Below are 53,733 nucleotides of genomic sequence, written 5' to 3'. Positions count from 1 at the left end.
CGTGCCCCGCCCCGACCGGGGGCGGGGCACGACCGCACGCGAGGGGCTCAGCGCACGCCGACGAGGTCGACGACGAAGACGAGCGTCGCGCCCGGCTTGATGACGCCGCCGGCGCCGCGGTCGCCGTAGGCCTTGTGCGGGGGGATGGTCAGCCGGCGGCGGCCGCCGACGCGCATGCCCTGGATGCCCTCGTCCCAGCCCTGGATGACCATGCCGACGCCGAGGCGGAACTCGAGCGGGTCGCCCCGGTCCCAGGAGGCGTCGAACTGCTCGCCGCCGTCGTGGGTGACGCCGACGTAGTGGGCGCTGACCAGGTCGCCGGCCGTGGCCTCGGGGCCGTCGCCGACGACGAGGTCCTCGATCACCAGGTCGTCGGGCGCGGGCCCGGTGGGCGGCTCGACGTCGGGTCGGCTCAGGGGCTCGGCCATCGGTCCTCCTCGGATCAGGGGTGCCGGGGGGGTCCCCGACGGGTCCCGGCCATCCAATCAGCGCGCTTCCCGGGCCGCGCGGGTGCGGACCGGGGCCAGGGGTGCTGGGCTGGTCGGGTGACCCCCGCTGACGCGCCGTGGTGGACCCGTGCCGTCGTCTACCAGGTCTACCCGCGCTCGTTCCAGGACTCCGACGGCGACGGGATCGGCGACCTCGGCGGGGTCCTGCAGCGGCTGGACCACCTGGCCGACCTCGGCGTCGACGTCGTCTGGCTCTCGCCGGTCTACCCCTCGCCGCAGGCCGACAACGGCTACGACATCAGCGACTACCAGGACGTCGACCCGCTGTTCGGCACGCTGGAGCAGCTCGACGAGCTGGTCGCCGGGCTGCACGCCCGCGGGATGAAGCTGGTGATGGACCTGGTGGTCAACCACACCAGCGACGAGCACCCGTGGTTCGTGGAGAGCCGGTCGTCGCCGGACTCGCCGAAGCGGGACTGGTACTGGTGGCGCCCGCCGCGGGCGGGCCTGGCGCCCGGCGACCCCGGCGCCGAGCCGACCAACTGGCACGGCTTCTTCTCCGGCTCCACCTGGGAGCTCGACGAGGCCAGCGGCGAGTACTACCTGCACCTGTTCGACCGCAAGCAGCCCGACCTGAACTGGGAGAACCCCGAGGTCCGGCAGGCGGTCTACGCGATGATGCGGTGGTGGCTCGACCGCGGGGTCGACGGGTTCCGCATGGACGTCATCAACCTGATCAGCAAGGACGTCGGCCCGGACGGCGAGCTGCACGACGGCCCGCCGCTGCCCGGCCTGCCCTACGGGGACGCGACCGCGTCGGTGGTGTGCGGCCCCCGCATCCACGAGTTCCTGCAGGAGATGCACCGCGAGGTCTTCACCGGCCGGCGCGAGCAGCTGCTGCTGGTGGGGGAGACGCCCGGCGCGACGGTGGAGGACGCGCTGCTGTTCACCGACCCGGCGCGCGCGGAGGTGGACATGGTCTTCCAGTTCGAGCACGTGGGCCTGGACTTCGAGGGCTCGAAGTTCTCCCCGCGGCCGCTGCGGATGCGCGATCTCAAGGCCTCCTTCGGCCGCTGGCAGACGGGCCTGGCCGACGTCGGCTGGAACTCCCTCTACTGGGACAACCACGACCAGCCGCGGGCGGTGTCCCGCTTCGGCGACGACTCGCCCCGGTACCGCCGGGACTCCGCGACCTGCCTGGCCACGCTGCTGCACCTGCACCGCGGGACGCCCTACGTCTACCAGGGCGAGGAGATCGGGATGGCGAACTTCCCGTTCAGCGACCTGGCGCAGTTCCGCGACGTCGAGTCGCTGAACCACCACGTGCAGGCCGTGGCGCACGGCGCCGACCCCGACGAGGTGTTCGCGGCACTGCGCCGGATGAGCCGGGACAACGCCCGCACGCCCGTGCAGTGGGACGCCTCGCCGAGCGCCGGGTTCACCACCGGGACGCCGTGGCTGGCGGTCAACCCCGACCACGTCGAGTGGAACGCCGCCGCCCAGCGCGACGACCCGGCCTCGGTCTTCGCCCACCACCGGCGGCTGATCGCGCTGCGGCACGAGGACCCGGTGGTGGCGCTGGGGCACTTCACGATGCTGCTGCCCGACCACGACGAGGTGTACGCGTTCACCCGCAGCCTCGACGGCGACACGCTGCTCGTCGTCTGCAACCTGGGTGGCAAGGAGCAGGACCTCGCCGGCCTGCTCCCCGAGACGGTCGGCGCGGAGGTCGTCCTCGGGAACCTGCCCGAGGACGACCCCGCCCTGCTCAGGCCCTGGGAGGCCCGAGTCCTGCGCCTGCCGTAGGCAGTCCGTCTCGCTCCCCGGCCCCGTCCAGGGCCCCGCCCCGAGCCTGCGAGGGGTGAGGAGGACGGGGTCCTCCGTGTGCGCCCTCCGGCTCGCTGACCGACTCGAGCTCCACCGGCTCCTCGGGCTCCGCCGGCTCCCCGGCGGGGACGTCGAGCGGGTGGGCGATCTCGTCGGCCGGCAGCCGCCAGTACAGGATCGCCGCGACCGCCAGCAGCGGCGGCACCAGCCCGGTGAGCAGGAACGTGCCGGTGAGCCCGACGACCTCGCTGACCGGCCCGGCCAGCGCCATCGACAGCGGCATGAACGCCAGCGAGACGAAGAAGTCGAGGCTGGACACCCGGCCGAGCAGCGCCGGCGGCACCCGCCGCTGCAGCAGCGTCCCCCAGATGACCGTGCTCGACTCGAACGCCGCGCCCAGCACCCCGGCCGCGGCGATCATCAGCCACAGCGACGACGTCCAGCCGAAGACGACCATCGGCACGCAGCCGAAGCCCCACAGCAGGTTCATGACCGTGAGGTAGCGACGCGGCAGCCGCAGCGAGGCGACGACCGCCGACCCCAGCGCGCCGCCGATGCCGAACGCGGCCAGCACCCAGGCGTGCTCGGTCGGCCCGCCGCCGGTCTGGTCGCGGATCGCGAAGGGGACCAGCACCTCGAACGGGCCCATGAACACCAGCACCATGAGCGAGGCGAACAGCAGCGTCGCCAGCAGCCACGGCGTGCGGACCATGTAGGCGACGCCCTCGCGGACGTCGGCGAACAGGCCCGAGCCGACCTCGTCGCGGCGCACCGGCAGCGTCGGCAGCGCCGCCACGCACGCGGCCGAGAGCGCCGAGGTCAGCGCCGTCGCGAGCAGCGCCGCGCCGGGTGAGAACGCGCCGACCAGCACGCCGCCGGCGGCGGGCCCGATCGCCATCGCCAGCGCCGGGCGGACGACGCCCTCGAGGCCGTTGGCGGCGAGCAGGTCGCCGGCCGGGACCACGCTGGGGACCAGCGCCGAGTAGGCCGGGTAGTACAGCCCCATCGCGACGCCCTGGGCCAGCGCGGCCGCGGCCAGCGGCCCGAGTGCCAGCGCCCCGGCCAGCGACAGGACGGCGACCAGCCCGACCGCCGCCGTCTGCAGCAGCGCGACACCGAGCAGGATCTGCCGCTGCGGCACGCGGTCGGCCAGGGCGCCGCCGAGCAGCGTGCTGGCCAGCATGCCGCCGGCGGACAGGGCGGTGGCGGAGGAGAGCGCGGCGGGCCCGCCGCCGAGGTCGACCACCTGCCAGACCAGCGCGACCGTCCACAGCCCCTGGGCGAGCAGCGAGAGCCCCATCGAGGCGGCCAGCAGGCGGTAGTCGCGGTGCCGCAGGGGCGCGAGCGCGCGCGGCAGGCCGGCCATCTCGGGTCCTCCTCGGGGGTCGGCGCCCCGTCGGCGCCGTCGGCCCCATGCTCGCCGACGGGGCCGACAGCAGTCAGCCGGATTACCGGGAGAGCGCAGGAACGGTCGGCGCTACAGTCCCGTCCCCGTGGGCCGGGTGGTCGAGGCGGTGCTGCCCGCCCGGATGGGGACGTCGTTCCGCTGGCTGGTGGCGTCGTCGTGGGTGAGCAACCTGGGCGACGGCGTGGCGCTGGCGGCCGGGCCGCTGCTGGTGGCCGCCCGCACCCAGGACCCGCTGCTGGTCGCGCTCGGCGCCCTGCTGCAGCAGCTGCCGTGGCTGCTGTTCGGCCTGCACGCCGGCGTCCTGGCCGACCGGGTGGACCGGCGGCTGCTCGTCGCCGCCGTCGACCTGGCCCGCGCCGGGGTGCTCGCCGTGCTGGCCGCCGCCCTGTTCACCGGCGACGTCGGGCTGGTGCCCGTGCTGGCCGCGCTGTTCGTGCTGGGCACCGCCGAGGTCTTCGCCGACACCGCCGCCGGCACCCTGCTGCCGATGGTCGTCGACCGGGCCGACCTGGGCATCGGCAACGCGCGCCTGACCGCGGGCACGCTGACGATGAACCAGCTCGCCGGGCCGGCCGTCGGGGGTCTGCTGTTCGTGGCCGGCGCCGCGTGGCCGTTCCTCGCCCAGGCGGTGCTCGTGGCGCTGGGAGCGGTGCTCGTCGCGCGGATGCGGGTCCCGCCGCCGGAGCGGCCGGCGCGGCGGGGGCGGATCGGCCGGGACGTCGCCGAGGGGCTGCGCTGGACCTGGGGTCACCCCGCGGTGCGGACGCTGACCGTCACGATCGTCCTGTTCAACGTCACCTACGGCGCCGCCTGGTCGGTGCTCGTCCTCTACGCCGACCAGCGGCTGGGCCTGGGCGCGGCCGGCTACGGCCTGCTCACCACGGTCGGCGCGCTGGGCGGCCTGGTCGGGACGGCGTCCTACGACTGGCTGGAGCGGCGCGTCGGCATCGCCACGCTCATGCGGGTGGGGCTGCTCCTCGAGACGCTCACCCACCTGGTCCTGGCGCTGGCCACCACGCCGTGGGTCGCCGCCCCGGTGCTGTTCGTCTTCGGCGCGCACGCGTTCATCTGGGGGACGACGTCGCGCACGGTCCGGATGCGTGCGGTGCCGGCCGGGCTGCAGGGCCGGGTCGGGAGCCTCTACGCGATGGGCGTCTTCGGCGGCATCCTGGCCGGCCAGGCCGTCGGCGGGGTCGTCGCCCGGGCCTGGGGCGTGACCGGCCCGTTCTGGTTCGCGTTCGCCGGGTCGGCGGTGCTGCTGGCGCTGATCTGGCGCGAGCTGGCCCACGTCGCGCACGCCGACGCCGCGGTTCCCGCGGCCGGGTGACGCTCGTGCTCTGCACACACCGGTGTGCAGAGCACGAGCGTCGTGGCATCAGGCCCCGGGCGCGAAGACGATCCGGAAGCCGCCGTCGACCGGCTCCACCTGCCAGAAGACGTCCCCGGAGGTACCCGCCACCGCGGGCTCGCCCAGGCCGGTCTCCGTCGGCTCCGCGGCGGGGGCGGCCGACGCGTAGTGCGCCAGGACGTCCTCGGCGGCGAGGTCGGAGGCGTAGTTCGCGTACTCCTGGCTGCCGTCGGCCGTGCCGCCGGTCTCGCACAGGGTCGACCCCTCCGGCGGCTCCGGGAAGCCGGCCGGGACGGACTCGACGTCGGCGATGTCCGCCCCGCCGGCGACGGCCAGCGGGAACGCCGCCAGGCACTCCTCCGGCACGTCGGGCGCGGCGCCGGCGTCCCCGGCCGTACCGGCGTCCTCGGCCGCGGCGGCGAGGTCGTCGAGCTCCCCGCCGCCGCAGGCGGACAGCAGCAGGGCGGAGCCGAGCAGCGCCCCGGCGAGGGCACGGCGGGCGGTCGGACGGGTGCGGGACACGGTTCTCCTCGGGCGTCGTCGGGCCCCGGGCGGACGACCGGGACCGGCCCGCGGGCGCCGCCCGGCGGGCGGTCCGGCTGCGGGCCGCGCGGGACCGTAGAGGAGGGACGCCGTCCCGTCAGCCCCTCCTCGCGCGGGACCTCCGGCCCCCTCGCAGGGGCCCGCCGCGAGCGTGCGAGCGGCGGGGGGCGAGGGGGTCCTTCGTCACGTGAGCGGTGAGCGGGGCAGCAGGCGGTCGCTGATGATCCGCTTCTGGATCTCGCTGGTGCCCTCGAAGATCGTGGTCAGCCGGGCGTCGCGCCAGTGCCGCTCGACCTGGCGCTCGGTGGTGTAGCCGTTGCCGCCGTGCAGCTGCATGGCCTGGTTGGTCACCCGCACCGCCATCTCGGTGGCCTCAAGCTTGACCATCGAGGCCTCCTTCTCGCAGCGCACGCCGAGGTCGATGAGGTGGGCGACCTGCCGGTAGAAGGCGCGCGCCTGCTCGATCTGCGCGGCCATCTCCGCGACGGCGAAGCGCAGCGCCTGGAAGTCGCCGATCGGGTGGCCGAACTGCTCGCGCTCCTGCAGGTAGACGATCGAGTCCTCGAGCGCGGCCCGGGCGAGGCCCACGGCGCGGGCGGCGGTGTGCACCCGCGCGGTGTTGAGGAACTTCTGCGCCTCGGCGAAGCCGGCCCGCCGGGCGGCCTCGCCCTGCTCGTCGCTGGCCGCCGCCTGGTCGACGACGTTCTCCCGCGGGATGCGCACGCCGTCGAAGACCAGGTCCCAGGTGAGGAAGCCGTGGTAGCCGATCTTGTCGATCGGGGTGCCGGTGAGCCCGGGCGGGAACGCGCCGCGCTCCTTCTCCAGCAGCAGGTTGACCAGCCCGGCGGAACGGGACTCCCCCGGCTCGGGGTCGCGTTCGCGGACGAGGACCTGGATGAAGTCCGCGGCCTCGGCGTTGCCGCACCAGCGCTTGTGCCCGGTGACCACCCACTCGTCGCCGTCGAGGACCGCCCGGGTGGAGACGCCGGCGAGGTCGGAGCCGGCGTCGGGCTCGGACAGCGCGATGGCGCCGATCCACTCGCCCTTCGCGCTGCGGCGCAGCAGCTCCCCGCGCCGCGCGGGGTCGGCCACCGCCGTCCCGAGGCCCTGGGAGCGGGCGAGGATGCTCGCGCTGCTCATCCAGGCGCGGGCCAGCTCCTCGGAGACCGTGCAGTACTCGAAGACGCCGAGGCCCAGGCCGCCGTGCTCGGCCGGCACCGTGATGCCGAACCAGCCGAGCTCGGCCATCCGGGCCAGCAGCGCCTCCGGGAGCAGCCCCTTCTGCGGGTCGAGCTCGTCGGCGACCGGCAGCACCTCGTCGTAGGCGAACCGGCGGGCCTGCTCCTGCAGCGCCTCGCGCTCGGGGGTGTGCCACGGCGGCAGCAGCGCGGGCGGCTGCGGCTCGAGCAGGTCGGCGGGGCGCTCCTGGGTCGACGTCATCGTCGTGGGCCTCTCTCCGTCGCGGTCGGGGGTCCTCGCTCACCATGCGCGCCGGACTCCTGACCTGCACGGCGCGCCCGCGGGAGCGTGACCGAGCACACGCCCGCCCCCCGGATCGCACAAACACTTCACAGACCTCACAGGTTGCTGGTAAGACTGCCGCCGTGTCCCTCCCCGACCGACTCGACGTGACGCTGCGGCTGGTGCGCAACGCCGGCCGGGCCTCGCTCGCCGACCTCGCCGCCCGCCTGGGCGTCTCCGAGATGACCGTGCGGCGCGACCTCGACGCGCTGCAGGCCCGCGGGCTGGTCGAGCGGGTCCGGGGCGGCGCGGTCGCCGTTGCCGGGCCGGAGAGCTCCGCGGGCTTCGCCGCGCGGGCCGGCTGGCAGGCCGGCCTCAAGGACCGGATCGGCCGCCGGGCCGCCGCCCTCGTCCAGCCGGGCGCGACCGTGCTGCTCGACGCCGGGACGACGACGGTGCACGTGGCCCGCGCGCTGGCCGACCGGGCGGCCGCGGGCGAGGGCCCGTTCACGGCCGCCGTCGTGAGCCTGCCGGTGGCCGACGCGCTGGCCGACCGGCCGGGGATCCGCCTGCTCGTCGTCGGCGGCGAGTCGCGGCCGGGCGAGCGGAGCCTGGCCGGCCCGCTGACCGCCGCGGTGCTGCGGCAGCTCACCTTCGACCTGTTCGTCATGTCGATCGGGGCGGTGAGCGCGGCGGCCGGCTGGTCGGAGTTCACGCTCGAGGACGCCGCGGTCAAGCAGGTCGGGCTGCAGCAGGCCCGCGACACCCTCGTCGTCGCCGACGCCTCGAAACTCGGCGTCCGCGCCTTCGCCTCGGTGGCCCCGCTGGACGCAGTCGGCCGCCTGGTCACGGACGCCAGCGCCCGCGACCCCCAGCTCACCCCCGCGGCGCAGGACACCCTCGCCGCGCTCGACGACGCCGGCGTGGAGGTCGACCTCGCATGACACAGCCCCTGTTCATCCTGGTCGCCGGCCCCTACCGCGGGGGCACCGGCGACGACCCGGAGAGGATCGCGGCCAACCACCGGGCGATCCAGCGGGCCTGCCTGGAGCTGTTCCGCGCCGGTCACCTCGCCGTCAACGGGGAGGACCTGGCCCTGCCGCTGGCCGGGCTCGCCGGGTCGACGCGGGTCGGCGACGCCGCCTTCGACGAGGTGTTCCACCCGATGGGCCGCCGGCTGGTCGCCCGCGTCGACGCCGTGCTGCGGCTGCCCGGCGCCTCGGCCGGGTCCGACGAGATGGTGGCGCTGGCCCGTGCCCGCGGCGCGGCGGTCTACACCAGCGTCGACGAGGTGCCGGCGGTGGCCCGGTGACCGGCGTGCTCGGCGTCCCCGGCGTCGACGTGCCCGACGCGCGCGGCCGGACCGGGCTGGACCGGGTGGGCCGCGACCTCACCGGCAACCCCGACGTCGTCGTCCGGGACGTCGAGGTGCTCTCCAGCGCCTGGTACGTCAACCGGCGGACGACCTTCGCCCGCCGCGGCCGCGACGGCGCCTGGCGCACCGAGCAGCGGGAGACCCACGACCGCGGCAACGGCGCCACCGTGCTGCTGTACGACGCCGGCCGGCGCACCGTGCTGCTCACCCGGCAGTTCCGCTTCCCCGCCTACGTCAACGGCTCGCCGGACGGGATGCTCGTCGAGGCCGCCGCCGGGCTGCTCGACGAGCAGGACGCCGAGGCCGCGGTCCGGCGCGAGGCCGAGGAGGAGCTCGGCGTCGCCGTCGGGGCGCTCACCCGGCTGCCCGACCTGTTCACGAGCCCGGGCTCGGTGACCGAGCGGCTGGCCTTCTTCGCCGGGCCCTACACCCCGGCCGACCGGGTGTCGGCCGGGGGCGGGCTCGCCGAGGAGGGCGAGGACATCGAGGTGCTCGAGCTGCCCTTCGACGACGCGCTGGACATGGCCGGCGACGGCCGGATCGCCGACGCGAAGACCGTCCTGCTGCTGCAGTGGGCGGCGCTGCGCGGGCCGTTCTCAGCGGGCGCCGCGCTCCCGGGCGAGGGCGACGTAGTGCTCGACCAGTGACGCGTCGTCCACGGCCCCGGTGTTGACCGCCTTCTCCGGCGGCACGCCCTGGAACAGCCGCTTGAGCGGCACCTCCAGCCGCTTGCCGGTCCGGGTGTGCGGCACGCCGGGGACGACGAGGATCTCGTCGGGCACGTGCCGGGGGCTGGCCGAGCTGCGGATGGCGGCCCGGAGGCGGCCGGCGAGCTCGTCGGTGAGCTCGGCGCCGGGCGCCATCTGCACGAACAGCGGCATCCAGTAGCCGCCGTCGCGCTGCTCGACGCCGAGGACGACGCAGTCGGCGACCTCCGGGAAGCTCTCGACGGCGGCGTAGATGTCGGCGGTGCCCATGCGCACGCCGCCGCGGTTGAGGGTGGAGTCCGAGCGGCCGGTGATGAGGCAGGTGCCGCGCTCGGTGACCTCCATCCAGTCGCCGTGCCGCCACACGCCCGGCCACGGCTCGAAGTAGGACTCGCGGTAGCGGGTGCCGTCCGGGTCGTTCCAGAAGTACAGCGGCATCGAGGGCATCGGCTCGGTGATGACCAGCTCCCCGAGCTCCCCGGTGACCGGCTCGCCGTCCTCGCCCCACGCCGCCGCGGCGACGCCGAGCATCGGCCGCTGCAGCTCGCCGGCGGTCACCGGGAGCAGCAGCGTGCTGCCGATGAAGCCGGTGGCGACGTCGGTACCGCCGGAGACCGAGGCGAGGAAGACGTCGCGGCCGACCGCGGCGTAGACCCACTCGAACGCCGAGGCCGGCAGCGGCGAGCCGGTGGAGCCGATCGTCCGCAGCGCCGACAGGTCGTGGGTCTCCCCCGGCCGGATCCCGGCCTTCTCGCAGGCGACGAGGTAGCCGGCGCTGGTGCCCAGGTAGGTGAGGCGGGTCCGGGCGGCGAGGGCGAACTGCGCGTCGACCGAGGGGTACGCCGGGGCGCCGTCGTGGACGACCACGGTGGCGCCGCGCAGCAGCGCCGAGGTGGCGATGTTCCACATGATCCAGGCGGTGGAGGCGTACCAGTAGAAGCGGTCGCCGGGGCCGACGTCGCCGTGCAGGCCCAGCTGCTTGTGCTCCTCGAGGACGACGCCGCCGTGCCCGTGCACGATCCCCTTGGGCAGCCCGGTGGTGCCCGACGAGTAGACGATCCACAGCGGGTGGTCGAACGGCAGCGCCTCGAACTCGGGCTCCTGCCGGCCGGCGACGGCGTCGGCCCAGCCCAGCGCGCCGTCGGGCAGCTCGCCGGGGAACAGCCGGGGGACGGCGATCGTCGTCGTCACGGTCGGCAGGGCGGCCCGGAGCTCGGCGACGACGCCGCGCCGGTCGTAGGGCTTCCCGTTGAAGCGGTACCCGTCGACGGCGACGAGCACGGTCGGCTCGATCTGGGCGAACCGGTCGAGCACGGCGCGGGTGCCGAAGTCCGGCGCGCAGGAGGACCACACCGCCCCGATCGACGCCGCCCCGAGGAACGCGACGACCGCCTCGGGGACGTTGGGCAGGTACCCGGCGACCCGGTCGCCGCGGCGCACGCCCAGCCGGCGCAGGGTCGCGGCGAACGCGCCCACCTGCGCGCGCAGGTCGGCCCAGGAGACCTCGACCGGCTCGGCGTCCTCCGCCACGGCGATCAGGGCGGGGTGCTCCTCGGTGGCGTGCCGCAGCGCCTGCTCGGCGTAGTTGACCGTGGCGTCCGGGAACCACTCGGCGCCGGGCATCTCCCGACGGGTGAGCACCCGGTCGTCGGGGACGCCGGGCAGGACGCCGGACCAGGCGGCCACGTCGGCCCAGAACTGGTCGAGGTGCTCGACCGACCAGCGCCAGATCGCGTCGTAGTCGGTGGGGTCCAGGTCCAGCCCGCGACGGGCGGCCACCTCGCGCGCGAAGGCCGCCAGCCGCGTCGCCTCCCGGACCTCCCGGGTGGGCTGCCAGAGCACCGGTGCGGGAGAGGTGTCAGCGGTCACAGCGGCACCCTGCCACTCCCCCCGCGTCCCCGGCACGGGTGGGTCGACCTCACTGGACGTGACCGTTCCGTCTCGTTTTCACCCCATCAGGGGACGGTCCTCGCGTGGCGACTCCTGTGACGGACCGGTTCCAATGAGTGAGCACTGTGTCGGACGACACCGGGGGGAGGTGCGATGGACGAGCGTTCCCTGCTGCCGTGCCGTCGCACCCGCCTGCGCCGGTGGGGCGGCCGCCTGGCGGTCCTCGCCGGGACCGCCGCCGGGATCTGGCTGGCCGGCGCGTCCGGCGCCTCGGCCGAGGAGTCGCCGCCCGCCGGCCTGCTGGGCGCGGTGACCGCGCCGGTGGGCCAGGTGGTCGAGTCCGTCGCCCAGCCCGTCGTCGCGCCGGTCACGGACGCGGTCACGCCCGTCCTGACGCCGGTCGCCGAGGCGGTCGCCCCGGTCCCCGCGCCGCTGCGGGACGTCGTCGCGCCCGTCGGCCGGGCCCTCGAGCCGGTGACCGACGTCGTCGCGCCGGTGACGCAGGCGCTGTCCCCGGTCACCGGGGCGCTGCGGCCGGTCCTGGCGCCGGTCACCGAGGCGCTGTCCCCGGCGACCGAGGCCCTCGCGCCGGTGACCGGTGCGCTCCCGCCGACCGGCGTGCCCGCCCTCGTGGACGTCCCCGCACCCCCTGCCGCCGACGTGACCGGCACCCCGGCCGGCGCTCCCGGGGCCGTCGCGGGTGCGCCGTTCGTGGCCGCCCCTGCCGCGGGGCCCGGTGCGGACGTCGCGGACCCGCGGGTCCCCGACGCGGCCGAGCGGTCCGCGGACGTCACCGGTCCCGCGCCCGCCGCGGCGCCGACCGCCGTCCCGTCGCCGGACGTGCCGGTCCCGCCGCGCGCGCCCGCCGTCCCCGTCGCGCCGGCCGTGCCGGCGTCCGCGGGCACCGCCTCCGGCGCCGCCGGTGCGGACCAGCCCACCTCCGACCTCGGCGCGACCGTCCCGGTCGCGCCGCGGGCGGCCGCCGTGGCCGCCGCCGCCGAGGCCCGGGACGCCGCCGCCGGCGACCCGGTCGACCCCGCCACCTCCCCCGACTGAGGACGCGCCTCCCGGCCCTGGAGCCGGTCGAGCGCAGTCCCCGCCGTCCCGTCCGGGACGCGGTCCCGTCCTCAGTCAGGAGTCCTCCATGCACCCCTGGGCCACCCGCGCCCTGCGCGTGGCACTGATGACCGGCGGCCTGCTGGCCACCGGCACCGGTGTCGCCGCCGCGTCCGACGACCTCGACGTGACGGTGCCGGTCACCGTCACCGACAACGCGCTCGGTGTCCTCGACACCGGCACCCCGATCGGCGGGCTCGAGCTGCCCGCCGTCTCGCAGGACCTCTCCCTCGACCTGGGCCCGGTCGACGTCTCGGTGCCCGTGACGATCGGCGGCAACGACGCCTCGGTCGCCGGGGGCACCGCCACCCAGGAGCCCGCCGCACCGGCCCCGGGCAGCACCGCCCCGGCCGACGTCGTCGTGCCGGTGACCGTCGTCGGCAACGGGATCGGCGTGCTCGGCGACGCCGCGGCCGGCGGCACCGCCCCGGCCACCCCCGAGGGCGCGGTGACGGTGCCCGTCACCGTCTGCGGCAACGGCGTCGGCCTGCTGGGCGACGCGCTCGGTGGCTGCACCGCCGCCCCGGAGACGGCCCCCGCCCCCGCCGACGGCGGCCCGCTCGGCGACCTGCTCGACGTCGACGTCCCGGTCACCGCGTGCGGCAACGGCGTCGGCGTGCTCGGCGACGCCGCCGGGGACTGCACCCCGGCGATGCCGACCGGGGAGGCCGGCGCCGGGTCCGACGGTTCCCCGCTCGACGTCGACCTGCCGGTCACCGTCTGCGGCAACGGCCTGGGCGCTCTCGGCGACGCCGCCGGCGAGTGCACGCCGGCCGCCTCCGGGGACGGCTCCGGCGACGCCGACGGCGACCTGCTGGACGTCGACCTGCCGGTGACCGTCTGTGGCAACGGCCTCGGGCTGCTGGGCGACTCGGCCGGCGGCTGCTCGTCGGCGACCCTCGGCGACGGCTCGGGTGACGACTCGGGCGACGGCTCGGGCGACGGCTCCGGGACCGGCGACGGCGTCGACGTCGACGTGCCGGTGACCGTCTGCGGCCTGGGCCTCGGCCTGCTCGGTGACGCCCTCGGCGACTGCACGCCGCCGACCGACCCGACGAACCCCACGGACCCGACGAACCCGACCGGCCCCACGGACCCGACCGACCCGACCGACCCGCAGCACCCGGGTACGCCCGAGGACTGCCCGGGCCACGGCTCGGGTCACCACTCCGGTCACGACCGCGGTCACGGCTCGGCGACCGGCTGGACCCCCGGGACCACCCGCCCGGCGTCGGCGGCCGGCTCCTGGGCGGGGGGCTCCTGGTCGACCGGTTCCTGGACGGCGTCCGGCCGCTCCGCGGACACCGGGGAGCTGGCCTACACCGGCACCGAGACGGCGACCGCCCTCGGCGCGGCCCTGCTGGCCCTCGCGCTGGGGACCGGCCTGACCCTCGCCGGCCGGCGCCGTCGCGAGGACGCCGTCTGACCGGCACCGCCTGACCGCTCTCCGCGGGCCCGGCCGGCAGCGTCGCCGGCCGGGTCCGCGGACGGGCGCGTCCGGGAGCACCTCTGCCACGATCCCGTCGTGACCGAGCCGGAGCCGGGGACCGAACGCAACGTGCTGGGCGGTCCCCTGGAGCCCTGCGGCACCGAGCCGGTCACCGGCTTCTACCGCGACGGGGCGTGCCGCACCGGCCCGGACGACCTGGGCAGCCACACGGTGTGCGCCGTCGTCTCCCGCGAGTTCCTCGCCCTGCAGCGCGAGCTCGGCAACGACCTCACGACCCCGCGGCCGGAGTTCGGGTTCCCCGGGCTGCGGCCCGGCGACCGCTGGTGCGTCGTCGCCGCCCGCTGGCTGCAGGCCTACCGCGCCGGCGCCGCGGCCGGGGTGGTCCTCGCGGCCACGAACGCGCGGTCGCTGGAGGTCGTGCCGATGGCCGCGCTGCGGCAGCACGCCGTCGACGTCCCCGACGACATCAGCGACCTGGAATGAGCCCGGCGTCCCGCGCGCTGGTGCCGTCGACCCGTCCGGCCCGCGAGGAGCTCCCGTGACCGACCTGCTCGACCTGCCCGTCTCGACCCTCCAGGGCGAGGACACCACGCTCGGCGCGCTCACCGGCCGCCGTCCGGCCCTCGTGGTCAACGTGGCCAGCCGCTGCGGCCTGACCCCGCAGTACAGCGAGCTCGAGGAGCTGCAGCGGGAGTACGGCCCGCGCGGGTTCACCGTCGTCGGCGTGCCGTGCAACCAGTTCGCCGGGCAGGAGCCCGGCACCGCCGAGGAGATCGGGTCCTTCTGCTCGGCCACCTACGGCGTCACCTTCCCGATGACGGGGAAGGTCGACGTCAACGGCGAGGGCGCGCACCCGGTCTACCAGCGGCTCACCGAGGCCCCCGACGCCGCCGGCGAGGCCGGTCCGGTCCAGTGGAACTTCGAGAAGTTCCTGGTCGACGGCGACGGCGCGGTCGTCGCGCGGTTCCGCCCGATGACCGAGCCGGGCGCGCCGGAGGTCCGGACGGCGATCGAGGCGCTGCTCGCCGGCTGACCCGCGCTCCCTCCTGGGGTGTTCCTCGTCCGCCCGGGGTGCTGCAGGACCCCGGGAGCACGAACAGCCCCCCAGGAGCGGCTCCCGCGCGGGCGGGGCAGCATCGGGCCATGGCCGACCTGCACTTCTACTTCGACCCGGTGTGCCCGTTCGCCTGGCTGACCAGCCGGTGGGTGCGCACCGTCGCGGCCCGGCGGGAGTACGACGTCGACTGGCGGTTCATCTCGCTGCGCCTGCTCAACGCGCACGTCGACTACGACGCCCACTTCCCGCCCGAGTACGAGGCCGGCCACACCGCGGGGCTGCGGCTGCTGCGCGTGGCCGCCCGCACCCGCGAGGAGCACGGCCGGGCGGCGGTGGGCACGCTCTACGAGACCCTCGGCCGGCGGGTCTTCGAGACCGAGCCCGACCGGCCCGGCACCGCCGGCGAGCGCGGCACGCGGGCCTACCTCGAGCCGGTGCTGGAGCGCGCCGGGCTGCCGGCGGGCCTCGCCGACGCCCTGGACGACGACGGCTGGGACACCACGATCCGGGCCGAGACCGACGAGGCGCTGGCGCTCACCGGCAAGGACGTCGGGACGCCGATCCTGCACTTCGAGCCGCCCGAGGGCGTCGCCTTCTTCGGCCCGGTCATCAGCCGGCTGCCCACCGACGACGACGCGGTCGAGCTGTGGGACGCCGTCGTCCGGCTGGCCCGCTTCCCCGGGTTCGCGGAGCTCAAGCGCAGCCTGCGCGAGCGGCCTCAGCTGGCGTCGTTCGGCGTTGCGCCCGGCGAGACCGGGGTACAGGAGGACTGGCACGGCGGGAGCCGCCGCCCGAAGCGGTGAGCGTGACCTGCACCGGAGCGGGTACTAAGGTGAGCCTTGCCTGATCTCGACCCGTCCGGAGCTGCCCGGTGTCCGTCCCCAGTGTCACCCGCGCTCCCGCGGCGACCCGGGCGACCCTGCCGCGCCCGGCGGGGACCGCCCGGACGCGGCACCGCGTGCTCGGCCTGGCCGGGCTCCTCGTCCTCGTGGTCGCCGCCTGCGCGGCCAGCATCGCGATCGGCACCCGCCCGCTCGGGCTGGGCACCGTGTGGGAGGCCCTCACCGACCGCTCGCTGCGGACCGAGGAGGCGGTCATCGTCTGGGACCTGCGGGTCCCGCGCACGGCGCTCGGCCTGATGGTCGGGGCGTCGCTCGGTGTCGCCGGCGCCCTGATGCAGGGGCACACCCGCAACCCGCTCGGCGACCCCGGCCTGCTCGGCGTCACCGCCGGCGCCTCCTTCGCCGTGGTCCTGGCCATCGCGCTGCTGGGGGTCAGCACGCCGTCGGGGTACGTGTGGTTCGCCTTCGCGGGGGCGCTGGCGGGGACGGTCGCCGTCTACGTCCTGGGGGCGGCCGGCCGCGGCGGGGCCACCCCGGTCACCCTCGCCCTGGCCGGCTCCACGCTGTCCGCGCTGCTCTACGCCCTGGTGCGCGCCGTGCTGGTGAGCGACTCCGACTCGCTGGACGCCTTCCGCTTCTGGGTGGTCGGCGCGCTGGCCGGCCGCGGCGCCGACATCGCCTGGCAGGTGCTGCCGTTCATCGTCGCCGGCCTGGTGCTCGCCCTGCTCAACGCGCCCGCCCTGGATCTGCTCGGCATGGGCGAGGACGTGGCTCGCGGCCTCGGCCAGCGGGTGTGGCCGGCCCGCGCCGTCGGCCTGGTGGCCATCACGCTGCTCGCTGGCGCCGCGACGGCGGCCTGCGGGCCGATCGCGTTCGTCGGGCTGGTGGTCCCGCACGCCGTCCGGGTGTTCACCGGGCCGGCGCACCGGTGGCTGGTCCCCTGCTCGGCGCTGGCCGGGGCGTTCCTGCTGCTGACCGCCGACGTCGTCGGGCGGGTGATCGCGCGGCCCGGCGAGGTGCAGGTCGGCATCGTGCTCGCCCTGCTGGGCGGGCCGTTCTTCATCGCGCTGGTGCGCCGGCGCCGGGGCGCGACGCTGTGAGGGCCGCCGCGTGACCGCCACCGTCGACACCATCCGCGAGACGACCCCGCCCGACCCGGGCGGGCGCGCGGGCGGCCGCGCGGTCGTCCTGCGGTACGGGCCGGTGTCGGTGCGGTTCCGCTGGCGGTCGGTCGTCGTGCCGCTGGTGGCGCTGGCCGTCGTCGTGCTGCTCGGGGCGGTCGCGCTGGGCCGGGGTGACTACCCGATCGCGGTCACCGACGTGCTGCGCACGCTGGTCGGGGCGGGCGAGCAGGGCCAGCGGTTCGTCGTGCTGGAGCTGCGCGCGCCGCGGGTCGCCGTCGGCGCGCTGGTCGGGCTGGCCCTGGGCGTGGCCGGCGCCCTGTTCCAGACCTTCGCGCGCAACCCGCTGGCCTCCCCGGACATCCTCGGGATCACCTCGGGCGCCTCGGTGGGCGCCGTCGTCGCGATCGTCGCCACCGGCACCTCGTCGGTCGGCGCGGTCCTCGGCGGCGTCGGCGTCCCGCTCGCGGCCCTCGCCGGGGCGCTGGGAGCCGGGCTGCTGCTGTTCCTGCTGGCGTACCGGTCCGGCGTCGACGGCTACCGGCTGGTCCTCGTCGGCGTCGCGGTGTCCTCGATCTCGCTGGCGGTGGTCGACTGGCTGCTCACCCGGGCGGCCATCTACGACGCCGCGGCCGCCTACGTGTGGATCGTCGGCTCGCTCAACGCCCGCACCTGGGACCAGGCCGTGCCGCTGGCCCTCGCCCTCGCGGTCCTGCTGCCGCCGGCCCTCGCGGCGGGGCGGGTGCTCGGCGTGCTGCAGTTCGGCGACGACACCGCGCGCGGGCTGGGCGTGCGGCTGCCCGCGGCGCAGGCAGCCGTCGTGCTCATCGCCGTCGTGCTGGTCGCCGCGTCGGTCTCGGCCGCCGGGCCGATCACGTTCGTCGCGCTGGTCGTCCCGCAGATCGCCGTGCGGCTGACCGGCGGCTCGCGCCCGCCGGTGCTGGCGTCGGGCCTGCTCGGCGCGGCGCTGGTGGTGCTGGCCGACCTGCTCACGCGCACCGTCCTGCCCGAGGCCCTGCCGGTGGGCATCCTCACCGCCGTCGTCGGCGCCCCGTACCTGCTCTGGCTGCTCGTCCGCGGGAGGCGGACCACCGCATGACGACTCCCACCACCGACGCGCCCCCGCTGTCCGTGCCCGCGGGCGAGGGGCGGGTGCGCCTGGCGGCCGAGGGGCTGCGCCTGGCCTACGACGACCGCGTCGTCGTCGACGGGCTGGACCTCACGCTCACCGACGGCTCGTTCACCGCGATCGTCGGCCCCAACGGCTGCGGCAAGTCCACCCTGCTGCGGGCGCTGGGCCGGCTGCTGCGCCCGGCGGCGGGGCAGGTGCTGCTCGACGGGCGGGCGATCGCGAAGACGCCGACCCGCGAGGTCGCGCGGGTGCTCGGGCTGCTGCCGCAGACGCCGGTCGCGCCGTCCGGGCTCACCGTCGCCGACCTCGTGGCCCGCGGCCGCCACCCGCACCAGAGCTGGCTGCGGCAGTGGTCGACGGCGGACGAGGCGGTCGTCGCCGAGGCGCTCACCTGGACCGACATGAGCGACCTCGCCGACCGCCCGGTGGACGAGCTCTCCGGCGGCCAGCGGCAGCGGGCGTGGATCTCCATGGCGCTGGCGCAGGGCACCGACCTGATCCTGCTCGACGAGCCGACGACGTACCTGGACCTGTCGCACCAGATCGACGTCCTGGAGCTCGTGTCGCGGCTGCACGCCGAGCGGGGGCGCACGGTCGTCGTCGTGCTGCACGACCTCAACCTCGCCGCCCGCTACGCGCAGCGGCTCGTGGCCATGCGCGACGGCGTCCTGGTCGCCTCCGGCACGCCGCACGAGGTGCTCACCGAGCAGCTGCTCGCCGACGTCTTCGACCTCGAGGCCCGCGTGGTGCCCGACCCGGTGGCCGGCACCCCGATGGTCGTCCCGGTCCGCCGACTCCCCAGGTGAGGTGAGCGGGGTCCTTCCTCAGTTCTCGGCGCGGCCCTCGCGCCAGTAGCCCATGAAGGCGACCGAGCGCCGGTCGACGCCGAGGTCGCCGACCAGGCGGCGGCGCAGCTGCTTGACCATCCCGGCCTCGCCGGCCAGCCAGGCGTAGCAGCCGGTCCCGGCCGACGGGTCCTCGGGGACCTCCCACAGCAGGCCGGTGTCGAGGTCGACGTCCTCGGGGGCGGGCGCCGGCGCGGCGCAGACGCCGAGGTCGACCAGCGCGGCGTGCACCGCGGGCACCAGCAGCTCGCCGCGGGGACGGTCGGCGCGGGCCAGCCAGCGCACCTGCACGCCCTCGGGCAGCCGCAGGTCCTGCAGGTCCCCGGCCCCGGGCACCTCGAGGACGGCGACGGCGCGCCGGCCGGGCGGCAGCGCCTCGAGGATCGCGCTGACGGCGGGCACCGCGGTCTCGTCGCCGGCGAGCAGCAGGCAGGAGGCCGTGGCGGGCGGCGCCCACTCGACGCCCCAGGCGCGGCCGCGGCCGGGCCGGTCGGGGCCCATGAGCACCATCGGGTCGCCCGGGCGGGCCTGCGCGGCCCAGGTGGCGGCCGGGCCCGCGTGCCCGTCGGCGACGCCGTGCAGGACGACGTCGAGGTCGACCTCGGCCCGCTCGGGACGGGCCGCGCGCACGGTGTACGTGCGCAGGACCGGGCGCCGCTCCTCGGCGAGCGCGCAGTAGGCGGGGTACCACTCGGCGCCGGCGGCCTGCAGCTCGGCCAGCGCTGTCGGGTCGGGGGCGAGGACGAGCTTGACCCGCTGGTCGTCCCCGGCGACGCCGAAGTCCTCGAGCTGCGGGCCGGTGAGCGTGATCCGCACCGTCGACGGGCCGAGCGGGCGCACACGGGCGACGACGGTCTCGAAGAACAGCCATCGCGGCAGCTCGGCCACCGCCGCTGCCGGGGCCTCGATCGTCGTCGTCACGCGGGTCTCCGCTCCGCTCGGGGACGGCCCTGGCGGACCGGAACTGAGGCAAGGCTAACCTCCCTTCGCCCGCAGGGGGAAGCCCCTGCTCGAACCGGAGGAGGACCCCGGTGTCCCGACCCCCGCGCCTGCTCGGCGCCTCCCTCGCGCTGGCGGCCCTGCTCGCCGCGAGCGCCTGCGCCGGACCCGGCACCGACGATGGAGCGGAGGCCGCGGCCGTGGGCTGGTCGTTCACCGACGACGTGGGCACCACCGTGGAGCTCGACGCCGCGCCGGAGCGGGTGGCCGGCCTCAACGACGTCGCGTCGTCGCTGTGGAACCACGGCATCGAGCCGGTGGCGACCTTCGGCCAGACCTCGGCCGCCGACGACGTGCAGTTCGAGGGCCGCGACCTCTCCGGCGTCGAGATCGTGGGCGAGAGCTACGGGCAGATCGACCTCGAGGCGCTGGCCGCCGCCGACCCCGACCTGATCGTCACCACCGTCTACCCGGTGGACTCGGAGGGGACGCTGGACGACACCCAACCCCTCTACGGCTTCGAGTCGCTGGAGCAGCAGGAGCAGGTCGCGCGGATCGCGCCGATCGTGGCGATCGCCTGGCGCGGCTCAGCCGCCGAGGTCATCGAGCGCACCGCCGAGCTCGCGGAGGCCCTCGGCGCGGACATGGACGGCGCGGAGGTCAGCGCAGCCCGGCAGGACTACGAGGAGGCCTCCGCGGCGCTGACCGAGGCCGCCTCCTCCGGGGTCACCGTGCTGCCGGTGGCCGCCTACCCGGACGAGGGGTTCTACATGGCCAAGGCCCCCGACGACCCGTCGCTGCGCCTCTACTCCGACCTCGGCGTGCAGTTCGTCGACCCGGGCGGCGACGGCTACTTCTGGCAGACCGCGAGCTGGGAGCAGGTGCCGCAGTACCGCAGCGACGTGATCCTCTACTCGCTGCGCGGCGCCATGACCCCCGAGGAGATGGCCGGCCAGCCGACCTACGGCCTGCTGCCCGCCGCGCAGGCGCAGCAGGTGCACCCGTGGGAGTACGTCGGCATGGACCACGCCGCCCAGGCCCGCTACATGGAGCGTCTGGCCGGCTGGCTCGCCGACGCGCAGAAGGTCAGCTAGGGCACGAGCGGCGCCGGCGTCTCGGGGACGGGCGCCGGCGCCGGGGCCGGCCGCGCGGCGGTGCGGGCGGTCTGGGCGAGCGCGATGCCGCCGAGCACCACCAGCCCGCCGGCCACCTGCCAGCCGGTGAGCACCTGCTCGAGCCACAACCAGGCGACGACCGAGGCGAACACCGGCTCGACGGTGGCGACCAGCCCTGCGGTCGTCGGCGGCAGGTGGCGCAGCGCGGCGATCGACAGCCAGAACGGCGTGATCGCCCCGAGGACGACGATCCAGGCCACCAGCACCCACAGCGGCAGCTGCGCCGAGCCGAGCGAGACCGGCACCCGCTCCCCGAGCACGCCGGCGTCGAACGACGCGGTGAACGGGGCGACGACCGCCCAGAACAGCGCGGCGGCCACGAACGTCCAGGTGGTGAGCGCGACCGGGTCGCGGGTGGCCGTCCCGCGCTCGCCCATGAGGTAGTAGGTCGCCAGGCAGACGGCGGCGGCCAGGCCCGCGGCGACGCCGAGCGGGTTCAGCGAGCCGCCGCCCTCCCACACCTGCGCGACGAGGACCAGCCCGGACAGCGACAGCGCCAGCGCCACCCAGATCCGGGGGCGCACGGGCTCCCGGCGCACCAGCCGGACCCACAGCGCGATCCCGACCGGCGCGGTCATCTCGAACACCAGCGCGATGCCGACGGGCAGCCGGCCGATGGCCACGTAGTAGAGGAACTGGGTCAGCGCGACGCCGACCACGCCGAACACCGCGAGGAAGGGCACCTCGCGCCAGGTGAGCCGCAGGCGCCGCGGGGAGACGAGCGCCAGCGCCGCCAGCAGGCCGACCGCCGCCCCGCCGCAGCGCATCGCCGTCAGCCAGGTGGGCGGGACGCCGGCCTGCAGCGCGAGCGTGGAGACGGTGCCGTTGACGGCGAACAACCCCGCCGCCGCCACGGTGGTCAGGTAGCCGACGGCTGGGCGGCGGGTGTGCGGCACCCGTCCGAGCGTAGCGGGCGTAGCGCCGAACGCCACCTACCGACGGCGTGCCGCGGGAAAGCGGCCGCGGTCACGCCCACGGCACGGGTGACCCACAGGGAGGGCGGGCACCCTCGACGGTGTGACCGAACCCCGCCCCCCGTGGTCCCGACGGCGCCGCCGCCTGCTCCTCTGGCTGGGCGCGGGGGCCGTCGTCGGCGGGGTCGGGGCGCTCGTGCTGCCCGCGGAGTTCGGCGTCACCGCGGCCTACCTCGGGGCGCTGTGCGCGTTCCTGCTGGTCGCGGCGGCGGTCGTCTTCGTGGCCTTCCCCGGGCCGGACACCGCCGGCGCACTGCTGCGGTCCACGCCGGTGGCCGGCGCGGTGCTCGTCGTGGGGGTCCTCGTCGCGCTGTCGGCGGACGGGCAGCCGCTGTGGTGGCTGACCGCCGGGGTGGGCGCCGTGTGGCTGGTCTCCGCGCTGTGGCTGGCCCGCTCGGGCTGACCCGCGGGACGGCCCCGACCCGGGCCGGGCGAGACTGCGGGACGTGCACCTGCCCTCCGCCTGCTACCTCCCGGACGGCGACGGCTACGTCGCGACCGCGCTGACCATCGGGCCGTGGGACCCGGGCCTCCAGCACGCCGGGCCGCCGGCGGCGCTGCTCGCCCGCGAGGTCGAGCGGGCCGGCGGCATCCCCGGCGGGCAGACGGTGCGGCTGGCCTACGACGTCCTCGGGCCGGTGCCGGTAGGGCCGGTGCAGGTGGCGGCGCGGGTGCTGCGCCCGGGCCGGCGGATCGAGCTGGTGGAGGCCACGCTGACCGCGGGCGGGCGCACGGCGATGCGGCTGACCGCCTGGCGGATGCGCACCCGCGAGGCCGCCGACACCGCCACGCCCCCGCAGCCGGCCGCCGTCGGCCCGGAGGACGCCCGCCCGGCGGTGTTCGACGTGTTCCGCGAGGAGGTCGCCTACCACCGCGCGCTGGACTGGCGGGAGGCGTCGGGCTCGCTCACCGGCACGGGGCCGGCCGCGGCCTGGACCCGGCCGCTGTGCGCGCTGGTCGAGGGCGAGCCGATGACGCCGCTGGAGCACCTGCTGGTCATGACCGACGCGGCCAGCGGCATCTCCGCCGAGCTCGCGTGGGACCGGGCGACCTTCGCCAACGTCGACCTCGTCGTCGCGCTGTTCCGGCAGCCGGCGGGCGAGTGGCTGGGCATGGACGCGACGACGACGATCGGGCCCGGCGGCGTCGGGCAGTGCTCGGCCGAGCTGCACGACACCACGGGGCGGATCGGCCGCTCGGTCGCCTCGCTGTTCGTCGAGCCCCGCTGACGGCGGCAGAGATGGCCATTTCTGCCGCCTGAGACCAGGGTGGACGCCGGGACGAGGCGATCGGAGGACCGAACACCGCATGGCACCGTTCACCGACCTGCTCGACTGGCTGGCCGGCCGCGGCCTGGAGATCGTGCTGATCGTCCTGGGCTCGGTCCTGGTGGCCCGGTTCGTCAGCTGGGTGGGCGACCGGATCACCAGCCGCATCGACGCCCGCTCCACCGGCGGTGACGTGCTCGTCCGCTCCGAGGCGGCCAAGCACCGGCACTCGCTCACCCAGGTCGTCACCTGGACGCTCATCGTGATGGTCTACGCGGTGGCGGCGTTCTACGTGCTCGACCGCCTCGGCGTCCCGGTCACCGGCCTGGTCGCCCCGGCCACCGTGCTCGGCGTCGGGCTGGGCTTCGGCGCGCAGCGGATCGTCGGCGACGTCCTGGCCGGGTTCTTCCTCATCACCGAGCGGCAGTACGGCTTCGGCGACGTCGTCTCGATCCAGGTCGTCGGCGGCGGCGACCCGGCCGACGGCACGGTCGAGGACGTCACGCTGCGGATCACCCGGCTGCGCTCGGCCGACGGCGAGGTGGTCACCATCCCGAACGGGCAGATCGTCAAGGTGGTCAACCTGTCCCGCGACTGGGCGCGCGCGGTGGTCGACGTCCCGGTGCCGACGACGGCCGACGTCACGCGGGTCAACGAGATCCTCCGCGAGGTGGGCCGGCAGGCCTTCGCCGACGACCACCTGCGCCGCCTGCTGCTCGACGAGCCGAGCGTGATGGGCGTCGAGAGCATCGACCTCGAGCAGGTCAACGTGCGGGTGGTCGCCCGCACGCTGCCCGGCCGCCAGTTCGAGGTGAGCCGCGACCTGCGCGCCCGGATCGTGCTGGCCTTCGGCCACGCCGGCCTCAACGTCACCCCCGAGCCGGCGCCCACCCCGGCTCCCGCACCGGCCCGGGCGCAGCAGTGACCGTCCCCGGCGCCCCGCGTCCCGAGGAGACCGGCGGCGGGGACCCCGCCGGCCGCGGACGCTTCGGCCTGTCGAACGTCCTCCGCCGCTCGCCCGGGCACATCGGCCGGGCGCGCACCTCCACGCTGGTGCTGGTCGTGCTCTTCGTGGGCCTGGGCGTGCTCTACCTGTACGTGAAGCCGCCGGACCCGGCGACCGTCCCGGCCGGCGGCACGACGGAGGTCACCACCCCGGCGCCCGCGCCGGAGACCACGGCACCCCCGACGACTCCCGAGCCGGGGCCGACGACGACCGAGCCGGAGCCCGAGCCGACGACGGAGCCCGAGGAGACGGCGCCGCCGTCCGCTCCCACCACCACCGCGCCGGCTCCCCCGACCCTGCCGACGACGACCACCCCGCGGACGCCGGAGCCCGCGACGGAGACGCCGACGACGCAGCAGCCCCCGTCCCCCGCCGAGGAACCCCCGCCGACGACGGGCAGCACCCCGACCACCTGACGCGGCGCGTGGACAGCACATGTGAACGGCCGTTAACGTCGTGGGCGCAGATCCCACACAGGAGGCACAACATGGCGGTGGCCGCGCCGGAGTCGTCGCGCGCCCGGCACGAGGACCTGGTCGCCGAGCTGCGCGAGCGGCTCGCCCGGCGGGCGCTCGGGGGCTCCGAGGCCGCCCGCGCCCGGCACGTCGAGCGCGGCAAGCTGCTCCCCCGCGACCGCGTCGCGCACCTGCTCGACCCCGGCAGCCCGTTCCTGGAGCTCTCGCCGCTGGCCGCCGAGGACATGTACGACGGCGACTCCCCCGGCGCCGGGATCATCACCGGCATCGGCCGCATCGCGGGCCGCCCGTGCGTCGTCGTCGCCAACGACGCCACCGTCAAGGGCGGCACCTACTACCCGGTGACGGTGAAGAAGCACCTGCGCGCGCAGGAGGTGGCGCTGCAGAACCGGCTGCCGTGCGTCTACCTCGTCGACTCCGGCGGGGCGTTCCTGCCGATGCAGGACGAGGTCTTCCCCGACCGCGAGCACTTCGGCCGGATCTTCTTCAACCAGGCCACGATGAGCGCCCGTGGCATCCCGCAGGTGGCCGCCGTCCTCGGCTCCTGCACCGCCGGCGGCGCGTACGTGCCGGCGATGGCCGACGAGTCGGTGATCGTCCGCGAGCAGGGCACGATCTTCCTGGGCGGGCCGCCGCTGGTGAAGGCCGCCACCGGCGAGGTGGTCAGCGCCGAGGACCTGGGCGGCGGCGACCTGCACAGCCGCGTCTCCGGCGTCACCGACCACCTGGCCGACGACGACGAGCACGCGCTGGAGATCGTCCGCGGCATCGTCTCCACGCTGGCCCCGCCCGCGCCGCCGGCCTGGGAGGTGGCCCCGCCGCGGGACGCCGTCCGCCCGCAGACCGACCTCTACGACCTGGTGCCGGTCGACCCCCGCACGCCCTACGACGTCCGCGACGTCATCACCACGCTGGTCGACGGCGGCGAGCACCAGGAGTTCAAGGCGCTCTACGGGCCCACCCTGGTGACCACCTTCGCCCGGCTGCACGGGCACCCGGTGGGCATCGTCGCCAACAACGGCGTGCTGTTCGGGGAGTCCGCGCTCAAGGGCGCGCACTTCGTCCAGCTGTGCGACCAGCGGCGCATCCCGCTGCTGTTCCTGCAGAACATCACCGGGTTCATGGTCGGCCGCGACTACGAGGCCGGCGGCATCGCCAAGCACGGCGCCAAGATGGTCACCGCCGTCGCCTGCGCCCGGGTGCCCAAGCTGACCGTCGTCATCGGCGGGTCCTACGGCGCCGGCAACTACTCGATGTGCGGCCGGGCCTACTCGCCCCGCTTCCTGTGGATGTGGCCCAACGCCCGCATCTCGGTGATGGGCGGCGAGCAGGCCGCCTCGGTGCTGGCCACCGTCCGCCGGGACGGGCTGGCCGCGCGCGGCACCGACTGGCCCGCCGAGGAGGAAGAGGCGTTCAAGGCGCCGATCCGCGGCCAGTACGAGGCCCAGGGCAACCCCTACTACTCGACGGCGCGGCTGTGGGACGACGGCGTCCTCGACCCCGCCGACACCCGCACCGTCCTCGGCCTGGCGCTGTCCGCGTGCGCGCAGGCCCCCCTCGACGACGTCGCCTACGGCGTCTTCCGGATGTGAGCAGCAGCGTGTTCGACACCGTCCTCGTCGCCAACCGGGGCGAGATCGCCGTCCGCGTCGTCCGGACCCTGCGCCGGCTGGGCATCCGCTCGGTCGCCGTCTACAGCGATGCTGACGCCGGCGCCCCGCACGTCCGCGCCGCCGACGTCGCCCACCGCCTGGGGCCGGCCCCGGCCGCGGAGAGCTACCTGTCGGTGGAGCGGGTCGTCGAGGCCTGCCTCGCCACCGGCGCGCAGGCCGTGCACCCCGGCTACGGCTTCCTCTCGGAGAACCCGGCCCTGGCCGCCGCGCTGGACGACGCCGGCGTCGTGTTCGTCGGCCCGCCGGCCGAGGCGATCCGGGTGATGGGCGACAAGATCACCGCCAAGAAGACGGTGGTCGCCTCGGGCGTGCCGGTCGTCCCCGGCATCGCCGAGCCCGGCCTCACCGACGACGACCTGGTGGCCGCCGCCCCCGGCATCGGGTTCCCCGTGCTGGTCAAGCCCTCGGCGGGCGGTGGCGGCAAGGGCATGCGGGTGGTCGAGGACGCCGCCGGCCTGCCCGCGGCCCTGGCGTCGGCCCGCCGCGAGGCCCGCGCGGCGTTCGGCGACGACACGCTGTTCCTCGAGCGGTTCGTGCAGCGGCCGCGGCACGTCGAGGTGCAGGTGCTCGCCGACGCGCACGGCGCGGTCGTCCACCTCGGCGAGCGCGAGTGCAGCCTGCAGCGGCGGCACCAGAAGGTGGTCGAGGAGGCGCCGTCGCCGCTGCTGGACGCCGCCACCCGCGAGCGGATCGGCGCGGCGGCCTGCGCCACCGCGCGCAGCGTCGGCTACACCGGCGCGGGCACCGTGGAGTTCATCGTCTCGGCCGACCGGCCCGACGAGTTCTTCTTCATGGAGATGAACACCCGGCTGCAGGTCGAGCACCCGGTCACCGAGCTGGTCACCGGCCTGGACCTGGTCGAGCAGCAGCTGCGGATGGCGGCCGGGGAGCCGCTCTCCTTCGCCCAGGACGACGTCGCGCTGACCGGCTGGGCGGTCGAGGCGCGGGTGTACGCCGAGGACCCGGCCCGCGGCTTCCTGCCCACCGGCGGGCGGGTGCTGGCGCTGGCGGAGCCCGCCGGCGCCCGCGTGGACTCGGGCATCGCCGCCGGCACCGTGGTCGGCTCGGACTACGACCCGATGCTCGCCAAGGTGGTCGCCGCGGGTCCCGACCGCGCCACCGCGCTGGCCGCGCTGGACCGGGCGCTCGCGGAGACCGCGGTGCTCGGCGTGACCACCAACGTCGGGTTCGTGCGGTCGCTGCTCGCCGAGCCCGCCGTCCGCGCCGGGGACCTGGACACCGCGCTGCTCGACCGGTTCGCCGCCGCATGGGAGCCGCCCGCCGTCCCCGACGACGCCGTCCTCGCCGCCGCCGCGCACGTGTGGCTGGCCGCCTGGGCCGCCGCCGACCCGGCCGACCCGTGGAGCGCGCCCACCGGTTTCCGCGCGGGCGCGCCCTCGGCGCCGTTCGTCGTCCGGCTGGAGGCCGGCGGGCGGCAGCGGGCGGTGACGCTCACCGGCACGCCCGCCGCCGCGCGCGCCGGCCTCGACGGCGCCGACGCCGGCCCGCTGAGCTGCGCGCCCGAGGACGGCGGCCTGGCGCTGGTCCGCGACGGCGTGCGGTCGCACTGCCGGGTGGCCGCGGACGGCGACGCGCTGTTCGTGCACGCCGGCGGCGCCGACTGGGCGCTGCGCCGGGCCCGGCGGCTGGTGCTGCGCCCGGACGCCGCCGCGCACGCCCCCGAGCTCACCAGCCCGATGCCCGGCACGGTGATCGCCACCCCGGCGTCCCACGGTCAGGAGGTCGGCGCGGGCGACCCGGTGGTCGTCGTCGAGGCGATGAAGATGGAGCACACGCTGCGCGCCCCGGCCGACGGCGTCGTCGACCTGCTCGTCGCCCCCGGCGACCGCGTCGCGCTCGACCAGGTGCTGGCCCGGTTGACCCCCGCCTGAGCCGCGGGGCGCAGGATGCCCGGCATGGTGCTGGGGCTGCGTCGACCGGTCGTGCAGGCGCCGATGGCCGGCGGGCCGTCGACGGTGGAGCTGGCCGCGGCGGTGTCCGAGGCCGGCGGTCTGGGCTTCCTCGCCGCCGGCTACCGGACGCCGGAGGCGGTGCGCGAGGAGGTCCGCGCCGTCCGGGCGCGGACCCGGGAGCGGTTCGGCGTCAACGTCTTCGTCCCCGGGCCGCCCGCCGACGAGGGCGCCCTGCGCCGCTACGCCGAGCGGCTCCGGCCCGAGGCGCGGCGGTGGGGCGTGGACCTCGGCGAGCCGCGCGCCGACGACGACGCGTGGGAGGCCAAGGTCACGGTCCTCGCCGAGGAGCGGGTGCCGGTGGTCTCGTTCACCTTCGGCCTGCCCCGGCCGGACATGGTCACCGCACTGCACGACGCCGGCGCCACCGTGCTGGTCACCGTCACCTCGCCGGAGGACGCCGTGGCCGCCCGCGACGCCGGCGCGGACGCGCTCGTGGTGCAGGGCGTCGAGGCCGGCGGCCACCGCGGCGGCCTCCGCGACGAGGACGGGGCCGGCGAGTACGGGCTGCTGCCGCTGCTGCGGCTGGTCGCCCGGGCGGTGGACCTGCCGATGGTCGCCGCCGGCGGGATCGTCGACGGCCCCGCGGTGGCCGCGGTGCTCGTCGCCGGGGCGGAGGCCGCGCAGCTGGGCACGGCGTTCCTGCTGTGCCCCGAGGCGGGGACCGGCGCCGCGCACCGGGCGGCGCTGGGCGGCGGCCGGCCGACGGCGCTCACCCGCGCGTTCAGCGGCCGGCGCGCCCGGGGGCTGGTCAACCGCTTCCTCGCCGAGCACACCGCCGCGGCCCCGGCCGCCTACCCGCAGGTCCACCACCTGACGACGCCGCTGCGCGCGGCCGCGCGGCAGGCCGGCGACCCGGAGGCGGTCAGCATGTGGGCCGGGCAGGCGTACGCGCTGGCCGAGGCGCTGCCCGCCGGCCAGCTCGTCGCCCGCCTCGCCGACGACGCCGCGGCCGCCCTCGCCTCCCCCCGCCCCGGCGCCTCCTGACCGGGCGCTAGGGTTCCGCGCAGGCTCACGAGAGGCAGCGACAAGTACCTGGCTGGCTGCCCGGCAACCTCTCCTCCGTCCGAGGTGCTCCCAGGGGAAGAGCCGGCCGCGCGGCGCCCGCCGCGCGGCAAGACGGAGCCCTCCGTGCGCCGCGGGGTCTCCGCGAGCGAGAGGAGACGGCGCCGTGCCCGACCAGCAGAGCTGGAGCTTCGAGACCCGGCAGATCCACGCCGGGACCAGCCCCGACCCCACCACCGGGGCCCGCGCCCTGCCGATCTACGCCACGACCAGCTACCAGTTCCGCGACGCCCAGCACGCCGCCGACCTGTTCGCGCTGGCCGAGATGGGCAACATCTACACGCGGATCATGAACCCGACGCAGGACGCGCTCGAGCAGCGCGTGGCCTCCCTCGAGGGCGGCGTCGCCGCGCTCGCGGTGGCCAGCGGCCAGGCCGCCGAGACCCTGGCGATCCTCAACGTCGCCGAGGCCGGCAGCCACGTCGTCGCCTCGGCGTCGCTGTACGGCGGCACGTACAACCTGCTGCACCACTCGCTGCCCAAGCTCGGCGTCGAGGTGTCCTTCGTCGAGGACCCCGACGACCCGGAGAACTGGCAGTCGCTGGTCCGCGAGAACACCAAGGCGTTCTACGGGGAGTCGATCGGCAACCCGAAGGGCGACGTCCTCGACATCTCCGCGGTGTCGGAGGTGGCGCACCGCAACGGCGTGCCGCTGATCGTCGACAACACCATCGCCACGCCGTTCCTCGTGCGCCCGCTCGAGCACGGCGCCGACGTCGTCGTCCACTCGGCCACCAAGTACCTGGGCGGCCACGGCACGGCGATCGCCGGGGTCATCGTCGACGGCGGCAACTTCGACTGGACGCGGGGCCGGTTCCCGGGCTTCACCACGCCGGACCCGACCTACCACGGCGTCGTCTACGCCGACCTCGGCGCGCCGGCCTACGCGCTCAAGGCCCGGGTGCAGCTGCTGCGCGACCTCGGCCCGGCGATCAGCCCGTTCAACGCCTGGCTGGTCGTGCAGGGCATCGAGACGCTGTCGCTGCGCATGGAGCGGCACGTGGCCAACGCCCAGCGGGTGGCCGAGTTCCTCGAGGCGCACGACGAGGTGGAGTCGGTGCACTACGCCGGCCTGCCGTCCTCGCCGTGGCACGCCGCCCAGCAGCGCTACGCCCCGCGCGGCGCCGGCGCGGTGCTGGCGTTCGAGATCCGCGGCGGCGTCGAGGCGGGCAAGCGCTTCGTCGAGGCGCTGGAGCTGCACAGCCACGTGGCCAACATCGGCGACGTCCGCAGCCTGGTCATCCACCCGGCGTCGACGACGCACTCGCAGCTGACGCCGGAGGAGCAGCGGACCACCGGCGTCACCCCCGGCCTGGTGCGCCTGGCCGCCGGCCTGGAGGGGATCGAGGACATCCTCGCCGACCTCGAGGCCGGGTTCCGCGCCGCGAAGGGCGCCTGACGTGGGCGGGGTGCGGGACCTCCCGGGGTCCCGCACCCCGCCGCGCACCGGCGGGTGGCGCGACGGCGACCCCGCCGGGGACCGGCTGTTCCTCGACCTGGACGGACCGGTCCGGCTCGAACGCGGCGGGGTGCTGCCCGGCGTCAGGGTGGCCTACGAGACCTGGGGCACGCTCGCCCCCGACGGCGGCAACGCGGTGCTGGTCGAGCACGCGCTCACCGGCGACAGCCACGTCACCGGCCCGGCCGGGCCCGGCCACCCGACGCCGGGCTGGTGGGCGTCGCTGGTCGGTCCGGGCGCGGCGCTGGACACCGACCGGTTCTTCGTCGTCTGCGCCAACGTGCTCGGCGGGTGCCAGGGGACGACCGGGCCGTCGTCGACCGCGCCCGACGGCCGGCCGTGGGGCGCGCGGTTCCCCGAGGTGACCGTCGGCGACCAGGTGCTGGTCGAGGCGGCGCTCGCGGACACGCTGGGCATCGACCGCTGGGCCGCCGTCGTCGGCGGGTCGATGGGCGGGATGCGGGCGCTGGAGTGGGCGGTCGCGCTGCCCGACCGGGTGGCCGGGCTGTTCTTCCTCGCCTCGGGCGCGGCGGCCACCGCCGACCAGATCGGCACCCAGACCACCCAGCAGGCCGCGATCCGCGCCGACCCGGTGGCCGGGCTCGGCGTCGCCCGGCGGATCGCGCACCTGACCTACCGCAGCGCGTTCGAGCTGGAGGAGCGGTTCGGCGCGGCCGTGCAGGACGACGGCCGGTTCGCCGTCGCCTCCTACCTCGACCACCACGCCGACAAGCTCACCCGCCGGTTCGACGCCGGCAGCTACCTGGTGCTCACCGAGGCGATGAACACCTGGGACGTCGGCCGCGGCCGGAGCGGGGTGGAGGCGGCGCTGGCCCGGGTGACCGCGCGGGCGGTGGTGGCCGGCGTCGACTCCGACCGGCTCTACCCGCTGGAGCTGCAGCAGCGGGTGGCCGACGCGCTCGGGGTGCCGCTGCGGGTGGTGTCCTCGCCGTACGGGCACGACGGCTTCCTCATCGAGGCCGGCCCCGTCGGCGCGCTCCTCCGCGAGCTGCTCGACGCCTGACCCGTCCCCCGGTCGAGATCGCGCGATCTCGTACGCTCCCCCGGCCCCGGGCGTGCGAGATCCCGCGATCTCGACAGACTGGGGCCGTGGACGACGACCTCGACGCCCTGCGGCTGACCTGCGACCGCGCCCTGACCGGGCACGGCGTGCAGCGCGCCGCCGACCTGCTGGCCACCGTCCCGCCGGACACCGCGCTGGACCGGTACGGCGCGGGCGGTGTCGTCGCGGAGCTGGAGGCGGAGGTCGCCCAGCTGCTGGACAAGCCGGCCGCCGTCTACCTACCCAGCGGGACAATGGCCCAGCAGGCGGTGCTGCGGGTGCACGCCGGGCGCAGCCGCCGGTCCACCGTCGTCGGGCACCCCGAGTGCCACCTGTTCCGGCACGAGGGCGGAGCGCTCGCCCGGCTGCACGGCCTGGTCGAGCGCCCGGTCGGCGACCGGCACCGCATGCTGCTGCGCGCCGACCTCGACGGCGTCGCCGAGGCGCCGGCCGCGCTGGTGGTGGAGCTGCCGCAGCGGGACCTGGGCGGGCCGCTGCCGCCGTGGGACGACGTCGTCGAGCAGGCCGCGTGGGCGCACGACGTGCACTCGGTGGCCCACCTCGACGGCGCCCGGCTGTGGGAGGCCGCCGCCGGGTACGGGATGTCCCCGGCCGACGTCGCGGCGCCGTTCGACACCGTCTACGTCAGCTTCTACAAGGGGATCGGCGCACTGGCCGGGTGCTGTGTGGCCGGGCCCGCGGACGTCGTCGCCGAGGTCCGGGAGTGGCGCGGGCGGATGGGCGGCACGCTGTTCGGCCTGTGGCCGGGCGCGGCCTCGGCGCTGACCTGCCTGCGCCGCCGGCTGCCGCTGTTCCCCGCCTACCTCGAGCGGGCGCGGGAGGTCGCCGACACCGTCCGCGGGCTGCCCGGCGTGCGGGTGGTGCCCGACCCGCCGCAGACGCCGATGCTGCACCTGCTGCTGTCGACCACGCCGGAGGCCTTCGGGGCCGCGGCCCGCGCGCTGGCGCAGGAGGGGCTGTGGACCTGGGTGCAGGCCGCGGTCACCGGCGACCCGGACGTGGTGCGCGTGGAGCTGCCCGTGGGCGACGCGACGCTGGCGCTGTCCCTGGACGAGGTCCGCGACGCCGTCGCCCGCCTCGCCGGCGCGGTCTGAGCCCGCCCTAGTCGGCGGCGTCGCCGGGGGTGTAGCCGGCCGGGGGCAGCGGACGGCGCACCACCGGCCGCACCTTCCGCGCCGCGTCCAGCCGCTCGGTGTAGCTGGCCGCGTTGAGCCGGATGTGCGTGAGGTCGTCGTCGGTGGTCGGCCGCAGCACCTTCGCCGGGACGCCGGCCACCAGCGAGCCCGGCGGCACGACGGTGCCCTGGGTGACGACGGCGCCCGCGGCCACGATGGACCCCGAGCCGATGTGCGCGCCGTTCATGACGATGCTGCCCATGCCGACCAGCACGTCGTCGTCGACGCGGGCGCCGTGCAGCACCACCCGGTGCCCGACGGTGACGCCGCGACCGAGGACCAGCGGGAAGCCGGGGTCGGAGTGCAGCGTGCTGCCGTCCTGGACGTTGGAGCCCTCGCCGATCTCGATGACCTCGTGATCGGCCCGGGCGACCGCGCCGTACCAGATGCTGGAGCGCGGCCCCATCGTGACCGCGCCGACCACCACCGCCGTCGGCGCGACGAAGGCCTCCTCGTCGATGGCCGGGGCGCCGAAGGGCAGTTCCGCGATGTAGTTGTCCGCCACGGCGTCCACCCCAGCACACCGGGAGCCCCCTCGGCGCGGGCAGGATCACCCCGTGCCCGCTTCCCTGCCACCGCTGCCCACCACGGTCGTCGGGAGCCTGCCCCAGCCCGGGTGGCTCATCGACCACGAGCGCCTGGCGCACCAGTTCCCGCCCCGGGTGCGCGCCCGGGAGCTGTGGCGGCCGGCGCCGGAGCTGCTCGAGGAGGCGCAGGACGACGCGACGCTGCTGGCGGTGCGCGCCCAGGAGGCGGCCGGCCTGGACCTGGTCGGCGACGGCGAGCAGCGGCGGGAGTCCTACTCCAACCACTTCGCCACCGCGCTCGACGGCGTCGACGTCGACACCCCCGGCACCGTGCTCAACCGCTCGGGTAAGCCGATCCCGGTGCCGCGGGTGGTCGGCGAGCTCCGCCGCCGCGGCCCGATCCAGGCCCGTGACGTGCGCTTCCTCCGTGCCGCCACCGACCGGCCGGTCAAGATCACGCTGCCCGGCCCGTTCACGATGGCCCAGCAGGCCGCCGACGAGCACTACGGCGACGACCGGGCGCTGGCGCTGGCCTACGCCGACGTCGTCCGCGAGGAGATCGCCGACCTGTTCGCCGCGGGCGCCGACGTCGTGCAGATCGACGAGCCGTGGCTGCAGGCCCGGCCGGAGGTGGCCCGCCGGTACGGCGCCGAGGCGGTGACCCGCGCGGTGGAGGGCGCGCCCGGCCCGGTGCACCTGCACCTGTGCTTCGGCTACGCGGCCATGGTGAGCGAGCGCCCGGAGGGCTACTCGTTCCTGCCCGAGCTGGCCGACACCCCGGTCGACACGGTGTCGGTGGAGACCGCGCAGTCGCACCTGGACCCGGGGCAGCTGCGGCCGCTGCGCGGCAAGGGCATCGCGCTCGGCGTCCTGGACCTGTCCACGCCGGAGGTGGAGACGCCGGAGGCGGTGGCCGACCGCGTCCGGCGGGCCCTCGACGACGTCGACGTCGACCGGCTGGTCCTCACCTCCGACTGCGGCCTCAAGTACCTGCCGCGGGCCTCCGCCGAGGGCAAGATGCGGTCGCTCGCGCAGGCGGCGGAGGTGCTGCGGGGCGAGCTGGGATGACGCTCCCGACCGACCTGCCGGTGCTGGCCTTCCCCGACCAGGCCGCGTTCGAGGCGTGGCTGGAGACCGAGCACGCCACCGCGCCGGGCTGCTACGTGAAGCTGGCGAAGAAGGGCGCGGGCGTGCCGTCGCTGACGCACGCGGAGATGGTCGAGTCGCTGCTGTGCTTCGGCTGGATCGACGGGCGCTCCAACCGGCTCGACGACCGCTTCTACCTGATGCGGGTCACCCCGCGGCGGCCGCGCAGCGTGTGGTCGCAGAAGAACGTCGCCGCCGTCGCCGAGCTCGTCGCGGCCGGCCGGATGCGCCCGGCCGGCCTGGCGCAGGTGGAGGCGGCGCAGGCCGACGGCCGGTGGGACCGCGCCTACGCGGGCCCGGCCACCATCACCGTGCCCGACGACCTCGCCGCGGCGCTGGCCGCCGAGCCCGCCGCGCAGGAGGCGTTCGCGGGGCTCGACGGCACCAACCGCTACGCCGTCCTGTGGCGGGTGCACACCGCCGCCACCCCGGCCACGCGGGCGAAGCGGATCGCGACCCTGGTCGCGATGCTCGCGGAGGGCCGCACGCCCCACTAGCCGAGGGGTGCGCGTCCGTCAGGCGACGCGGACGGCGCCGCGGTAGCCGGCCTGGTCGACGCTGGTCACCGCGACCGGCTGGCCGTAGGTGCGCGCGTGCACCATCTTCCCGTCGCCGATGTAGAGGCCGACGTGGCTGACCGGCGAGTAGAAGTAGACGATGTCGCCGGGCATCAGGTCCGCCCGCGCCACCGGCGTCCCCAGCGTCGACTGGGCCTTGCTCGAGTGCGGCAGCGCGATGCCGGCGGCGGCGTAGGCGTAGGAGGTCAGCCCGGAGCAGTCGAAGCCGTCGGGCCCCGAGGCGCCCCACACGTAGGGGTCGCCGATCTGGCCCAGCGCCGTCTGCACGGCGATCGCGGCGGCGGGGCCGGGCGCGGCGGCCGCGGCGGCCGCCGCCGACGGCGCGTCGAGGACCGGCCCGGCCAGCGCGGTGGTGACGCGGGTCTGCTCGGCGGCCGTCAGCCGCTCGAAGTCGGCCTCGTACGCGTCGGCCTGCGCCTGGACCTGCGCCTGCTGGTCGTGCAGCGCGGTGAGGGCGGCGGTGGCCTCGGCGGCCGCGGCGTCGGCGTCGGCCCGGGCCTGCTCGGCCGCGGCCTGGGCGGCGGCCACCTCGGTGAGGACGCCGTCGGTGTGCTCGGCGATGAGGTCGATCATGGTCATCTGGGCGACGAGGTCGTCGGCCGAGTCGCTGCCCAGGAAGGCGGCCACGCGGGACCGGGTGGTGCCGGTGTAGCCGCTCTGCGCGATGGCGCGGATGGCCGGCGCGTACTGGGCGAGCGTCGCCTCGGCGGTGTCGGCGGCCGCGTCGGCGGCGGTGGCGGCCTGCTGCTGCGCGGCGACCGCGAGCTCGGCCTGGTGCACCTGCTCGTCGAGGGCGGTCAGCTGCCGGCCGGCCTCCTCGACCAGCTGCGCGGCCTCCGCGGCGGTGGCCGGCGGCGTGCCGGGCTCGGCGGAGGCCGACGAGGGGGCGAGCACGAGGGCCACCAGGCCGGTGGCGGCGACGACCGCACCCGTCCAGCGCCGTCCCGTCGTCCGGTTGCGCTGCACGATCGGCCTCCCCCTGCCGCCTCCCGGCGGCGCTCCCCCTGGTCTCGTCGGTACGGACCGTAGGGAGGTCGTCAGCGGAGCGTGCGCAGGGCGCGCGGTGCCCGGGGCGGGCGTGACCCCGTGCGCCCCGTCCGTCCCACCCGTCCCGGCCGTTCCGCGACCGGGCCGGTCCTGTCAGGGGGAGGTGCTGCGGCGGCGGTCGGGGGCGAGCGGGACCAGCGCGTCGGACACCGCACCGGTGACGAGGGAGTAGACGGCCTTGCCGGCGACGTCGACGACGCGGTCCTGCCGCGACCAGGTCCACGGTGGGTCGCCGACGCCGGTGGCGTTCTCCAGCGTCTGGTCGGTGGCCAGCCGGACGGACGTGTGCCAGACCGAGGCGCGCCAGCCGCGCAGGCCGCTGGCCGACCAGATCCCCCGCAGCGCGCCGACGGCCGCGCCGGTCCCCCAGTGCATGAGGTGGTTGCGCACGAACGGTCGCTCGGACCCGGGCGGGCGGCGCCGGGTGGTCAGCGCGGTGAGCGTGCGCGCCGGCACGTAGGAGTCCGGCCGGCCGGTCACCTGCTGCTCGACCTTCGTGGCCAGGGTCATCGCCGCGGTGCCGGCCAGGCCGGCCAGGGCTCCGCGCACAGCCGCTCGTCCCAGCACGGGGTCCGCATACCCCGCGGGGCGGGCACCGAACGGCGCCCGCCCCGCGGATCGGTCCGTCTGCGGCCCCGCCGTCAGCCGGCGAGCGGCTCCTCGGCGTCGAGCCCGGCCACGCGCTGCAGGTCCCGCAGGACGGCGGACAGCTCGTCGGCGGTCCACGGCTCGCAGCAGTCGCAGCCGTCCTCGTCGAAGCAGCGCAGGCCCAGCGTGCCGCCGGCCTGGTCCTCGTCGATGGCCAGGTGCCCGCCCATCGGCGAACGGTGGCAGGCACAGGCGGAGGCGCACAGCCCGATGCCCCACCCGGAGACGACGATCGTGCGGCCGTCGTCCCAGATCTTGCCCACCTGGAACACCGAGGGCTTCTGGTTGCGGGTCATGGCGTGCTCCCCTCGACGCCCCCGGGGAAGCGGGGGCTCTCTGCGGTCCGCCGGAAAAATATCCGGGATCCGTGTTTGAGGGCAGCAGCCGAGCGGTACAGGTGCTCAATTTCACTCCTGCAGTCACAGCCGTCCCACGAGCCCCCGTCCGCGACCCGACGTCGACGCGAGGACGGCCGCCTTCGCCCACTCCTGGGGCCGAGTGCACGCTCCTGGGCCGCTGCAGGACCCCGCGACCACGAGGAACACCCCAGGAGGTGGACCTCCTGCGGTGTTCCCGGTGCTCCCGCGGCTTTGCCGCACCGCAGGAGCACGCAGGACACCGCAAGAGCCGGCGTCGACCCCCAGGAGCGGGGGCGACGGTGCCTAGCTGGCCGGGGACACCGAGCTCATGTTGAAGTCCGGCACGCGGACCGGTGGCATCGCGGCGCGGGTGAACCAGTCGTTCCACTCGCGCGGCAGCGTCCGCTCGGTGCGCCCGACCTCGCCGATCCGCGCCAGCAGGTCCACCGGCGACTCGTTCCACCGGAAGTTGTTCACCGCGCCGGTCACCTCGCCGCCCTCGACGAGGAACACGCCGTCGCGGGTCAGGCCGGTGAGCAGCAGCGTCTGCGGGTCGACCTCGCGGATGTACCAGAGCGTGGTCAGCAGCAGCCCCCGGTCGGTGGCGGCGACCATGTCCTCGAGGGACGCCGTCGCGCCGGGCTGCTCGAGGATCAGGTTGTCGACGGCGGCCACCGCGGGCGCGGTCGTCTTCAGCGCCCAGGCCCGCGGCCGGATCAGGTTGGCGAGGACGCCGTCGCGGATCCAGTCGACGGCGGGCGTCGCCATCCCGTTGTCGAACACGCTGGCCGAGCCGGACGAGGTGCTCACCACCTGGAACGGCGCCGTCTCCAGCCCGGGGGCGTGCGGGTCGCTGCGCAGCGTGAGCGGGAGCTGGGCCAGCCGGTCGCCGATCCGGTTGCCGCCGCCCGCCTTGGCGTAGACGTTGCGGCCCTCGTCGGCGTCGCGGGCCTCCATCGTCCAGTACGCGTAGATCATCAGGTCGCTCACGGCCGACGGCGGCAGCAGCGTCTCGTACCGCCCGGCCGGCAGCTCGACCCGGCGCTGCGACCAGCCGAGCTTGCGCTGCACGTCGGCGGCGAGGCCGGCCACCGAGACGTCGCGGAAGTCGCGGGTGCCGACGCCGGACCACACCGACCGCGAGAAGTCGGTGCTCTTGCCGTTGAGCTCCACCCGGCCGCTGGGCTGGTCGGTGCGCAGCCGCAGGCCGGTGGAGGTGCCCACGTACGTCGTCGTCAGGGCGTGCTCGGCGTAGCCGAACAGCAGGTCGCCGCGGTCGCGGGCGGCGCCGAACGCCTCCCCGAGGGCCGGCGCGAACTCGGCGAACACCTCGATCGAGGTCTCGGCCGGCTCGGCGTCCCAGTCCCCCGCCCCCGGCGGCGTCTCGGCGATCAGCGGCACCGCGTCCTCGGCCGGGCCGGCGTCGCGGGCGGCCTGCTCGCTGGCGGCGACCAGCTCGGCGACGTCGGGTGTGCCGGTCCGCGCGACCGTGCCGGTGGCCATCCCCGCCCCGCCGTCGACGAACGACACGACGACGACCTGGCGGGAGCGCATCGCCCCGTTCGTCGTCAGGCTGTTCGAGGCCCACCGCAGGTTCGCCTCGGTGCTCTCGACGACGTAGGCGACGCAACCGTCGGCGGTCGAGGCGGCCAGCGCCTTCTCGACCAGCTGCTGCGCGGTCAGCTGGCTCATCGCCCGCCCTCCTGGACCGTGTTGAGGATGGTGACGCCCTCGAAGAGCGCGGCCGGGCAGCCGTGGCTGACCGGCGCGACCTGCCCGGGCTGGGCCTTGCCGCAGTTGAACGCGCCGCCGAGGCGGTAGGTGGAGGGCCCGCCGACGGCGCGCATCGAGCCCCAGAAGTCCGTCGTCGTGGCCTGGTAGGCGACGTCGCGCAGCTGCCCGGCCAGCCGCCCGCCCTCGATGCGGTAGAAGCGCTGGCCGGTGAACTGGAAGTTGTAGCGCTGCATGTCGATCGACCAGCTCTTGTCGCCGACGACGTAGATGCCGCGCTCGACCCCGCCGATCAGCCCCGCGAGGTCCGGGCCGTCGGCGGCCGGCTGCAGCGACACGTTGGCCATCCGCTGCACCGGCACGTGCCGCGGCGAGTCGGCGAACGAGCAGCCGTTGGAGCGGGCCATCCCGCCGAGCCGGGCGGTGTTGCGGTCGACCTGGTAGCCGACCAGCACGCCGTCGCGGACGATGTCCCACTGCTGGGCCTCGACGCCCTCGTCGTCCCAGCCGATGCTCGACAGCCCGTGCTCGACGGTCCGGTCGCCGGTGACGTGCATGAGCTCCGAGCCGTAGCGCAGGCTGCCCAGCCCGTCGACGGTGGCGAACGACGTGCCGGCGTAGGCGGCCTCGTAGCCCAGCGCCCGGTCCAGCTCGGTGGCGTGGCCGACGGACTCGTGGATGGTCAGCCACAGGTTGGACGGGTCGACGACGAGGTCGTAGCGGCCCGGCTCCACCGACGGGGCCTTGGTCTTCTCCCGCAGCAACTCGGGGATCTGCGCCAGCTCGGCGTCCCAGTCGAAGTGGCCCCCGGTGAGGTACTCCCAGCCGCGGCCGACCGGCGGGGCGAGGGTGCGCATGCTCTCGAACGCGCCGGTGGTGCGGTCGACGGTGAGCGCGGTGAACTCCGGGGTGATGCGCACCCGCTGCTGGCGGGTGCGGGTGCCGTTGGTGTCGGCGTAGTACTTCTGCTCCTTGACGTGCATGCACCCGGACTGCACGTGCTCGACGCCGTCGGCGGCGAGCAGCCGCTCGGACAGCTCGGTGAGCAGCGCGGTCTTCTCGGCGTCGGGCACCTCGAAGGGATCGACCTCGTAGGAGGACACCCAGGAGCCCTCGTGCTGCGGCTCGGGGGCGAGCTCGACCCGGTCGGTGGCCAGCGCCGCGGACACCTGCGCGACGGCGACCGCCTGCTCGGCCAGCCGCACCGCCTCGGCCGCGGTGAGGACGACGCCCGCGGCGAACCCCCAGGTGCCCTCGTGCACCACGCGGACGGCCAGGCCGAGGTCCTCGCCGTCGGCCAGTGCCTCCAGCCGCGCGTCGCGCAGGCTGATCGACTGGGTGCGGATGCGCTCCACCCGGATGTCGGCGTGCTCGCAGCCGAGGTCGACCGCTCGGGTCAGCGCCGCCTCGGTCAGCGCGGACAGGGGCAGGGCGAGGAAGGACTCGTCGACGTCCCGGGACGACACCACCGCCCCTGTCTACCAGCCGGGCCCTCCCCGCCCGGCCGTCAGTGGTGCAGGTGGCGCTGCCAGTCAGCGGGCACCCGGCCGGCGGGCCCCGGCGCCGGCTGGCCCACCGGGTGCGAGGTCGGCGGCGCCAGCCGGAGGGCCCCGCCGAACTCCCCGGCGACGTAGTCCCACGTCCAGTCCTCACCGGGCTCGAAGCTCTGCGCGACCCGGTGACCGGTGGCCGCGGCGTGCGCCGAGGCGTGCTGCGACGGCGAGGAGTCGCAGCAGCCGACGTGGCCGCAGGCGGCGCAGCGGCGCAGGTGGAACCACCAGCCGCCGGTGGCGTCGCAGTCGGCGCAGCCGGTGCCGCTCGGCGGGACGGACGGGTCGACGTGGCTCATCGGGGCTCCTCCTGGGTCCGGCGACGGGTCCTCCCCGGAGGCACCCTCCCGCGGCCACGGACCCGCCGACAAGGCCGGCCGGGGTTGCAGGAGGACGGCTGACGGGTAGCCGCCGGGGCATGACCGCCGACCCGGGCAGCGCCGACCGCAGCTCCGCGCCCACCGACGAGAGCGCCGCCGACGTCACCCTCACCTTCGGCGGCAACGCGACGACGCTGCTGCGGCTGGGCGGGTTCACCCTGCTCACCGACCCGAACTTCGTCCGGCGCGGCGAGCGGGTCTACCTGGGCAAGGGGCTGTTCGCCAGGCGGCTGACCGACCCGGCGCTGCTGCCCGAGGACCTGCCCGACCTCGACGCCGTCCTGCTGTCCCACCTGCACGGCGACCACTGGGACCGGGTCGCCTACGCGACGATCGACAAGGCCACCCCGGTCGTCACCACCCCGGCGGCGGCGCGCACGCTGTCCTCGCGCGGCTTCTCGGCCACCGCGGACCTGCGGCCGTGGCAGGTGCACGAGCTCACCCGCGGCGAGGAGACGCTGCGGATCACCTCGGTGCCCGGCGTGCACGGCCCCGGCCCGCTGGCCAGGGTGCTGCCGCCGGTGATGGGCAGCGTGCTCGAACTGCTCCGCGACGGCGCGGTGTCCTGGCGGGGCTACGTCACCGGCGACACGCTGTTCCGGCCGTGGCTGGGCGAGGTGCTGGAGCGCTGCGGGCCGCTCGACGTCGTCGTCCCGCACCTGGGCGGCACGAAGGCGCTGGGCGTCACCGTGACCATGGACGGCCGGCAGGGCGCCGACCTGGTCGAGCTGCTGAAGCCGCCGGTGACCGTGCCGGTGCACTACGACGACTACGACCGGTTCGCCTCACCGCTCGGCGACTTCGTGCGGGAGGTCGCCGAGCGGCGGGCGCCCGGGCAGCTGCGGACCGTCGTGCGCGGGGAGACGATCTCGCTGCGCGCCTAGGAGGCTGCGCACCTGGAGGGCTGCGCACCTAGAAGGCTGCGCACCTAGAAGGCGTCGCCCGTCCGCCAGGCCATCTCCTGCAGGGTCAGGGTGTTGCCGTCCGGGTCGGTGATCGCCGCGTACCTCACCCCGCCTCCCACGTCCACCACGGGCCCGACGTCGGCACCGCGGCCCACCAGGTCCGCACGGGCCTGCTCGATGTCCGGGACGACGAGGTGCAGCGCCCGGACCGAGCCGGGAGTGCCCTCGTAGGCCGCCAGGCCGGTGCCGAAGCCGACGGAGCAGGCCGAACCCGGCGGGGTCAGCTGGACGACCCGCACGCCGTCGGCCGGTCGCACGTCGACGTCGACGGTGAAGCCCAGCCGGTCGGCGTAGAAGGCCTTCGCCCGGTCGACGTCGGCGACCGGGATCGGTACGAGCTCGAGCTTCATCTCCAGGGCGTGCTCAGCCACGGGCGAGCACCTCGTCGAGCCGCTCGTAGCCCTCGACGACGCCGACCTCCATGCCGCTGGCGAGCATCGCGTCGCGGTCGGCGAACGAGTCGCACAGCGAGGTGGCGGTGAGCCGGGTGCGGCCGTCGCCGAGGTCCTCGAGCACGAGCTTCTCCAGGGCGACGCCGTCGGGCTGCCCCTCGAAGGTGAACGTCTGCACGATCAGCTCGTCGGGCCGGACCTCGTGGAAGCAGCCGTGGAACCCGTACTCGCCGTTGGCGTCGCTGTGCACGTAGCGGTAGGAGCCGCCGGTGCGGCAGTCGTAGTGGTCGATGCGCATCTCCAGCCCGCGCGGGCCCATCCACCGCACGAGCAGGTCCGGGTCGGTGTGCGCGCGGAACACCCTGGCGGGCGGGGCGTCGAACTCGCGGGTGATGCGGATCAGCGGGACCTCGGGGTCGGCGGCGATCTGCGTCTGACGCGTGCTGGTGGTCATGACCGGTTCTCCTCTCGCGGGGCTGCGTCCTCCGGCAGGGACCGGAGGACGTCGTCGAGGCGGCTGTAGCGCTCCTCGGCCTGGCGTCGGTAGCGCTCGATCCACTTCGTCATCAGGTCGAACACCTCCGCCTCCAGGTGCACCGGGCGGCGCTGGGCCTCCCGGCTGCGGCTGACCAGGCCGGCGTCCTCGAGCACCTTCAGGTGCTTGGAGACCGCCTGCACGGTCACGTCGTAGGGGGCGGCGAGCTCGCCCACCGTCGCGTCACCGACCGCGAGCCGCGCGACCATGTCGCGCCGCGTCGGGTCGGCCAGCGCCGCGAACACCCGGGAGAGCGGATCCGCCGTCACCTGCGACCTCCTTCGTCAACCTCTCGGTTGAGGACGACGGTAGGACCCCTGCCCACGCTTGTCAACCGATCGGTTGAGGAGCCCACGAGCCCGGCGGGTGGCCGGGCAGGTCGAGGTCGGCGACGACGCCGGAGTGGTCGCTGGCCCACACGCCGGCCACCGGCTCGTCGAGCACCCGGGCGCAGGAGCGGACCTGCAGCGTCGGCCCGTGCACGCCGCTGCGCACCAGCACCCAGTCGATGCGCCGGCTCACCGCGGTGGCCACCTCCCCCGCCCGCACCAGCGGGTTCCGGGCGTCGAAGGTGAACCCGGGGTCGGCCGGGTGCAGGGTCTCCCAGGCGTCCTGGAAGCACACGCTCGTCCCGTCCAGCGACCGGCGTCCGCGCAGGAACTGGGTGCTGGCGGCGTCCGGGGTGGCGTCCAGGTCGCCCAGGAGGACGGCGTGGTCCACCCCGCCGGCCCGGCGCTCGACCGCCCGCGCGGCGGCCAGCGCCTGCTGCTCGCGCTCCGCCTCGTAGCCGAACTGCCAGCTCGGCTTGTGGTGGGCGACCAGCACGCGGCCGACCGCGGTGTCCACCTCGGCGAGCAGCGTCGCGCACCACGGGAGGTCGCGCGCCCGCGGCGTGAGGCGCTGGTCGACCTCCTCGACGACGCGGTGCGGCGCCCGCGTGGCCAGCACACCGCCCACCCCGTCGTCGGCGGCCCGGGAGAAGGGGGTCACGTGATACCCGGGGCCGAGCAGCTCCTCGACGGTGCCGTCGGCGACGGGCACCTCCTGCAGCGCGACGACGTCGGCGTCCAGCCGGCGCAGCGTCTCCGCGATCAGCGCGCTGCGCCGGGTCCAGTCCGGGTTGGCCGGCCCGAGCACGTTGAAGGTCAGGACCCGCAGGGACGCCACCACGCGCCGCAGTCAACCGCCGCGCGCTCCGGTCCTCCAGCCCGCGTCGCACCCCGGGTCCTCCCCCGGGTGGACGGCCGGCCCCCGGCGGGATCCACCCGGGCGCCGACGCCCGCGCAGGGCCTCCGGACCGAGGCTCGTCCCGCCACCGGCCGGTGGCCCGACGAGAGGAGGCCCGCGGTGCCCGGCACGGCGGCGAGAGTGGTCCTGGGCACGCTGGCGGGGACGGTCGCAGTCGCCGCGGCCGCGGCAGCCGGCGTGCTGGTGACGATGCCCGCCGGGGTGCACGGGTTCGGCGCGACGGTGGCCGAGCTGCAGGGGCACACCGACACCCGCGACGTCGCCGAGGCGGCCGGGGCGCCGGAGGACACCGTGCCGTGGTGGACCCGCGGGGTCGGCTCCGACGTCACCGTCGTCCGGCCGGGCGAGGCGCACGGCCCGGCCGGCGGCAGCGTCCGGGCCGACATGGCCCTCCCGCCCGGCACCGTCCCGCCCGCGGACTGCACGCCGCTGCCGCGGCCGGGGATGCCGTGGGACGGCGGCGGCACCTGGCCCGACCTCACCGGCGAGCCGGCGCTGCTGTGCGAGGGCTGGGTGACCGTCGTCGTCGAGGGCCACCTCTACACCTGGACCGGCCCCGCCCCGCTGGCCTAGCGGGCCAGCCGGGCCGCCCGCCCGGCGACCTCGGCGCGCAGCGCGTCCACGTCCACGGTGGTCACCGCGCCGTCCGCAACCACCTGCCGGCCGCCGACCCAGACGTCGCGGACCAACCGGGACGCGCCCGACCAGACCAGGTGGGTGAGCAGGTCGGTCTGGTCCCCGACCGGCTCGAAGCCGAGGTCGCGGGTGTCCACGTGCACGAGGTCCGCGCGCCGGCCCGCCTCGACCTGGCCGAGGTCGGGGCGGCCGATCGCCTCGGCGGCCCCGCCGGTGGCCAGCCAGAACGCCTCCGCGGCGGTGAGCGCCGTGGCCGAGGACTCGCGCAGCCGGGCCAGCCCCGCGGCCAGGCGGACGTCGGCGAGCAGGTCCAGCCCGTCGTTGGACGCCGGCCCGTCGGTGCCCAGGCCCACCCGGATCCGGCGGTCGAGCATGGCCCGCACCGGCGCGATGCCGCTGGCGAGCTTGGCGTTGCTGGCCGGGCAGTGCGCGACGGCGACGTCGTACTCGGCCCACAGCTCCAGGTCGGCGTCGTCGAGGTGCACGCAGTGCGCGGCCAGCACCCGCCCGCCCAGGACGTCGTGCGCGGCCAGCAGCGCGGGCACCGACAGCCCGTGCGCCGCGAGCAGGCCGTCGCCCTCGGTGGCGGTCTCGGCCACGTGCAGGTGCAGCAGCATCCCGTGCTCGCGGGTGATCTCGGCGGCGCGGCGCAGCAGGGGCAGCGGGACGGTGTAGGCCGCGTGCGGGCCCAGGCCGAACTCCACCAGGCCGTCCGCGTCGGCGTGCCCGGCCAGGTCCACCGCGGCGGCCATCTGCTCCTCCAGCGGCGGCATGCCCGGCAGCGGCACCATCGGCGCCGCGACCACCGCCCGGGCGCCGGTGGCCGCGACCGCCGCGGCGATCCGCTCGGGCGAGAAGTACATCTCCACGCTGGCGGTGACCCCGCCGCGCAGCATCTCCGCCGACGCGGCGGTCATCGCCACCTCGACGTCGTCGCCGGTCAGCCGCGCCTCCCGCGGCCACATCACCTCGCGCAGCCAGCGGTCCAGCGGCAGCCCCTCGCCCTGGCCGCGGAACAGCACCATCGGCGCGTGCGAATGGGCGTTCACCAGCCCCGGCACGAGCAGGCCGGGCAGCGCCACGACCTCGGCGTCCCCGGCCGGCGGGGCGTCGGCGGCCGCCCCGGCCCACGCGATGCGCCCGTCCTCGACGTCGACGACGGCGTCCGGCACGACCGTGCCCGCCCGGTCCCCCACGACGACGGCCCGGGCGGTGAGTCGCTGACGCATGGCGGCACGCTAGCCCCATCCGTCCCGGCCGTCCGGGCAGCGCCCCGGACGTCCGGGCGACGCCCAGGCCCCGCCCGTACCGTGGGAGCCATGTCCTTCCTGGCCGCCGCGGCATCCTCCGACCAGGGTGGGCTCACCGCCTGGCTGCTCTCGCTCGTGGACTCGCTGGGCCCGATCGGCGTCGGCTTCAGCATCCTGCTGGAGACGGTCATCCCGCCGATCCCCAGCGAGGCCGTCCTCGGGGCGGCCGGTGTGCTCATCGACAGCCCCTGGGCGTTCGTCGCGGTGGTCGGCTGCGCGACGATCGGCTCGATCCTGGGCGCTGTCTTCTTCTACTACGTCGGCCGGGCGCTCGGCCCGCGCCGCTCGCACGCCTTCCTCGACCGGCTGCCGCTGGTCGAGACCGCCGACGTCGACAAGACCTTCGCCTGGTTCGAGCGGCACGGCCGCTCCGCGGTGTTCTTCGGCCGGATGGTGCCCATCGTGCGCAGCTTCATCTCCGTGCCCGCGGGCGTGGTGCGGATGCCGTTCGGCCAGTTCCTCGTCTACTCCGCGGCCGGCAGCCTCATCTGGAACACCGTCCTGGTGACGCTGGGCTGGCTGGCCCGCGACTTCATCGAGGCGAACCTGCACTACCTGGACTACGTCGTCGTCGCCGTCGTCGTCCTGGGAGTGGGCTACCTGGTCTACAAGCGGGTGAAGGACATCCGCCACCACCGGCGGCAGACCACCGCGGGCCGCGCCGAGGACCCGCGCGGCGCCGGCGACCTCCCCGCCGCGTGACGCGCCCCGAGGTCGTCGCGTTCGACGTCAACGAGACGCTGCTCGACCTCTCCCCCGTCGGCGCCGCGCTCGTCGAGCACGGACAGCCCGCGGAGCTGCTGCCCACCGTGTTCGGCCGCACCCTGCACACCGGGACGGCCGCCACGGTGGCAGGCGTCTGGCTGCCCTTCCGCGCCGCCTTCGACTCGGCGCTGGCCCAGCTCACCGACCTGCCCGACGCCGCCCGCTCGGAGGTCGCCGACGCCTTCCTCGAGCTGTCGCCGCACCCGGACGTCGAGCCCGCGCTGCGCCGCCTCCACGACGCCGGCGTGCGCGTGGTGACGCTGTCGCACGGCTCCCCCGGCGTCGCCGAGGCGGGGCTGGAGCGGGGCGGGGTCACGCCGCTGGTCGAGCGGACGCTGACCAGCGAGACCGTGCGCGCCTGGAAGCCCTCCCGCGCGGCCTACCTGTGGGCCGCGGGCGCCTGCGGGGTCGAGCCGTCGCGGATGGCGCTGGTGGCCGCGCACGGCTGGGACGTGCTGGGCGCCGAGCGCGCCGGCCTCACCGGGGCGTGGTTCCCGCGCAGCGAGCGCGTCTACCCGCCGGGTTACCCCGCGCCGGCCGTCGTCGCCGCGGACCTCGCGGGGACGGTCGACGCGCTGCTGGCCCGGTGAGCTCCCCCGCACTGGTCGCCACCCCGCTCGGTCCGGCCGCGGTGCACGCCGACGGACCGGCCGCCGGCGCCCGCGGCACCCTCGTGCTCGGACACGGCGCCGGTGGGGGCGCCGGGTCGGCCGACCTGGTCGCCGTCACCGCCTGGGCCGCCGCGGCGGACTGGCGGGTGCTGCGGGTGGAGCAGCCGTGGCGGGTGGCCGGCAAGCGGATCGCGCCCGCGCCGCCGCGCCTCGACGTCGCCTGGACCGCGGTGGTGGAGGCGCTGCGGGCCGGCGGCGCGCTGACCGGCCCGCTGGTGTTCGGCGGGCGCAGCGCCGGTGCCCGGGTGGCCTGCCGGACGGCGACGCCGCTCGGCGCGGACGGCGTGCTGGCGCTGGCGTTCCCGCTGCACCCGCCGGGCCGGCCCGAGCGCAGCCGCGCGGGCGAACTGACCGGCGCCGGCGTGCCGCTGGTCGTGGTGCAGGGGGAGACCGACGCGTTCGGCCGGCCCGCGGAGGTCGCCGCGGCGCTGGACGGGGTGCCGGCGGCGGCGGTGTGCGCGGTGCCGGGCGACCACTCGCTGGGGAAGGCGCCCGAGGCCGTGGCCGCCGCCGCGCTGGCCTGGCTGCAGGAGCTGGCCGCCGTCAGGAGTTGCCCGACGCTCAGGACCGACGGCGGCGGGCCGCGAACAGGATGAGCAGCAGCACCGCGAGGACGGCGGCGCCGGGACCGGCGTAGCGGGCGAGCGCGGCGCCACCGGCCACCTCGAGCAGGTCGATCGGCTCGGGCTCGGCGGCCGGCTGGGGGCGCACCGGGGTCGCGGCCGGGGTGCTGCGCGGCGGGGCGCCGGTGCCCGGCCGGCTCGGCGGGGCGGTGTTGCGCGACGGCGGCGTGCTCGGCACCGGCCCGCCGACCGCCGCGGCCGGCGCGGTGTCCGAGGCCACCGGGGCGGCGTCGGACGCGGCCGGCGCGGTGTCCGACACCGCGGGGATCGAGACGGTGTCGGTGGCGCCGGTGACCGGGGCGGTGATCGGCGCGGTCTCCGTGGGTGACGGGGACGACGCCGCGGCGGCCTTCTTCGCCGGCGTCTTCTTCCCCGGCTTGCGCGCGGCCTCCGTCGCGGACGCCGCGGCCTCCCGCGCGGCGGTGCCGGTCTGGCGCACCTTCTCCGCGACCGCGTTGTCGCCGGGCACCTGCTCGACCGACTGGGCGACCTCCTCGGCGACCCCTGCCGCGGTGGCGGCGACCGTGCCGGCGACGGTCGGCTCCTGCTGCTCGGCGGCCGCCGCCCGGTCCACGGTCACGTCGTCGCCGGTGGCCAGCTGGGCGGCGAGCTTGTCGGCGAACTGGCCCAGCAGCTTGTTGCCCACGTCGGTCATGACGCCGCGGCCGAACTGGGCCGGGCGGCCGGTGATGTTGAGCTCGGTGAGGACGTCGACCCGCGTCGTCGTCCCCTCGCCCTGGAGCCGGGCGGTGATGGTGGCCGCCGCCGTGCCGTTGCCCCGCTGGTCCTTGCCGCGCGCGTCGATGACGGCGCGGTGCGCGGCCTCGTCCTTCTCCACGAACGACGCCTTGCCCTGGTAGGTCAGGTTGATGGGGCCGAGCTTGACCTTGACCCGGCCCGTGAAGTCGTCGCCGGAGACCGAGTCGAGCGCGGCTCCCGGCATGCACGGCGCGATCCGCTCGATGTCGAGCAGGACCCGCCAGGCCTCGTCGACGGGCACGGGGACGGTGAACGAGTTCTCCAGCTGCACGGTGCGACCTCCGGGGTGGGAACGGACCTCGGCCGGTCCGCCCGGGAGGGCGGGCCGGCCGAGGGGACGGGCGGGAGCCGGGGTTGTGCCGGACGCTACAGCCCGGCCGCGGCGGTGACCGCGCGGCGGGTGAGCACCTGCGCGAGGTGCTCGCGGTAGTCAGCCTGGGCGTTGAGGTCGCTGCTCGGGCTGGTGCCCTCGGCCGCCGACCGCGCCGCGGAGGCCACCGTGTCCGGGGACGCGGCGGCGCCGGACAGCGCGGCCTCGGTGGCCGACGCCCGCAGCGGGGTCGGGCCCATGTTGGTCAGCCCGATCCGCGCCTCGGCGATGTGCCCGTTCTCGCGCCGCACCGCCGCGGCGACCGCGACGATCGACCACGCCTGCGCCACGCGGTTGAACTTCTCGTAGCGCACGCCCCAGTCGCCGGCCAGCTTCGGCACCCGGATCTCGACCAGGACCTCCCCCTCGTCGAGGGCGGTGGTCAGGTAGTCGACGAAGAACTCCCGCGCGGGCACCGTCCGGCGCCCGCCCGGCCCGGCGATCACCATCTCGGCGTCCAGCGCGAGCGCCACCGCCGGCAGGTCACCGGCCGGGTCGGCGTGCGCCAGGGCGCCGCCGAAGGTGCCGCGCCGGCGGGTCTGCCGGTCGGCCACCGTCTCGGTCGCCTCCGCGATGAGCCTCGCGTGCTGCGCGATCAGCGGGTCGGTGAGGACGTCGGCGTGCGTGGTCATCGCGCCGATGACCAGGGAGTCGCCCTCCTCGCGGACACCGCGCATCTCCGCCACCCGGCCGAGGTCGACGATCGTCTCCGGCGCGGCCAGGCGCAGCCGCATGACCGGGATGAGCGACTGCCCGCCGGCCATGACCTTGACGTCCTCGCCGCCCTCGGCGACCGCCTGGACGGCCTCCTCGACCGTCGTCGGCCGGACGTACTCGAACGGGGCGGGGATCACCGGTCACCTCCGAGAGCGGACTGGGGGGTCGAGACACCGGCGGTGGTCTCGGTCTGGGCGCCGCCGTAGGCGTTGGACCCGGCCGTGGCCCGGTCCCCGCCGTCGCCGCCCTCGTGGATGGCCCGCCACACCCGCTCCGGGGTCAGCGGCATCCGGATGTCCTCCACGCCGAGGTGCCGGACGGCGTCGAGCGCGGCGTTGACCACCGCCGGGGTGCTGGCGATGCAGCCGGCCTCGCCCACGCCCTTGGCGCCGATCGGGTTGCCCGGCGCCACGTGCACGGTGTTGCCGGTGTCGAAGTGCGGCAGGTCGGCGGCCGAGGGGACCAGGTAGTCGACGAAGGTGCCGGTGGTGAGGTTGCCGTCGGCGTCGTAGACGGCCTCCTCGTACAGCGCCTGCGCGATGCCCTGGGCCAGGCCGCCGTGCACCTGCCCCTCGACGATGAGCGGGTTGACGATCGTGCCGACGTCGTCGACGCAGGCGTACTTGCGGATCTTCACGAACCCGGTCTCGGTGTCGACCTCCATCGCGCAGATGTGCGTGCCGTGCGGGAAGGAGAAGTTGACCGGGTCGAAGGTCGCGTCCGCGTCGATCGAGGGCTCGATGTCCTCGGGGTAGTCGTGCGCGGCGAAGACGGCGAGCGCGATCTCCTGGATCGACATCCCGGTGCCCGGCGTCCCGCGGACGGTGAACTTCCCGCCGGAGAAGTCCAGGTCGTCCTCGTTGGCCTCGAGCAGGTGCGCGGCGACCCGGCGGGCCTTGGCGATCACCTTGTCGGCGGCCTTGACCACCGCGGTGCCGCCGACGACCAGCGAGCGCGAGCCGTAGGTGTCCATGCCCTTGTGGGCGACGGCGGTGTCGCCGTGCAGCACCTCGACGTCCTCGAACGGCACGCCGAGCTGGTCGGCGACCAGCTGGCTCCACGCCGTCTCGTGGCCCTGGCCGTGCGGCGTCGAGCCGGTGACCACCTCGACCTTGCCGGTGGGCAGCATCCGGATCGACGCCGACTCCCAGCCACCCGCGCCGTAGGACAGCGAGCCGAGCACCCGGGAGGGCGCCAGGCCGCACATCTCGGTGAAGGTGGAGAAGCCGATGCCCAGCTGCACCGGGTCGTTCGACTCGCGCCGGCGGCGCTGCTCCTCGCGCAGCTCGTCGTAGCCGAGCAGCTCCAGCGCCTGCTGGGTGGCCGAGTCGTAGTCGCCGCTGTCGTACTCGAGGCCGGCGACGGTGGTGAACGGGAACTCCGCGGCGTCGATCCAGTTCTTGCGCCGCAGCTCCAGCGGATCCATCCCGAGCTCGACGGCGAGCTCGTCCATGATCCGCTCGACGGCGAAGGTGGCCTCGGGCCGGCCGGCGCCGCGGTAGGCGTCGGTGGGGACCTTGTTGGTGAAGACGCCGTCGCACTCGAAGCGGTAGGCCGGGAACTTGTAGATGCCGGGGAACATGAACGCGCCCAGCGCCGGGACGCCCGGGGTGATCAGCCGCAGGTAGGCGCCCATGTCGGCGAGCAGCCGCACGCGCAGGCCCTTCACGTTGCCCTCGCGGTCGGCGGCCACGTCGATGTACTGGATCTGGTCGCGGCCGTGGTGGGCGGTCATCAGCGACTCGCTGCGGGTCTCGGTCCACTTGACCGGCTTGCCGAGGCGGCGCGCGATCAGCAGCGCGAGGACCTCCTCGGGGTTGACCTGCAGCTTGCCGCCGAAGCCGCCGCCGACGTCGGGGGCGACGACGCGCAGCTTGTGCTCCGGGATGCCGGTGACCATCGCCAGCATCACCCGCAGCACGTGCGGGATCTGGGTGGCCGACCACAGCGTGAAGTTCTCGCCCTGGGGCTGGACGACGACCGAGCGCGGCTCCATGAACGCCGGGATCAGCCGCTGGTTGACGAACCGCCGGCTGACGACGACCTCGGCGTCGGCGAAGGCCTGCTCGGTGTCCACGCCCGTGCCGGCCTCGCCGGCGTCGAAGACGAAGTGGTAGCTGGTGTTGGTGCCGATCTCGTCGTGCACCAGCTCGGCGCCGTCGCGGACGGCCTCCTCCATGTCGAGGACCGGCGGCAGCGTCTCGTAGTCGACGTCGACCAGCTCGACGGCGTCGGCGGCCGCGGTGCGCGAGCGGGCGACGATGACCGCCACCGCCTCGCCGACGTGGTTCACGCCGTCGACGGCGATCGAGGGGTGGCCGGGGTTCTTCATGTCCGGCGTGACCGGCCAGGCGCAGGGGATGGAGCCCTGCTCGTCGGCGAGGTCGCGGCCGGTGAACACCGCGACGACGCCGGGCGCCTCCTTCGCCGCGGAGACGTCGATGGCGGTGATGCGGGCGTGGGCGACGGGGCTGCGCACGACGCTGAGGTGCAGCATCCCGGGCAGGACCATGTTGTCGGTCCAGGTGGTGCGCCCGGTGATGAGGCGGGCGTCCTCCTTGCGCCGGCGGGCCTTCCCGACCTCCTTGTCCGGGGTCGGGGTCTGGGTGGTGGCCGCGTCCTCGGTGACGGTCATGCCTGCGCTCCCAGGGTCTCGGAGGAGCCGGACATCTCCCCCGCGGCCTGCTGCACCGCGCGGACGATGTTCTGGTAGCCGGTGCAGCGGCAGAGGTTGCCCTCGATGCCCTCGCGGACCTCGGTCTCGCTGGGGCTCGGGTTCTCCTTCAACAGGTCGATCGAGGCCATGATCATCCCCGGCGTGCAGAAGCCGCACTGGAGACCGTGCATCTCGTGGAAGGCCTTCTGCACCGGGTGCAGGGCGCCCTCGCTGCCGATGCCCTCGATGGTGGTGACCTCGGCGCCGTCGGCCTGGACGGCCAGGACGGTGCAGGACTTCACGGCCCGCCCGTCCAGGTGCACGGTGCAGGCGCCGCAGTTGCTGGTGTCGCAGCCGACGACCGTGCCCACCTTGCCGAGGGCCTCGCGCAGGTGGTGGACCAGCAGGGTCCGGGGTTCGACCTCGTCGGTGTAGGTCACGCCGTCGACCCTCATGCTGACCTGGGTCATGGATCCTCCGCTCCGTTGCAGCAGGCGATCGCGCCCGGCTCCACGGGCGCTCCGCGGCGGAGTCTGTCAACGGCGGAGTGACTTAGGCCACGCTTACCTGTGACCGGGTGACCTGCTGATCCGCGGCTGCGGGACATATCGGGTTCCGCAGCCGCAGGTGCGGCCGAGCGGTGCCTGCTCCGCCGCAGCGGAGAGGTTGCAGGCCTGTTGCAGCGCGTCAGGCGGCGACGGCGCGCAGCTCCCGCCGCCGCAGGGCCGCGCTGCCGGCCAGCGCGGCCAGGCCCAGGACGGCCAGCCCGACGCCGACCAGGCTCGGCGCGGTGTAGCCGTACCCGGCGGCGATGACCACGCCGCCGAGCCACGCGCCGAGCGCGTTGGCCGCGTTGAGGGCCGAGTGGTTGAGGGCGGCGCCGAGCATCTGCGCCTCCCCCGCCACCTCCATGAGCCGCAGCTGGAGGCAGACGACCAGCGTCGACGCGGCGACCGCGAGGAGGAAGATCCCGGCCAGCAGGGTGGGGCCGGTGGCGGCGGCGGGGCCGACCAGCGCCAGCAGGACGGCGAGGGCGACGAGGGTGGCGACCAGCGAGCGGAACAGCGCGATGTCGGCCAGCCGCCCGCCGAGCGCCGTCCCCACGACGCCGCCGATGCCGAAGGCGAGCAGCACCCAGGGGACGACGCCGCGCGAGAGCCCGGTGACCTCGGTGGTCAGCGGTGCGACGTAGCTGTAGACGGCGAACATGCCGCCGAACCCGACGGTGGCCACGGCCAGGGTGAGCAGCACCTGCGGGCGGCGCAGCGCGCCGAGCTCGGCGCGC

Annotated in this window: 55 protein-coding genes and 1 riboswitch; of the genes, 31 read left to right on the top strand and 24 right to left on the bottom strand. The window is 76.0% G+C overall.

What is annotated here, in order from left to right:
• Window positions 1–47 precede the first annotated feature (47 nt).
• Window positions 48–428 carry an FKBP-type peptidyl-prolyl cis-trans isomerase gene (locus ACI79B_RS21275; RefSeq protein ID WP_456929985.1) on the bottom strand — a complete coding sequence of 127 codons (381 nt, stop codon included), beginning with the start codon at window positions 426–428 and terminating at the stop codon, window positions 48–50.
• A 117-nt stretch (window positions 429–545) separates the two neighbouring features.
• On the opposite strand from ACI79B_RS21275, the gene ACI79B_RS21270 reads away from it, so the two are divergent.
• A complete protein-coding gene (locus tag ACI79B_RS21270; RefSeq protein ID WP_456929984.1) occupies window positions 546–2,255 on the top strand; it encodes a glycoside hydrolase family 13 protein in 1,710 nt (569 codons plus the stop codon).
• On the opposite strand, the gene ACI79B_RS21265 is transcribed toward ACI79B_RS21270, so the two are convergent.
• Complete coding sequence (locus ACI79B_RS21265) at window positions 2,218–3,642, bottom strand: MFS transporter (protein ID WP_456929983.1); 1,425 nt, start codon at window positions 3,640–3,642, stop codon at window positions 2,218–2,220. The genes ACI79B_RS21270 and ACI79B_RS21265 overlap by 38 nt on opposite strands.
• A gap of 127 nt (window positions 3,643–3,769) precedes the next feature.
• On the opposite strand from ACI79B_RS21265, the gene ACI79B_RS21260 reads away from it, so the two are divergent.
• Window positions 3,770–5,011 carry an MFS transporter gene (locus tag ACI79B_RS21260; protein WP_456929982.1) on the top strand — a complete coding sequence of 414 codons (1,242 nt, stop codon included), beginning with the start codon at window positions 3,770–3,772 and terminating at the stop codon, window positions 5,009–5,011.
• A gap of 48 nt (window positions 5,012–5,059) precedes the next feature.
• Here ACI79B_RS21260 and ACI79B_RS21255 read toward each other — a convergent pair whose 3' ends face one another.
• Together ACI79B_RS21255 and ACI79B_RS21250 are read right to left on the bottom strand one after the other, a co-directional pair.
• Window positions 5,060–5,554, bottom strand: a complete 495-nt coding sequence (locus ACI79B_RS21255; RefSeq protein WP_456929981.1) for a hypothetical protein — start codon at window positions 5,552–5,554, stop codon at window positions 5,060–5,062.
• A 204-nt stretch (window positions 5,555–5,758) separates the two neighbouring features.
• Window positions 5,759–7,015 (bottom strand): acyl-CoA dehydrogenase family protein, encoded by a 1,257-nt coding sequence (locus ACI79B_RS21250; protein WP_456929980.1) that lies wholly within the window; start codon window positions 7,013–7,015, stop codon window positions 5,759–5,761.
• Between the two features lie 164 nt (window positions 7,016–7,179).
• Here ACI79B_RS21250 and ACI79B_RS21245 point away from each other — a divergent pair, with 164 nt between their 5' ends.
• From ACI79B_RS21245 to ACI79B_RS21235, 3 genes are read left to right on the top strand one after another with little or no spacing between them, the layout of a single operon-like run.
• Window positions 7,180–7,980 carry a DeoR/GlpR family DNA-binding transcription regulator gene (locus tag ACI79B_RS21245; protein ID WP_456929979.1) on the top strand — a complete coding sequence of 267 codons (801 nt, stop codon included), beginning with the start codon at window positions 7,180–7,182 and terminating at the stop codon, window positions 7,978–7,980.
• Window positions 7,977–8,348 (top strand): DUF4406 domain-containing protein, encoded by a 372-nt coding sequence (locus ACI79B_RS21240; RefSeq protein ID WP_456929978.1) that lies wholly within the window; start codon window positions 7,977–7,979, stop codon window positions 8,346–8,348. Before ACI79B_RS21245 ends, ACI79B_RS21240 begins: the two co-directional genes overlap by 4 nt.
• A complete protein-coding gene (locus tag ACI79B_RS21235; protein ID WP_456929977.1) occupies window positions 8,345–9,058 on the top strand; it encodes an NUDIX domain-containing protein in 714 nt (237 codons plus the stop codon). Before ACI79B_RS21240 ends, ACI79B_RS21235 begins: the two co-directional genes overlap by 4 nt.
• On the opposite strand, the gene ACI79B_RS21230 is transcribed toward ACI79B_RS21235, so the two are convergent.
• Window positions 9,008–10,987 (bottom strand): acetoacetate--CoA ligase, encoded by a 1,980-nt coding sequence (locus ACI79B_RS21230; protein ID WP_456929976.1) that lies wholly within the window; start codon window positions 10,985–10,987, stop codon window positions 9,008–9,010. The two genes, ACI79B_RS21235 and ACI79B_RS21230, sit on opposite strands and share 51 nt — an antisense overlap.
• 174 nt (window positions 10,988–11,161) lie before the next feature.
• Here ACI79B_RS21230 and ACI79B_RS21225 point away from each other — a divergent pair, with 174 nt between their 5' ends.
• The 8 genes from ACI79B_RS21225 (at window position 11,162) to ACI79B_RS21190 (ending at window position 18,532) form a co-directional block, all read left to right on the top strand.
• Entirely contained in the window at window positions 11,162–12,064 is a 903-nt protein-coding gene (locus tag ACI79B_RS21225; protein WP_456929975.1) for a hypothetical protein, read from the top strand.
• Between the two features lie 88 nt (window positions 12,065–12,152).
• Window positions 12,153–13,550 (top strand): hypothetical protein, encoded by a 1,398-nt coding sequence (locus ACI79B_RS21220; RefSeq protein ID WP_456929974.1) that lies wholly within the window; start codon window positions 12,153–12,155, stop codon window positions 13,548–13,550.
• Window positions 13,551–13,649: 99 nt separating this feature from the next.
• Complete coding sequence (locus ACI79B_RS21215) at window positions 13,650–14,057, top strand: DUF2237 family protein (RefSeq protein ID WP_456929973.1); 408 nt, start codon at window positions 13,650–13,652, stop codon at window positions 14,055–14,057.
• Between the two features lie 55 nt (window positions 14,058–14,112).
• Window positions 14,113–14,607 carry a glutathione peroxidase gene (locus ACI79B_RS21210; protein ID WP_456929972.1) on the top strand — a complete coding sequence of 165 codons (495 nt, stop codon included), beginning with the start codon at window positions 14,113–14,115 and terminating at the stop codon, window positions 14,605–14,607.
• 110 nt (window positions 14,608–14,717) lie between these two features.
• Complete coding sequence (locus ACI79B_RS21205) at window positions 14,718–15,434, top strand: mycothiol-dependent nitroreductase Rv2466c family protein (protein ID WP_456929971.1); 717 nt, start codon at window positions 14,718–14,720, stop codon at window positions 15,432–15,434.
• A gap of 68 nt (window positions 15,435–15,502) precedes the next feature.
• The gene (locus ACI79B_RS21200; protein ID WP_456929970.1) at window positions 15,503–16,573 is read left to right on the top strand and encodes a FecCD family ABC transporter permease; all 1,071 of its coding nucleotides are present in this window, start codon (window positions 15,503–15,505) and stop codon (window positions 16,571–16,573) included.
• Window positions 16,574–16,583: 10 nt separating this feature from the next.
• Window positions 16,584–17,693, top strand: coding sequence for a FecCD family ABC transporter permease (locus ACI79B_RS21195; protein WP_456929969.1), 1,110 nt, complete (start codon window positions 16,584–16,586; stop codon window positions 17,691–17,693).
• Window positions 17,690–18,532 carry an ABC transporter ATP-binding protein gene (locus ACI79B_RS21190; RefSeq protein WP_456929968.1) on the top strand — a complete coding sequence of 281 codons (843 nt, stop codon included), beginning with the start codon at window positions 17,690–17,692 and terminating at the stop codon, window positions 18,530–18,532. The genes ACI79B_RS21195 and ACI79B_RS21190 overlap by 4 nt, the downstream gene beginning before the upstream one ends.
• Before the next feature lie 18 nt (window positions 18,533–18,550).
• On the opposite strand, the gene ACI79B_RS21185 is transcribed toward ACI79B_RS21190, so the two are convergent.
• Complete coding sequence (locus ACI79B_RS21185; RefSeq protein WP_456929967.1) at window positions 18,551–19,492, bottom strand: siderophore-interacting protein; 942 nt, start codon at window positions 19,490–19,492, stop codon at window positions 18,551–18,553.
• A 110-nt stretch (window positions 19,493–19,602) separates the two neighbouring features.
• On the opposite strand from ACI79B_RS21185, the gene ACI79B_RS21180 reads away from it, so the two are divergent.
• Window positions 19,603–20,604, top strand: coding sequence for an ABC transporter substrate-binding protein (locus ACI79B_RS21180; protein ID WP_456929966.1), 1,002 nt, complete (start codon window positions 19,603–19,605; stop codon window positions 20,602–20,604).
• Here the strand turns inward: ACI79B_RS21180 and ACI79B_RS21175 are convergent.
• The gene (locus tag ACI79B_RS21175) at window positions 20,601–21,581 is read right to left on the bottom strand and encodes an EamA family transporter (protein ID WP_456929965.1); all 981 of its coding nucleotides are present in this window, start codon (window positions 21,579–21,581) and stop codon (window positions 20,601–20,603) included. The genes ACI79B_RS21180 and ACI79B_RS21175 overlap by 4 nt on opposite strands.
• A 121-nt stretch (window positions 21,582–21,702) precedes the next feature.
• Here ACI79B_RS21175 and ACI79B_RS21170 point away from each other — a divergent pair, with 121 nt between their 5' ends.
• From ACI79B_RS21170 to ACI79B_RS21125, 10 genes are all read left to right on the top strand, one after another.
• Window positions 21,703–22,062, top strand: a complete 360-nt coding sequence (locus ACI79B_RS21170; protein WP_456929964.1) for a hypothetical protein — start codon at window positions 21,703–21,705, stop codon at window positions 22,060–22,062.
• Window positions 22,063–22,105: 43 nt separating this feature from the next.
• Entirely contained in the window at window positions 22,106–22,888 is a 783-nt protein-coding gene (locus ACI79B_RS21165; RefSeq protein WP_456929963.1) for a thioesterase family protein, read from the top strand.
• 79 nt (window positions 22,889–22,967) lie between these two features.
• Window positions 22,968–23,852 carry a mechanosensitive ion channel family protein gene (locus ACI79B_RS21160; protein WP_456929962.1) on the top strand — a complete coding sequence of 295 codons (885 nt, stop codon included), beginning with the start codon at window positions 22,968–22,970 and terminating at the stop codon, window positions 23,850–23,852.
• Window positions 23,849–24,349: a hypothetical protein gene (locus ACI79B_RS21155; RefSeq protein WP_456929961.1), complete on the top strand. Its 501-nt coding sequence runs from the start codon at window positions 23,849–23,851 to the stop codon at window positions 24,347–24,349. The genes ACI79B_RS21160 and ACI79B_RS21155 overlap by 4 nt, the downstream gene beginning before the upstream one ends.
• A 71-nt stretch (window positions 24,350–24,420) precedes the next feature.
• Complete coding sequence (locus ACI79B_RS21150; RefSeq protein ID WP_456929960.1) at window positions 24,421–26,001, top strand: carboxyl transferase domain-containing protein; 1,581 nt, start codon at window positions 24,421–24,423, stop codon at window positions 25,999–26,001.
• An 8-nt stretch (window positions 26,002–26,009) separates the two neighbouring features.
• A complete protein-coding gene (locus ACI79B_RS21145; RefSeq protein WP_456929959.1) occupies window positions 26,010–27,974 on the top strand; it encodes an acetyl/propionyl/methylcrotonyl-CoA carboxylase subunit alpha in 1,965 nt (654 codons plus the stop codon).
• 24 nt (window positions 27,975–27,998) lie between these two features.
• Window positions 27,999–29,039 carry an NAD(P)H-dependent flavin oxidoreductase gene (locus ACI79B_RS21140; protein ID WP_456929958.1) on the top strand — a complete coding sequence of 347 codons (1,041 nt, stop codon included), beginning with the start codon at window positions 27,999–28,001 and terminating at the stop codon, window positions 29,037–29,039.
• Window positions 29,040–29,062: 23 nt separating this feature from the next.
• A riboswitch (SAM riboswitch) is annotated at window positions 29,063–29,179 on the top strand.
• Between the two features lie 44 nt (window positions 29,180–29,223).
• The gene (locus tag ACI79B_RS21135; protein ID WP_387992337.1) at window positions 29,224–30,516 is read left to right on the top strand and encodes a bifunctional o-acetylhomoserine/o-acetylserine sulfhydrylase; all 1,293 of its coding nucleotides are present in this window, start codon (window positions 29,224–29,226) and stop codon (window positions 30,514–30,516) included.
• Window positions 30,517–30,526: 10 nt separating this feature from the next.
• The gene (gene metX / locus ACI79B_RS21130) at window positions 30,527–31,600 is read left to right on the top strand and encodes a homoserine O-acetyltransferase MetX (protein WP_456929957.1); all 1,074 of its coding nucleotides are present in this window, start codon (window positions 30,527–30,529) and stop codon (window positions 31,598–31,600) included.
• A gap of 86 nt (window positions 31,601–31,686) precedes the next feature.
• On the top strand, window positions 31,687–32,754 hold the full coding sequence (locus ACI79B_RS21125) for a threonine aldolase family protein (RefSeq protein WP_456929956.1): 1,068 nt from the start codon (window positions 31,687–31,689) through the stop codon (window positions 32,752–32,754).
• A 7-nt stretch (window positions 32,755–32,761) separates the two neighbouring features.
• Here the strand turns inward: ACI79B_RS21125 and ACI79B_RS21120 are convergent, their stop codons facing one another.
• Window positions 32,762–33,340: a gamma carbonic anhydrase family protein gene (locus tag ACI79B_RS21120; RefSeq protein ID WP_457000243.1), complete on the bottom strand. Its 579-nt coding sequence runs from the start codon at window positions 33,338–33,340 to the stop codon at window positions 32,762–32,764.
• Window positions 33,341–33,392: 52 nt separating this feature from the next.
• Here ACI79B_RS21120 and ACI79B_RS21115 point away from each other — a divergent pair, with 52 nt between their 5' ends.
• The gene (locus tag ACI79B_RS21115; protein ID WP_456929954.1) at window positions 33,393–34,430 is read left to right on the top strand and encodes a uroporphyrinogen decarboxylase family protein; all 1,038 of its coding nucleotides are present in this window, start codon (window positions 33,393–33,395) and stop codon (window positions 34,428–34,430) included.
• Window positions 34,427–35,005 (top strand): YdeI/OmpD-associated family protein, encoded by a 579-nt coding sequence (locus ACI79B_RS21110; protein ID WP_456929953.1) that lies wholly within the window; start codon window positions 34,427–34,429, stop codon window positions 35,003–35,005. The genes ACI79B_RS21115 and ACI79B_RS21110 overlap by 4 nt, the downstream gene beginning before the upstream one ends.
• A gap of 18 nt (window positions 35,006–35,023) precedes the next feature.
• On the opposite strand, the gene ACI79B_RS21105 is transcribed toward ACI79B_RS21110, so the two are convergent.
• The 6 genes from ACI79B_RS21105 to ACI79B_RS21080 form a co-directional block, all read right to left on the bottom strand.
• Window positions 35,024–36,052 (bottom strand): C40 family peptidase, encoded by a 1,029-nt coding sequence (locus ACI79B_RS21105; RefSeq protein ID WP_456929952.1) that lies wholly within the window; start codon window positions 36,050–36,052, stop codon window positions 35,024–35,026.
• Window positions 36,053–36,226: 174 nt separating this feature from the next.
• On the bottom strand, window positions 36,227–36,682 hold the full coding sequence (locus ACI79B_RS21100) for a hypothetical protein (RefSeq protein ID WP_456929951.1): 456 nt from the start codon (window positions 36,680–36,682) through the stop codon (window positions 36,227–36,229).
• Between the two features lie 92 nt (window positions 36,683–36,774).
• On the bottom strand, window positions 36,775–37,077 hold the full coding sequence (locus tag ACI79B_RS21095; RefSeq protein ID WP_387992366.1) for a hypothetical protein: 303 nt from the start codon (window positions 37,075–37,077) through the stop codon (window positions 36,775–36,777).
• Between the two features lie 366 nt (window positions 37,078–37,443).
• Window positions 37,444–38,832 carry a metallopeptidase TldD-related protein gene (locus tag ACI79B_RS21090; protein WP_456929950.1) on the bottom strand — a complete coding sequence of 463 codons (1,389 nt, stop codon included), beginning with the start codon at window positions 38,830–38,832 and terminating at the stop codon, window positions 37,444–37,446.
• Entirely contained in the window at window positions 38,829–40,340 is a 1,512-nt protein-coding gene (locus ACI79B_RS21085; protein WP_456929949.1) for a TldD/PmbA family protein, read from the bottom strand. Before ACI79B_RS21085 ends, ACI79B_RS21090 begins: the two co-directional genes overlap by 4 nt.
• A 38-nt stretch (window positions 40,341–40,378) precedes the next feature.
• Window positions 40,379–40,720, bottom strand: a complete 342-nt coding sequence (locus ACI79B_RS21080; RefSeq protein ID WP_456929948.1) for a UBP-type zinc finger domain-containing protein — start codon at window positions 40,718–40,720, stop codon at window positions 40,379–40,381.
• 119 nt (window positions 40,721–40,839) lie between these two features.
• On the opposite strand from ACI79B_RS21080, the gene ACI79B_RS21075 reads away from it, so the two are divergent.
• Entirely contained in the window at window positions 40,840–41,685 is an 846-nt protein-coding gene (locus tag ACI79B_RS21075; protein WP_456929947.1) for an MBL fold metallo-hydrolase, read from the top strand.
• Window positions 41,686–41,729: 44 nt separating this feature from the next.
• Here ACI79B_RS21075 and ACI79B_RS21070 read toward each other — a convergent pair whose 3' ends face one another.
• The 4 genes from ACI79B_RS21070 to ACI79B_RS21055 form a co-directional block, all read right to left on the bottom strand.
• Window positions 41,730–42,137 (bottom strand): VOC family protein, encoded by a 408-nt coding sequence (locus tag ACI79B_RS21070; RefSeq protein ID WP_456929946.1) that lies wholly within the window; start codon window positions 42,135–42,137, stop codon window positions 41,730–41,732.
• The gene (locus tag ACI79B_RS21065) at window positions 42,130–42,612 is read right to left on the bottom strand and encodes an SRPBCC family protein (RefSeq protein WP_456929945.1); all 483 of its coding nucleotides are present in this window, start codon (window positions 42,610–42,612) and stop codon (window positions 42,130–42,132) included. Before ACI79B_RS21065 ends, ACI79B_RS21070 begins: the two co-directional genes overlap by 8 nt.
• The gene (locus ACI79B_RS21060) at window positions 42,609–42,962 is read right to left on the bottom strand and encodes an ArsR/SmtB family transcription factor (RefSeq protein WP_456929944.1); all 354 of its coding nucleotides are present in this window, start codon (window positions 42,960–42,962) and stop codon (window positions 42,609–42,611) included. The genes ACI79B_RS21065 and ACI79B_RS21060 overlap by 4 nt, the downstream gene beginning before the upstream one ends.
• 61 nt (window positions 42,963–43,023) lie before the next feature.
• Window positions 43,024–43,863, bottom strand: coding sequence for an endonuclease/exonuclease/phosphatase family protein (locus ACI79B_RS21055; RefSeq protein WP_456929943.1), 840 nt, complete (start codon window positions 43,861–43,863; stop codon window positions 43,024–43,026).
• Window positions 43,864–44,040: 177 nt separating this feature from the next.
• Between ACI79B_RS21055 and ACI79B_RS21050 the strand changes: the two genes are divergently transcribed.
• Entirely contained in the window at window positions 44,041–44,514 is a 474-nt protein-coding gene (locus ACI79B_RS21050; protein ID WP_456929942.1) for a hypothetical protein, read from the top strand.
• Here ACI79B_RS21050 and ACI79B_RS21045 read toward each other — a convergent pair.
• Window positions 44,511–45,806: an amidohydrolase family protein gene (locus tag ACI79B_RS21045; protein WP_456929941.1), complete on the bottom strand. Its 1,296-nt coding sequence runs from the start codon at window positions 45,804–45,806 to the stop codon at window positions 44,511–44,513. The genes ACI79B_RS21050 and ACI79B_RS21045 overlap by 4 nt on opposite strands.
• Window positions 45,807–45,896: 90 nt before the next feature.
• Between ACI79B_RS21045 and ACI79B_RS21040 the strand changes: the two genes are divergently transcribed.
• The 3 genes from ACI79B_RS21040 to ACI79B_RS21030 are packed head-to-tail and all read left to right on the top strand — an operon-like array spanning window position 45,897 to window position 47,919.
• On the top strand, window positions 45,897–46,589 hold the full coding sequence (locus ACI79B_RS21040) for a DedA family protein (RefSeq protein ID WP_456929940.1): 693 nt from the start codon (window positions 45,897–45,899) through the stop codon (window positions 46,587–46,589).
• Entirely contained in the window at window positions 46,586–47,242 is a 657-nt protein-coding gene (locus ACI79B_RS21035; protein ID WP_456929939.1) for an HAD family hydrolase, read from the top strand. Before ACI79B_RS21040 ends, ACI79B_RS21035 begins: the two co-directional genes overlap by 4 nt.
• Window positions 47,239–47,919 (top strand): alpha/beta hydrolase family protein, encoded by a 681-nt coding sequence (locus ACI79B_RS21030; RefSeq protein ID WP_456929938.1) that lies wholly within the window; start codon window positions 47,239–47,241, stop codon window positions 47,917–47,919. The genes ACI79B_RS21035 and ACI79B_RS21030 overlap by 4 nt, the downstream gene beginning before the upstream one ends.
• Here the strand turns inward: ACI79B_RS21030 and ACI79B_RS21025 are convergent.
• The 5 genes from ACI79B_RS21025 to ACI79B_RS21005 form a co-directional block, all read right to left on the bottom strand.
• Entirely contained in the window at window positions 47,885–48,976 is a 1,092-nt protein-coding gene (locus ACI79B_RS21025) for an SRPBCC domain-containing protein (protein WP_456929937.1), read from the bottom strand. The two genes, ACI79B_RS21030 and ACI79B_RS21025, sit on opposite strands and share 35 nt — an antisense overlap.
• A 95-nt stretch (window positions 48,977–49,071) precedes the next feature.
• On the bottom strand, window positions 49,072–49,929 hold the full coding sequence (locus ACI79B_RS21020) for an FAD binding domain-containing protein (RefSeq protein ID WP_456929936.1): 858 nt from the start codon (window positions 49,927–49,929) through the stop codon (window positions 49,072–49,074).
• On the bottom strand, window positions 49,926–52,427 hold the full coding sequence (locus ACI79B_RS21015) for a xanthine dehydrogenase family protein molybdopterin-binding subunit (RefSeq protein WP_456929935.1): 2,502 nt from the start codon (window positions 52,425–52,427) through the stop codon (window positions 49,926–49,928). Before ACI79B_RS21015 ends, ACI79B_RS21020 begins: the two co-directional genes overlap by 4 nt.
• Complete coding sequence (locus ACI79B_RS21010) at window positions 52,424–52,918, bottom strand: (2Fe-2S)-binding protein (RefSeq protein WP_456929934.1); 495 nt, start codon at window positions 52,916–52,918, stop codon at window positions 52,424–52,426. Before ACI79B_RS21010 ends, ACI79B_RS21015 begins: the two co-directional genes overlap by 4 nt.
• Before the next feature lie 217 nt (window positions 52,919–53,135).
• Window positions 53,136–53,733, bottom strand: a 598-nt coding sequence (locus tag ACI79B_RS21005) for an MFS transporter (protein WP_457000242.1), incomplete at its 5' end; no start/stop codon positions are given.

The sequence above is a fragment of the Geodermatophilus sp. SYSU D00879 genome (assembly GCF_054050375.1).
Note: the sequence above shows the minus strand (reverse complement) of the source record. Positions and strands in the feature narration are given on the sequence as shown.

What these genes read in the sequence shown, in the direction of transcription:
- ACI79B_RS21065 (WP_456929945.1), bottom strand. Translation starts at nt 42,612, where the DNA reads ATGACCACCAGCACGCGTCAGACGCAGATCGCCGCCGACCCCGAGGTC.
- ACI79B_RS21045 (WP_456929941.1), bottom strand. Translation starts at nt 45,806, where the DNA reads ATGCGTCAGCGACTCACCGCCCGGGCCGTCGTCGTGGGGGACCGGGCG.
- ACI79B_RS21150 (WP_456929960.1), top strand. Translation starts at nt 24,421, where the DNA reads ATGGCGGTGGCCGCGCCGGAGTCGTCGCGCGCCCGGCACGAGGACCTG.
- ACI79B_RS21140 (WP_456929958.1), top strand. Translation starts at nt 27,999, where the DNA reads ATGGTGCTGGGGCTGCGTCGACCGGTCGTGCAGGCGCCGATGGCCGGC.
- ACI79B_RS21090 (WP_456929950.1), bottom strand. Translation starts at nt 38,832, where the DNA reads ATGAGCCAGCTGACCGCGCAGCAGCTGGTCGAGAAGGCGCTGGCCGCC.
- ACI79B_RS21075 (WP_456929947.1), top strand. Translation starts at nt 40,840, where the DNA reads ATGACCGCCGACCCGGGCAGCGCCGACCGCAGCTCCGCGCCCACCGAC.
- ACI79B_RS21015 (WP_456929935.1), bottom strand. Translation starts at nt 52,427, where the DNA reads ATGACCGTCACCGAGGACGCGGCCACCACCCAGACCCCGACCCCGGAC.
- ACI79B_RS21190 (WP_456929968.1), top strand. Translation starts at nt 17,690, where the DNA reads ATGACGACTCCCACCACCGACGCGCCCCCGCTGTCCGTGCCCGCGGGC.
- ACI79B_RS21250 (WP_456929980.1), bottom strand. Translation starts at nt 7,015, where the DNA reads ATGACGTCGACCCAGGAGCGCCCCGCCGACCTGCTCGAGCCGCAGCCG.
- ACI79B_RS21080 (WP_456929948.1), bottom strand. Translation starts at nt 40,720, where the DNA reads ATGAGCCACGTCGACCCGTCCGTCCCGCCGAGCGGCACCGGCTGCGCC.
- ACI79B_RS21040 (WP_456929940.1), top strand. Translation starts at nt 45,897, where the DNA reads ATGTCCTTCCTGGCCGCCGCGGCATCCTCCGACCAGGGTGGGCTCACC.
- ACI79B_RS21275 (WP_456929985.1), bottom strand. Translation starts at nt 428, where the DNA reads ATGGCCGAGCCCCTGAGCCGACCCGACGTCGAGCCGCCCACCGGGCCC.
- ACI79B_RS21160 (WP_456929962.1), top strand. Translation starts at nt 22,968, where the DNA reads ATGGCACCGTTCACCGACCTGCTCGACTGGCTGGCCGGCCGCGGCCTG.
- ACI79B_RS21240 (WP_456929978.1), top strand. Translation starts at nt 7,977, where the DNA reads ATGACACAGCCCCTGTTCATCCTGGTCGCCGGCCCCTACCGCGGGGGC.
- ACI79B_RS21220 (WP_456929974.1), top strand. Translation starts at nt 12,153, where the DNA reads ATGCACCCCTGGGCCACCCGCGCCCTGCGCGTGGCACTGATGACCGGC.
- ACI79B_RS21010 (WP_456929934.1), bottom strand. Translation starts at nt 52,918, where the DNA reads ATGACCCAGGTCAGCATGAGGGTCGACGGCGTGACCTACACCGACGAG.
- ACI79B_RS21110 (WP_456929953.1), top strand. Translation starts at nt 34,427, where the DNA reads ATGACGCTCCCGACCGACCTGCCGGTGCTGGCCTTCCCCGACCAGGCC.
- ACI79B_RS21095 (WP_387992366.1), bottom strand. Translation starts at nt 37,077, where the DNA reads ATGACCCGCAACCAGAAGCCCTCGGTGTTCCAGGTGGGCAAGATCTGG.
- ACI79B_RS21265 (WP_456929983.1), bottom strand. Translation starts at nt 3,642, where the DNA reads ATGGCCGGCCTGCCGCGCGCGCTCGCGCCCCTGCGGCACCGCGACTAC.
- ACI79B_RS21225 (WP_456929975.1), top strand. Translation starts at nt 11,162, where the DNA reads ATGGACGAGCGTTCCCTGCTGCCGTGCCGTCGCACCCGCCTGCGCCGG.
- ACI79B_RS21205 (WP_456929971.1), top strand. Translation starts at nt 14,718, where the DNA reads ATGGCCGACCTGCACTTCTACTTCGACCCGGTGTGCCCGTTCGCCTGG.